Source organism: Selenomonas sp. ND2010, from assembly GCF_000702005.1.
Lineage (GTDB): Bacteria > Bacillota > Negativicutes > Selenomonadales > Selenomonadaceae > Selenomonas_A.
The window spans coordinates 1-57671 of sequence record NZ_JNKI01000017.1 but is presented as its reverse complement, the minus strand read 5'-3'; the positions used below and the strand labels follow the sequence as shown (position 1 = coordinate 57671).

Below are 57671 nucleotides of genomic sequence, written 5' to 3'. Positions count from 1 at the left end.
ATAATCCGCAGGAACCGCCAAGGGCGTATGCGTTATTGATGCCACCTGAGGCACGGCGGTTCAATAAGCCGGACTATACCGATGAAACCTGGCACATGACTTCTGCGGATGGCCTTAGACAGACCGCTACGCATTTTATGCCGGACACGGATAGCGACCGTTGGGTTATCGTTGTCCATGGTTATGGCTGTACGCAGCAGAATTCCTGGTATATCGCGGAGAATTATCTCATGATGGGGTATCATGTGTTGACGCCGGATCTTAGAGCATCGGGAGATAGTGAAGGTAGGTTCTTGACGATGGGCTGCAGAGAAAGCGAAGATATTGCCGCTTGGGCAAGGCTCGTAGCGCAGCGTCATCCGCAGGCAAAGATTGTGCTGCATGGAGTATCGATGGGGGCAGCTTCGGTTATGATGGCCGCCGCTCGAGAGGATTTGCCCACGCAGGCAGTTGCCTGTGTCGAAGACTGCGGATATACCAGTGCGTTTGATTTGCTAGTGCATCAGATAACAGAGTCTTTTGGGCTGCCAGCTTTTCCGGCTATGCAGCTTTTGGATTGGCGCTGTCAAAAGGTGGCTGGTTTCAGCCTGCGGGAGGCAGAACCAGTCGCGGCAGTTAAAAAATCCAAGCTGCCGATTCTCTTTATCCATGGCTCGAAAGACCCATTGGTGCCAGTGTCTATGGCAGAGGAGCTATACGAGCAGGCGGAGACGCCGAAAAAGCTTTTGATTATCGATGGAGCTGTTCACGCTATCGCATCCCAGAAAGAGCAGGAAAAGTATTTCAAGACGGTTAATGATTTTGTGAAACCCTATATGGAAACAAAGGAGTAAAGTATGAAGGCTGTGGTCACGCGAGTAAAATCGGCGTCGGTGAGGATTGAGGGAAAAGTAAATGGTGCGATCGAGCAGGGCTTTTTGGTCTTGTTGGGAGTCGGTCCCGAGGATACGCCAGAGATCTGTGCCCGGCTGGCGGAGAAAATCGCCAATGTAAGGGTGTTTTCCGATGAGGCTGGCAAGATGAATTTGAGCATTCAGCAGGTTGGGGGGGCGTTTTTAATAGTTTCCCAATTTACCTTGTATGCGGATTTGAAAAAACGCCGCCCAGGTTTTAGTCACGCGGCGAAACCAGAACTAGCCCAGGTGCTTTATGAACAGTTTATGCAGGAATTACGGGATAGGGGATTTGCTGTCGAACAGGGAGAATTTGGGGCAGATATGCAGGTGGAATCGGTTAATGATGGTCCTGTAACCCTGCTTTTTGATACGGAGGACATGTAATGGAAAACGTTTTGTTGAAAAAATATGCAAAGTTAGTTGTAAAGGTTGGCGTGAATCTGCAAAAGGACCAGCTCCTCGTCATCAATTCTCCGATTGAATGTGCCGAATTTGCCCGCAGCATTGCCGAGGAGGCTTTCCTGGCCGGTGCTCATGATGTCGTAGTAAGCTGGGGCGATGAGTTGTTGGCGCATATTCGTTATCAGCATGGTCAAAAGGAACTATTTACGGAGTTTCCCGAATGGCGTCAAAAGTTTTACATGGATTATGCGGAGCAGGGCGCGGCCTTCGTTTCGATTGCGGCACGAGATCCGGAGATATTTAACGACATTGAGCCAGAAAAACTGAAACTTTCTCAGCAGGCTGCCGGAGCTGCGCTGCTCGAATATCGTTCCCGGTTGATGAATAACCGCAATACCTGGTGTGTGGTTTCCGTACCGACGGAAAGCTGGGCGACGAAAGTATTTCCAGATTGTCCGAAAGAAGAGGCGGTGGCAAAACTCTGGAAGGCCATCTTCCAGACTGTTCGTATCGACGCAGATAAAGACCCGGTGGCAGCTTGGCAGGAGCATATCGCTTTTCTGCAGAAGGCAGCAAAATTCCTAAATGACCATGATTTTGTTTCGCTTCACTATACCAACAGCCTGGGCACAGATCTTACCATTGAGCTGCCGGAAGGCCATATTTGGGCGGGCGGTGCAGAGCTTTCCGAATTGGGCGTTGCGTTCGCTGCCAATATGCCGACCGAGGAGGTCTATACCTTGCCGAAGCGGGATGGTGTCAACGGCACGGTCGTGGCGGCAAAACCACTCAATTTCAATGGCAATTTGATTGAGGGATTCAAACTGACTTTCCAGGATGGCAAGGTCGTGGCTTATTCGGCGGAAAAGGGCGAAAAAATTCTAAAGGGCTTGCTCGAAACGGATGAGGGCGCACGTTATTTGGGAGAAGTGGCCCTGGTACCGTATGATTCGCCAATTTCCAAGAGCGGTATCCTGTTTTACAATACCCTCTTTGATGAAAATGCTTCCTGCCATTTGGCATTGGGCAAGGCTTATCCGACCTGCATCAAGGGAGGAGAGGCGATGGACAGTGTGACGCTTTTGCAGCATGGTGTCAACGATTCGCTATTGCATGAAGATTTTATGATTGGCACGCGTGACTTGGAAATCGTCGGGACAACGAAAGCCGGGGAAAAGATTCCGGTATTCCAGAACGGCAATTTTGCGTTTTGAAGAGATGTAGCGATTTTCCCATGAATACGGTATAATAGTGGCCGAACTTATCACGAAAAACTGTGCTATGGCGCAGGGAAAGAGGCTGTTATGAAACAAAAATGGTTTTCAGCTGGCGTTTTTGGGGCGCTGGTGTTTACTTTACTGCTGGCATGGACCGGGGCAGCAGGGGCTCAGGCAAAATTGCTGGAAGAAGATTTTGTCTGCAATACGGTCACCTTGGGGGATGAGGATGACAAAGTAATCGCAGCGTTTGGCACCCCCATCTATGACCGCACGGTTCGCATTTCGGGGATTTTGGTGAAGGAATGTGACTTTAACGGGGAGTTTACCGTTGGCTTTGCCGTAAGTACCGGTAAGGTGGTGGATATTACTATCAAGAACAAGAAGTATGAGGCGCGCAATGGCGTTCGTTATGGGGCCACGTCAGCCTGGATTCAGCAGACCTACGGCGTAAAGAAACCACGGCGGATTGATGGGAATAAATTCTATGTTTATGATAATCCCAAAGATCGATTCCAGCACTTGATGCTGCAGATGAATACGGAGGACAACTCGCTGATGGTCATGCGTATTACGGCACTTCCCCTCGATGATGTTGAGCGGCAGGAACTCATGATACGCAAACCGGAACTCTTCCGCGAGAAGGAGCAGAAGAGCGTTTGGTTTATTCCTAGTGAGAAGGAAATTGATATGTCGGCAATGCCGGAAGATAAGCCAATCAGACTGGGAGGTTTGACCGAATGATTCAGCTGCGGATGCTGGAACATCGCCTGCTTCGTTATGCAGGCATTACGCTGGGGTGCTTGATTGCCAGCTGCTCCATCAATCTGTTCCTGGTTCCCTCGCATTTGCTGACCGGCGGTGCGACGGGCATTGCAATTATTGTTTACTATTTGGCGCATCTCCCCATCGGCTTGCAGACGTTTGCCTATAATCTGCCACTTTTGGCGGCGGCCTGGAAGACCTTGGGACGTGGCTATACCTTTGATGTTATCATTGGCACGGCGATATTTTCGTTTTGCCTGGACTTCACGCGATGTTTAAACGCCTATGCACCAGTCAATGACATCATGCTGGCGGCGATTTTTGGCGGCGTGTTTAACGGCATTGGCTATGGTATCGTATTTCGCATGAACGGTAGTACGGGCGGTTTTGATATCATCGGTGCTATCGTGAAAAAGTATTATTCCCTCAACATGGGCGGCGTAATCTTTGGGTTCAACTGTCTGATTATGTTGGTGGCTGGTTTTCTCTTTGGCGTTGCTCCCGCGATGTTTACGCTTATCTGCATGTACATGAATGCGATGGTTACCGATAAGGTTATCGCCGGTTTCAACAGCCGCAAGGCGGTATTGATCGTTTCGAATCAGTCCGAGCATATCGCTGAGGCCATCATGGAGGTCGGCCGTGGGGTTACGTTCCTACACGGACAGGGCGCTTTTACGCGGCGGGAACGCAATGTGGTCTTTGTGGTCGTGACGCTTACGCAGGTGGCGAAAATCAAGATGATTGCTAATGCCATCGACAGCGATGCGTTTATGATTATCATGTCGGCGAATGAAGTCATGGGACGAGGGTTCAGTTCTCCAGGTATACGCGTGGGCAATGTCATCAAGCGTTATGAAGGGAAGGATACTTAGTGGAGATTGCGGTTACGTATCTTTTAAATAGCGGGTTTTTGGTGGACATGGGCAACTTGCTTTTGGTGTTTGACGATTTTGAGGATTCCCAGGATATCGTTGGACAGACCCTGGCGAAAAACGACTATGAGGCCGTTTACTTCTTTGCTTCGCATGCGCATTTCGACCATTTCGATGAACATATCCTAAATTATCAGCAGGCGGCTTGCCGTTATATATTCGGCTATGATATAAGGCGGACAAAACGCGGCCGGAGGTTTCCGCAGGAAAAGGTCACCTATATGCGGCCTTATGAGCAGTGGGAAGACGAATGCTTAAAGGTCGAATCGTATGATTCAACGGATGTTGGGGTGGCGTTCCGGGTCACAGACAAAAAGACCGGCAAGAGTATTTTCCATGCCGGTGACTTCAACTGGTGGGATTGGACTGGCGAGACGGCAGAGAATCGCAAGCTGGCGGAGAATGCTTTTCGCAAGCAGTTAAAGCAGCTGGTGGGGATGAAGGCTGATTTGGCGTTTTTCCCCGTAGATGGCCGCCTGGGCTCCATGCAAGATAAAGGGGTGCGCGAGTTTATCCGGGTGACGGATATTGGTGCACTGATTACCATGCATGATCTGGAAAAGTCTGGTTGGAAGCCGGGGGCAGAATTTTTCCCAGCGGGAAAGCGGTTTCCTGTGTGGTCGCCGGTTACGCCCGGAGAGAAAAAACTGGTTGAAATGACTGGAGGTATTACGGTAAAATGAAGAAGATAATGATTTTGCTGCTCGCAGTGACGATGGTACTCACGGGTGGGTGCCTGGCTGCGGATGGCTCAGATAATGGAGGAACGAAAAAAGTGGCTAATCGCATTGCAGTAATCCAGACGAATAAAGGAACGATTGAAATCGAGCTCTTTGAGGATAAGACGCCGATTACGACGAAAAACTTCATCGATCTTGCGCAGAAGGGCTTCTATGATGGCGTTATTTTCCATCGCGTTATCGATGGCTTTATGATTCAGGGGGGCGACCCGGATGGCCTTGGTACGGGTGGCCCAGGATATACGATTGAAGATGAGTTCCGTGATGACTTGAAGTTCGATAGCGAGGGCATCCTGGCTATGGCTAATACGGGCATGCCGCACACGGGCGGCAGCCAGTTCTTCATCACGCTTGATAAGACGCCGTGGCTCAACAACCATCATACGATTTTCGGCAAAGTCGTAAAGGGCATGGATGTCGTTCGTGATATCGGACACACGCAGACTGGTTTCCAGGATCGTCCGATTCATGACGTAGTGATGGAAAAGGTTACCATCAAAGAAGCAGAATAATGGCTGAGGCCTACACCTATATCCTTGAGTGTGGGGACGGCAGCCTCTATACCGGCTGGACCAATGATCTCGGGAAACGGGTGAAGACGCACAATGCTGGGCAGGGCGCGAAGTATACGCGCTCGCGCCTGCCTGTGCGTCTTGTCTATTTCGAGACCTTTGCGGACAAGCAGGCGGCACAGAGCCGTGAGTGGCAGATTAAACAGCTCACGCGAGCGCAGAAGCTGGCTCTCATTGACAAGGATTCAAAAAAAAATTATAATAAATAAGTTACTATGGAATATTAATCTGATTTTGCAAAGGGGCGTTTCTACATGGCAGATAAAAAGGTCATGCTGACCGAAGACGGCTATAATAAACTGGTGGAAAAAGTTAACTATCTCAAGAGCGTACGCCGTATTGAGATTGCTGAGCGCCTGAAGGCAGCAATTGCCCTCGGTGACCTTTCGGAGAACTCCGAGTATGATGATGCGAAAAACGAGCAGGCATTCCTCGAAGGTGAGATTCAGGAACTCGAGGCTAAGATTCGTAATTCTGATATCATCAAAGCTGGTAGCAGTGATACGGTGCAGATGGGTTCGAAGGTCGTTGTTCTCGATGTAGAGTTCGCAGAAGATGGCCCGCAAACGTTTATGCTGGTTGGTTCGACTGAGGCAGACCCGGATGAGGGGAAAATCTCCAACGAGAGTCCGTTGGGTCAGGCACTTTTGGGCCAGAAGGTAGGCGCTACGGTCGATGTACACGCTCCGGCTGGCATCATTCAGTACAAGATTGAAGAAATCAAAGGCTAAGAATTGCCGTATAGATAGGAGTAATTGCTTTTATGGCAGAAAACAAAGAAAACGCGCAGCAGAGCCAGGAGCAGGATCTCAATGAGATGCTTAAGGTTCGCCGCGAGAAAATGGAAGCGTTCAAGGAAATTGGCGTTGCACCGTTTGGCCATCGCTATGAGGTGACGGACTATGCAGCGGACATCAAGAAGAATAACGATGGCCTCGAAGGGGACGAAGAAGGGCCAGAGGTAAATATTGCCGGTCGTCTTATGGCTATCCGCGGCCACGGCAAGGCTTCTTTCTGCACGCTCAATGACCGCACGGGCAACATTCAGGTCTATTTCAAGATCGATGTTCTTGGTGAGGAGAAATACAAGCAGCAGTTCCGCAAACTTGATATCGGTGATATCGTCGGCATTCGCGGCGTCGTCTTCAAGACGCATCGCGGTGAAGTAACGGTCCGTGTTGAGGATTTCGAACTGCTTAGCAAATCGCTGCGTCCGCTGCCGGAGAAATTCCACGGCTTGCAGGATGTCGACATCCGCTACCGTCAGCGTTATCTTGATCTCATCATGAATCAGGATGTCCGCGAGACGTTCCGTCGTCGCACGAAGACCATTAACTCGATTCGCGAATATCTGGATGAGCGCGGCTATCTCGAAGTAGAAACGCCGGTGCTTTCGACGATTGCTGGTGGTGCGGCAGCTCGTCCGTTCATCACGCATCACAATACGCTGGATATCGATCTGTATTTGCGCATTGCAACGGAGCTGAACCTCAAACGCCTCATCGTTGGCGGTTTGGATCGTGTTTATGAAATCGGCCGTATCTTCCGCAATGAAGGGATGGACGTTCGTCATAATCCGGAATTCACGTCTATCGAGTTCTATCAGGCCTTTGCGGATTACACGGATATGATGGACCTCACCGAGGGCATCGTCGTCAATGCGGCCATGAAAGTCCTTGGCACGCCGGTCATCAATTACCAGGGCGTTGAAATCGACCTTTCCAAAGTTAAACGCATCAGCATGAACGATGCCGTCAAAGAAGCTACGGGCAAAGACTTCATGTCCTGCGAGACGGTCGAAGAGGCCCGTAAGATGGCCGATGAAATCGGGGTACCTTACGAAGAGCGTCATGGCATTGGTGGTATTCTCAACGCTGCATTCGAGGAAAAAGTGGAAGAGACGCTCATGCAGCCGACCTTTATCACGGGACATCCGACGGAAATCTCGCCACTGGCGAAACGCAATGCGGATGATCCGCGCATCACGGACCGCTTTGAGTTCTTCATCTATGGCCGTGAGCTCGCGAACGGCTTCACGGAGCTCAACGACCCGATCGACCAGAAAGGCCGTTTCGAGGATCAGCTCAAACAGCGTGAGGCTGGTGACGATGAAGCACATGGTATGGATGAAGACTTCGTCATGGCACTGGAATATGGCCTGCCGCCAACGGGTGGTGTCGGTATCGGCATCGACCGTCTCGTCATGTTCCTGACGGATGCCGCTTCGATTCGCGATGTCCTGCTGTTCCCGACGATGAAACCGCTTAATGCACCGGCACATATTGACCGTCCGGAGAATCCGGCTGCCGCTGCTCCGGAGAAGATTGACTTCTCGAAGGTTGAAGTGGAGCCGCTCTATGAAGATATGGTTGATTTTGATACCTTCTGCAAATGTGATTTCCGTGCGGTTAAGGTAAAGGCTTGTGAAGCTGTCAAGAAGAGCAAGAAGCTCCTGCAGTTCACGCTGGATGATGGTACGGGCACGGATCGCACGATCCTTTCGGGAATTCATGCGTTCTATGAGCCGGAAGAGCTCATTGGTAAGACGCTCGTGGCAATCGTCAACCTGCCGCCGCGTGCTATGATGGGCATTGAATCCTGTGGTATGCTGATTTCGGCTGTTCACACGGAGGAAGGCGAGGAAAAACTGCATCTGTTGCAGCTTGATCCGCATATCCCGGCTGGCGCTAAAATGTGCTAAAGGATATCGTTGGTGATTGACATTTGACATTTGACATTTGACTGTTGACAATTGACTGTTGACCGGTCAAATCTGACTTTTGTTGGATTTGACCGGTCATTTTTTTGACTTGTCAAATGGTATGATATAATAAAAACAAATATAGGGCATAACAGCGTGAGAAAGGATAGGATGAAATGACAACAGCGGCAGGACGGCAGGGAATGTTAGCGGGTAAACCAATAATCGATGAAGCCTTTCATCTTCGGTTGGAAACGGGAGAAAAACGCTGGGTTCCCTGGGATGGAACGGAACGCGCTAAAGTATATCAAGCCATGCGGCAAATCCGAAATCACGAGGGGATGGAGGATGAACTGGAAATCGAGTTGATATCCTCCTGCTTGCGTGGTTATGCGGAAAAAAGAGGCTTTACGGTCGATGCGAGCTATCGTGGCTTGACGGCCGTGCGCCAGCATATTGCGATGATGCAAAAACCGCAAGCTGCAGCTTATCGCACGCCGATTTTTGTCGATGCAGTACGTTGGGCGAGCAATTATACGGAGGCGTACGAAAGCATGGCGGCAGCGGAGGTGGAACTCGATGAAACAGCCAAGACGGAGTATTTGCCACAAGAAGGTGTTATCTTAACGGAAACGGAGGGAATGGATTCTGTCAAATGGGATTGCCGGATCATGACAGTGGTGAAACTTTTGACGCTTCAGGAACGCTTGGGAGCAGAGCCGTTATCCGAAGAAGAGCATGCGGTTTATTTCGAACAGCTGGCAGCTGTCGTGCAAAAATTCCTGTATCAGCATGTTACCGATGCGTATCGGTTGGAGGATTTTTCGCCACAGGCTTTGGAAGGCCAATATCGTGTGCTGGCTTCGTTTCAGTCAGAAGATGAGGGGGCAGACGGTGAACTTGCTTACGAAATCTATGGGATTAAGCAGGAACAACCAGAGTTGTTTGAACGGCTTCGGCGGGAGACGGAACTATTGCTGCCGAGGCTTACGGCGGATGAATACGCCGATGACATACGGGAAAATATTGAGCGCCAGGGACTAGCGGTGGAATTTATCGCATCAAAGGAAATGGCAAGACAGCATGAGCGGGAGGCACGCTCGTGGCTCCATCGTCAGCGCCGGCTTCGGGAAAGTGGAGCGGAAGAAGAAACTATGCCCGAAGAGAACCTGTCAGAAGAAACTATGCCGGAAGAAAAGTTGGCAGAAGAAGTAGAGCCTTTGGCGTTTGACGAGCTTTCCAGGCCGGAAGCAGAGACAATATCGCTGAAAGAATGGGTGCCTGAGCCAGTGTCAGAGGCAGAATTTGCTTCCCTTACGGATGAAGCGCCGGATTTTGTTCCGATGGAATACAATACGAGAGAGCAAATGGCGGATGAGGAAGAAGTGCCGCATCGGAACCGGGCCGTCATCCCTTGGACGACTTGTGAGTATGTTTACCTTGTCGATTGGTTCCTGCATCGGGATAAAGAGGGGGATATTGCCGTTGAAATCCAAGGGCTTTCGGAGCGGCTTATCCGTTATCAGCAGCAAAAGGCAGGCTTTGATGAAGCGGTACAGGAAAATCGTTCTCCCGCTCAAATAGGAGAACGCGTCTTTACCATGACGCTTTTGCAGCATGGGGAGTCCTGGCAGCAGAGTGGTGCCACGCGCAGGGAAGCCGAACTTTTTTCGCAAGGGGCAGGCGATGAGCCGATATTTCGCAAACTGGCAGTACTGGCTAGAAATATCATCGGATAACGATGCGGAAGAACGGGATATATGTTTCTTGTGATATAATAAACATATACAGAATCGCAAGAATGGCGGCATTAATTTAGCAAGCATAGGTTACAGTACCCCGGAAAACTATTACGATGCAAGGTGGGGGCAATTAAGTTTAATATCTAGATAGATTGCAATGCTATGAGTGCGAGTGTTATACTATATCGTGAGATTATGATTTTGGGCACAGAAGCTGACTGGGGAAGTTTGGTGGTGTCTTTCTGAAGGGGAGGAAATTTTGATGATGAAAAAATTGTTGTTGTTGGTAATGACTGTATTGTGCCTGTCGGGAATGGCTGTGGCCAGCGCAGCGGAAGGTCATAAGATTGCGGTGGTTCCATATCTTAATACATCGGAGGAAACAAAGGGGTATGTGGCGGACACAGTAAAGGAAGGCTATACGGATTATTTTGCCAAAGAGGGCATGACGGTTTTATCGAAGGAGCAGACAGAAGCTGCACTGACAAAAGCTGGATATGTGGTGGCAGATCAGATGCTTCCGGATAAAGATATGATGGAGAACGTAGCAAAGTCTACCGGTGCTGATTATGTGGTGGCGTTGGAAGTCGCAGATTTGAAAAGCACGCGTCATATGGCGTATTTCTCCAACAAGGTAAGCACGACGGCTAAACTGAAATATCATTTTTATAATGCCGCTACGGGGAAAATGGTAGCTTTCCAGACAACGGCAGCCAATAATAATAAGGCTGTCATGGTGGGAATGAGAAGTTACAAGGGCAGCATTACGGCAGCTTTGCAGGAAACTCTCGAAAAGGGAAATGAACGCATAAAAGGGCTGCTCTAATCGATATATAGTAGGAAAAGACGCATTCGTTGGGAGTGCGTCTTTTTTGCTTGGATGACATTTCAAGGGGAGAATGTTATAATATAAGGATGTATGAATAGAAAATAACAATCGAGGTGTTTATCCATGGAATTAGATATGGATGTAATGGTAAAACGTTTTAAGGACTACATCAGCTTTGACACGCAGTCTGATGAGGAAAATGACAAAGCTTGCCCCAGTACGCCGGGACAGATGGTTTTGTCTAAACATCTCGCTGAAGAATTGAAAGCTATTGGCCTTACGGAAGTGGATCTGGACAATCATGGCTATGTTATGGCGACGCTGCCGGCAAACGGAGCGGCGGATGCCCCGGTAGTTGGCTTTATCGCTCACGTGGATACGAGCCCGGATGCTGCCGGCGGCCCGATTAAGCCACAGATTGTCAAGAATTACGATGGCAAGGATATCGTTCTTAATGAAAATGGCCCCATTGTGTTCTCCACGAAGGATTTCCCCGAGGTCCTCAAGTATAAAGGTCAGGACATCATGTTTACTGATGGCACTACCCTTTTGGGGGCTGATGACAAAGCTGGGGTAACGGCTATCGTCAGTGCGATGGAGTATTTGGTAAATCATCCGGAAATCAAGCATGGCAAGATTCGCGTGGGCTTCACGCCGGATGAGGAGACGGGGCGCAGTGCGGACCGCTTTGATGTGGAGAAATTCGGGGCAGACTTTGCCTACACGATTGATGGTGGGGAAATTGGCGGCCTTGAGTACGAGAACTTCAATGCCGCCAATCCGGTCATCACCTTCCATGGGCGCAGTGTTCATACGGGAGATGCCAAGGGCAAGATGATTAATGCCATTACGCTGGCTGCGGAGTGGCAGCAGCAGCTTCCAGCTGGGGAAAAACCAGAGTATACGGAAGGTTACGAGGGCTTCTTCCATGTCTATAAGATAACCGGTGGCGTGGAGAAATGCACCATGAACATGCTGGTTCGCGATCATAGCCGTCAGAAGTTTGAGCAGCGCAAGGCCTACTTGGAAGACATGGCGGATTTCTTCAATAAGAAATATGGCGAAGGCACCGTGGAAGTGACGCCTCATGACGTATATTTCAATATGTTAGAGAAAATCGAAGATGGTAATATGTATGTAGTGGAACTGGCTAAGCAGGCAATGGAAGCTGCAGGCGTTACGCCGGATGTACAGCCAATTCGCGGCGGTACGGATGGCGCCCGCCTGTCCTTCATGGGGCTTCCCTGCCCGAATATCTTCACGGGTGGTGCCAACTTCCACGGCCGCTTTGAGTATTTGCCGCTGAATTCCCTCAAAAAAGCTGGGGAGACGGTTCTGGGCATTGCAGTTGGAGCGGCAGCGTTAAAGAAATAAGGAATCGTTATGAAGATTATCGATGCGCATTTTCATTTTTGCGATGATGCTTATTTTGATGTTATCGCCAGGGCCGCAGGCCATGAAAATAATGGCGGACACTTAGTAGAACAGTATCGGTTGCATGGTATGGTTCATGGCATTGTCATGGGGAATCAGCCCCTTAGGGATTTATCTTCAGATTATCCATCCTTTGTGAGTTATTGTGTTGGCATCGACAGCCGCGAAGGTTTTGATCGGGTGTCGATACGCCAGCAGGCCGCTTTGCTGGAACAGCATTTCCAGAATCCCCGATGTGTGGGATTAAAACTCTATCCAGGCTACAATTACTTCTATATCTATGAGGATTGTTTGAAACCCTTCTATGAATTGGCGGAGAAATATGACAAGCCGGTAGCAGTTCATATGGGGCTGACGGCCACCGATAATGCCCTGCTGAAATACAGCCACCCGATGGTTATGGATGAGGCAGCGGTGAAGTTCCGCAAGGTGAATTTTGTCATGTGCCATTTCGGCGAGCCTTGGTTTGAAGATGCGGCAGCGGTAATCGAGAAAAATCCCAATGTCACGGCAGACCTGTCGGGGATTCTCACAGGGAAAATTCCCGATTTTGCCGCGTTCTGCCAGAAAAAGCATTTTTATATGGAACGGATGAAGGGCTGGCTGGAGTATTTGGAGTGCTACGACCGCTTCATGTTTGGCACCGATTGGCCACTGGCAAATCTCGGCGATTATATCGAATTTACCAAGGCGATTATTCCCCAGCAATATTGGGACGCGGTGTTCTATGAGAATGCCCTGCGCATCTATCGATTGAAATTGACGGAGAAGAATACCGTTAGTTCATAAAGAGAAAGGAAAAAGGAGTAACTATATGGCTTTATTGGATATCAAAAAGGCAGGCGATCCGGTATTGAAAGAGGTCTGCGCGCCGGTTGAGAAAATCGACAAGCAGCTGAAAAAACTCATGGATGATATGGCGGAAACCATGTATGAGAGCAATGGCGTTGGTATTGCTGCTCCGCAGGTAGGAAAGGCTATCCGCTTGGTGGTTATCGACTGCCAGGATGAACATGGTTTGCTGGAGCTCATCAATCCGGTCATTACCTTTCGCGAGGGGACGGAGACCGATACGGAGGGGTGCCTGTCGGTTCCGGATATTTATGGCGAAGTAGAACGGGCTGCGAAGGTCAAGGTGGAGTTCACGAACCGTCGTGGTAAGAAACAGCGGGTGACGGCAACGGGGCTTTTGGCGCGTTGCATTCAGCATGAGCTGGATCATCTGGAGGGACAGCTCTTTATCGATATTGCCCAGAGTATTCATAGGGGGAATCAGGCTTGAAGAAGTTTCGTGTAATATTCATGGGCACGCCAGAGTTTGCTGTTCCGTGCCTGGAAGCGCTGCATAGGGAATGCGAAGTCATTGGTGTCATCACCCAGCCGGATAAACCGCGGGGGCGTGGGCAGAAACTCATGCCGTCACCGGTAAAGGCTTGGGCGGTAGAACATGGATTAGACGTGTATCAGCCGGAGAAAATCAAGACGGAGGAATTCACGGCAAAGCTGGAAGACTTAAAGCCTGATTTAATGGTAGTCGTTGCGTTTGGACAGATTTTGTCGCAACGCATTTTGGATATTCCTGCGTATGGCTGCATCAATGTTCATGCATCGCTTTTGCCGCGGTATCGCGGTGCGGCACCGATGCAGTGGTGCGTCATCAATGGCGAAGAAAAAACTGGCGTAACGACTATGTTTATGGATGCTGGTCTGGACACCGGGGATATGCTGCTGAAAAAAGAGCTCCCGATTGGACCAGATATGACGCTGGAGGAAGTTCACGACAGTCTCATGGCTATGGGCGCTGGCGTTCTTATGGATACGATCGAAGAGCTGTCGAATGGCACGCTGGTACGGACGCCGCAGACTGGGGAGTCAAACTATGCGCCAATGCTGACCAAGGAAACTGGTCATATTGACTGGTCAAAATCGGCGCAGGAAATTCACAATCTCGTCCGTGGATTGAATTCCTGGCCGGGGGCTTTTACCGAAATGAATGCAAAGAAATATAAAATCTGGATGACGAAGCGGACGGGACAGAAGACCTCGGCTGCTCCGGGAACCATCGTCAAGGCCGATAAGAAGGAAGGCCTTTGGGTGGCTGCTGGCGATGAGCTTCTGCAGATTACGGAGCTTCAGGCACCGGGCAAGAAAAAGATGCGGGCAGCCGATTACCTGAATGGTCATGGCATCGATCTGCCAGCTGCGTTTGTCTGATGGGATTTTGGGAAAAGGGAAGCAGAATTATTTTCGGGTGAGATTTGTTGGAGGTAGACAATGACAGATCAATCCAAACAGAAAAAGAAAATCGTGATTCCGGGGCGGCCGAAGAAACGGTTGTTTCTCGGCATGCTGTCGTTAGCAACGGTGCTGGCGGCGGCATTGCTCTACGGTATTTGGTATATTGCCAGTCCGGGGCTTGCCAACATCGCTGAGGTGCTGCCGACTATTGTCGGTGGCATCTTTGCCGTCAGTGTGGTAGTCGCATGGCTGGGCATAGTGAATATGGGCCTAGCAGTGATGGATTGGCCGTATCTGCCGCTCTTGCAGCGGCGGACCTATGAATTGGTCAATTTGCTGTTTCCTATATCGGTACGGCTGGCCAAGTTGTTCGGCATTAGCAAGCGCCGTTTGGAGGGCTCTTTTATCGCCACGAGCAACCGGATGTTCAACCGTATGGGAATCCGCGTGCCGGCAAATCGATTGCTGGTGGTAACCCCGCATTGCCTGCAGCTGGCAACTTGCCCCCATAAGATTACGCGTGATCCGGGGAACTGCAAGCGTTGCGGCGGTTGTGATATCGGAGCACTTGTGACGTTGTCGGAGGAAATGGGCTTTCATTTTTTCGTCGCTACCGGTGGTACGCTGGCCCGGCAAATTATTTATAAGATGCGGCCGAAGGCAGTGTTGGCCATTGCCTGTGAACGGGATCTTATGAGTGGCATTCAGGATGTATATCCATTGCCGGCCGTGGGGGTCTTAAATATCCGCCCGAATGGGCCATGCTATAACACGCATGTGGATATCGAGGAAGTGAAAGCTCAGCTGGAAAAGATTATACTTCCTGAGAAAAACGATTAAGAGCTGAATCCGCAGAGGAGGATTTTATGGATAAAGCGCGTAATACCGCGGTCAGAATTTTACATGAGGTACACGAGAAGGGGGCTTATGCCAACGTGGCATTGGCACGGGAACTTCGTCGGGCAGATCTTTCGGATATGGACCGCCGTTTCGTGACGGAATTGGTTTATGGTGCTGTAAAAGCCGGCGATACGCTCGATTGGATTTTGCGTCGTTATGTGACCCGTCCCTTAAAGAAAATTGAGCCTATGGTCCGTGATATTTTGCGTCTTGGCATCTATCAGCTTTTTTATCTCGACAAAGTTCCTCCTTCGGCAGCTTGTAATACAGCGGTAGAGCTGGCAAAAAAATACAGCAATATCGGTACGGCGAAGTTTGTCAATGCCGTGCTCCGCACAGCGGTGCGTGAACCGGAAAAGGCAAAGTTTCCCAGCGGCAAGGGGCATGGCGTAGAGGAATTGGCCCTGCAAAGCATGCATCCGTATTGGTTGGTAAAACGCTGGGTTAAGGAGTTTGGCTTTCACGGGGCCAGAGATCTTTGCTTCTTCAACAACAGTGAGGCACCACTGTCGGTGCGCACCAATACGCGCAAAGGGAGCCGAAAGGATTTGCTGAATGCACTGGCAAAGGCTGGGGCTGAGGCACGGGAATCCGTTTGGACGCCGGAGGGAGTCATTATTACGAAGCATGGCTCGTTGGATGAATTGCTGCCTTTAAAGCAGGGGCTTTGTCAGGTTCAGGACGAAAGCTCGATGCTGGTAGCGCATGTCGTGGATCCGCAGCCCGGTGAATTCGTCATCGATTGCTGCAGTGCACCGGGCGGTAAGACGACACATTTGGCGGCGTTGATGCAGGACAAAGGTCGTATTGTCGCAGGCGATATCTATGAACACAAGTTGGCGCGCATTGAAGAAAATGCCCAGCGACTTGGACTTTCGATTATCGAGACCGATTTGCTCGATGCCCGCGAGGTGGGAGAAGAGTACCGGGCGATGGCCGATCGCGTTTTAGTGGATGCGCCCTGTTCGGGGCTGGGGGTGCTGCGGCGGAAACCCGATGCTCGTTGGAATAAGACGGCGGCGGAAATCGACGCGCTGCCAGCGCTGCAGTTGGAAATCCTTGCCAGTGCGGCCAAGGCCGTTAAGGCCGGTGGCGTGCTGGTATACAGCACCTGTACGATTGAACCGCAGGAAAATCAAGAAGTTGTAAAGGCGTTTTTAGCAGAGAATCCGGAATTTTGCTTGGAAAAAACCGGCTCGTTCCTGCCAGGCGAAAAGCGTGATGAGTCAATGATTCAGCTTTACCCCCAGGTGGATGGAACCGATGGATTCTTCATTGCCAGAATGCGGAGGAAATAAATGATTGATATATTTGGGATGACTCTTGAAGAGCTGCAGGCGGTACTAGAGCCTTATAAGGTACAGAAGTTCCGGGCCAAACAGATTGCCCAGTGGATGTACCAACGCGGAGCCAGGGATTTCCATGCGATGACGAATTTATCGCAAAAGCTTCGGGAGGAGTTGGCCAAAGACCTTATCATCGGCCGGCCGGCCATTAAAGACCGGTTGGATTCGCAGGATGGTCATACCACCAAATTCCTGCTGGAGTTTACTGATGGCACTGCGGTGGAAACGGTGCTCATGCGCCAGCCCTATGGAAATAGTATCTGTGTTTCGACGCAGGCTGGCTGCAATATGGGCTGTGCCTTTTGTGCATCGACGCTTCACGGCATGGCCCGGGACCTCTCGAAGGGAGAAATCCTTGCACAGGCCATTACCATCGAGGATATGCTTCGCGACGAGGAAAACGGGGCGAAGGTAGATACGATGGTCATCATGGGCTCTGGTGAACCGCTGATGAATTATGACAACGTAATCGGCTTTTTGCGGCTTATCCATGAAGATTATACGCTGGGAATGGGCTATCGCAACATCACGCTGTCCACTTCGGGAATTGTTCCGAATATGCTGCGACTAGCAGAAGAGGGAATGCCCATCTCCCTTTCGGTGTCGCTTCATGCCCCCAATCAAGAGCTGCGGTCAGAGATTATGCCGATTAACCGCAAGTATCCATTAGTGGATGTTATAGCTGCGGCAAAGAATTATGCAGATAAGACGAAGCGTCGGGTGACCTATGAGTACATTTTGATCGACCAGTTGAATGATGGGGAAGCGCAGGCAAGAGAACTCACGGCGTTGATGAAGGGACAGTTGGCGAGTGTCAACCTCATTCCCATCAATCCAGTGGTGGAGCGCAATCTCATGCGTCCTTCGAAGGCACGCATTGACTGGTTTGAGAAGTACCTTCGCGACCATCATGTAAGTGTTACGGTCCGTCGGGAGATGGGCGTGGATATTCAAGCTGCCTGTGGCCAGCTGCGCAACAAGCATCTCAAGGACTGAAGGCTGGAAAATGAAACCTAGGCATTATAGTTGCTTTCTGCTATAATGGACAGAAGGAAAAAGGCGAGAATAAAGGAGTCTTATTTCATGGGAATTGGTAAGCTGGAATCTTTCCTCGAGGGACATATCGAGGGATTTTTCAATAAACGCTTCAGCAGTGATTTGGAGCTGGCAGAGCTTATGAAGGGCCTGGAAAAAGAGATTGGGCGCCAGGGGCGGGGCAAAGCGATGCATCTGGTGCCAAACCGGTATGTCTTTACGCTGGCGGAAGATGATTATCAGCGCTTCTGTGCGCAGCGGGTTATCGATGAACTCTATGTGGCGGTCGAAAAGCAGGTCATTTTGCAAAATTACCGCATGGAAGGAAAGCTGCAGGTCCAGTGTCAAAAGGAAGCGGATCGAATCAAGGGAACTTATGCCTTGACTTCCCGTTATGAGGACGATGGGCCAAGCGGGAATAACGAAGTTTCCTCTCAAACGATCGTGCTTAGGCGGCCGGGGCTTTCGGCGTCCACGCCGCTGAATCTGCCCCAAGAGCATAAAGTGGTTTCCCTCACGGTAATCGAGGGGGCGGATCTTGATGCGTATTTGGAATTTGGGGAAAAGCAAATCTACATCGGGCGGCGGGATAAGAATGAATTTATCCTGACAGATGTCAATGCCTCGCGTCTCCATGCATGGATTACGTATGAGGATCATCGGCACATCCTGCACGATGCCCAAAGTACGAATGGTACCTATGTTAATGGCAGGCGGATTGATGCGCATTGCTTGGTGCCAGGGGATGAGATTCAGATTGGCGCAACGGTTTTAGTTTACGAGGTGATATGATTTGCCAACTATGGCGGTTATTTTAAAGGGTGTCCGGGTGGTGCTGGAGTATGGTATGCTGCTCTGGCTGTTGTGGTTTGCCCTTAAGCTTTCGAAAAGAATGTTTCGCGAGGTACGCAGGGAATCCATTCGGCAGCGCCGGCCGGAGACCAGCCAGAATGAGGCGGTTATTTCGGTAGTGGATGCGAATGAGGAGAATCTTGCCGGACGCCGGTTTGCGTTCAGTGAGCAGATTTCAATCGGCCGTGGCGAAGATAATGATATTATGATTCCGGAGGGATTTGTATCCCACCATCACGCCGTTATCTATCAGCATGGCAGCCAGTATGTCATCGAGGATCTTGGCAGCGTGAACCATACATATGTGAATGATCAGGTGCTTCAAGGCAGAGCCTATATTAAGTCGGGGGATATTGTCCGCATCGGCATGGTCGCACTGAGATTCGAGAGGTGAGCAGATGATTCAGGTATATGAGGCTACCGACGTTGGACTGGTGAGAAAGGGCAACGAGGATAGTGCGGATGTATTTGAACCGGCAACCTATGTAGTTGCCGATGGCATGGGCGGTCATGTAGCAGGCGAGGTAGCTAGTCGTATGCTGGTCGATAGTGTACGGCGGAAACTGACCGGTACAGCAGCAATCGGGGAGGATGCGTTGTGCGAGGCGATTCTGGCCGGCAATCAGGCAATCCTGGAAAGTGAGAAAGACCATCCCGATTACAAGGGAATGGGGACGACCGCTACGGTCATGCATATTGAAGGAAACGAAGCTTGTTGGGCTCATGTCGGCGATAGCCGCCTTTATTTGCTGCGAGGCGGCGAGATGAAACGGGTGACTAGAGATCACTCGTATGTCGAGGAATTGGTAGCGGAAGGGACGATCACAGAGGCTGAAGCCAAGGTTCATCCCAAGCGCAACTACCTGACCCGGGCCGTTGGGGTGCAGCCAAATCTTACGGTGGATTCGGGGCACTTCTCGCTGGAACCGCAGGACATCCTGATACTGGCAACCGATGGGCTCATGAAACTCGTCGAAGATGAGGAGATTCGTCAGGTGATTGAATCTGCCCCAGGCGACCCCGCTAAGGAATTGGTGACGCGGGCACTTAACGCTGGTGGCAATGATAATGTAACGGTAATTGTGGTGGTGTACGATTCATGAAAAATTGGGGATTAATGGCAGCTCCGCTGGGCATCGTCCTCTTTGGCATGAGTGTGCTTTATTTGAAAATGAATCCGGGTGGTTCAAAACTGACGGCAGAAGTTTTGCAGGGACCGCTCAATTATGTGCCTTGGCTGGCAGCGGTGATTATTCTGGCCTTGTTCATACAGGCAGTCATCATCAAACGGCGGGAGGACACATTCCTGTTTCCTATCGTGCTGACGCTTTGCAGTGTCGGCATTGTGGAAATCGCCCGTTTAAAGCCGGCACTTTTAGTTCGTCAACTTCAATGGCTATGTGTGGCCATGGTGGTGATGATTCTGGTGCTACGGTTTTGGGGGCGTATCCGGCGAATGCTGGGGTATCCGTATTTGCTGGGGTTAGCTTGCATTTTCCTGTTAGGACTGCCTTTGCTGTTTGGCACGGAAATCGGTGGCAGTAAGAACTGGCTCGTTTTGGGGCCAATATCGATTCAGCCGTCAGAGTTTGGCAAGATATTGATTGTTTTCTTCCTGGCAGCTTATCTGTCGGATCATCGACGCGTATTGACGCTTCCCGCGCATCGCATCTTTTGGCTGCAACTGCCGCCACTGCGCTTTATTGCTCCGCTGATTTGTATTTGGGGCATGGCGGTCTTGATGTTTGTCGTTGAAAAAGACCTAGGGTCGGCCTTGCTGTTTTTCGGCATGGCAGTGCTCATGACGTATATGGCGACGGGCAGTAAATCCTATGTGTTTTTAGCAATGGCGTTTATCGGGGTTGCCGCTGCTGCCAGTTATGCTGCTTTTGGCCATGTGCGGGTGCGTTTTGACATCTGGCTGAATCCTTGGCAGGACCCCAATGGTATGGCCTATCAGGTTGTGCAGTCGCTGTTTGCGTTTGGCACTGGTGGTATTTGGGGAACAGGGTTTGGCTATGGTCATCCCGGCTTTATTCCCGAGGTTCATACCGATTTCATCTTTGCGGCAATTGCTGAAGAGATGGGACTTATTGCGACTATGATGCTGATGTCCTGCTATGTGTTTTTTTTCTGGCGCGGGATAAAGACAGCGCTTTCCTGCCGCAAGGAAAAGGAAGTGCTGCTGGCGGCAGGCTGTTGTTCGCTGATGCTTTTGCAGGCCTTTATCATCGTCGCCGGTGTCACGAAGTTTTTGCCACTGACTGGCATCACGCTGCCGTTTATCAGTTATGGCGGCAGCTCGATGGTTTCCAGTTTTGTGCTGCTGGGACTTCTAATTTCGTTATCGAAGGAGCAGGAACATGGCTGATTGGAAAATCAAGCGGCAAATCCTGCAGGCGGCATCGTTTTTGTTGGTGCTGACAGGTCTTTTGACCGCATATATTATCTATTTGTCGACCTGGGAGGCCGACAGTTTGGCCAATAATCCTTTGAATATGCGTGGAGCGGCAGCTCGGGCGGACATACGCCGCGGTGCTATCCTCGACGCCAAGGGAAGGGTGTTGGCCCAGAACCGTGCCGATGGAAGCCGCAGTTATCCTATGGGGGAATCCATGGCGGCGGTTACCGGCTATAATGGCGAAAAAATTGGCAGCGCTGGGGTAGAAGGTCATGCCAATCGTGAGTTGTTAGGGCTTTCCGATGATTTGAGTCATCTAGGGCCGGCCTCGCAGCTGTTTCAATCAGAGCAGGGCAATGATGTCAAGCTGACTATTGAATCCGATGCCCAGCAGGCAGCTTTTGATGGCCTTGATGGCCGCAAGGGGGCCGTAGTGGTACTCGATGCAGAGACTGGTGCGGTACTGGCCATGGTAAGTTCGCCTTCTTATGATCCCAATGATATCGAGGCCAATTGGCAGGCGCTTTCCAAGCAGGCTGACGGCGCGCTTTTGAATCGTGCCGTTCAAGGCATGTATCCACCGGGGTCGACCATTAAGCCGATGATCGCGGATGCAGCTTTGACGGAAGGTGTGACCAATGAGCAGGAAATCTTCGATTGCTCGGGCTCCTTGGACCTTGGCGCTGGTGAGACGATTCGGGAAAGCCATGGCGAGATTCATGGTAAAGTGGATTTGCGCAAGGCCCTTACCGAGTCCTGTAACGTCACTTTCGGTACTTTGGGAATGCGCTTGGGGGATGAGAAACTAAAGAAATCCTTTGAGCGTTTTGGTTTTGACAAAGGACTGGGGGGAGAAATCCTCATGGAAGGGGCACATCTGCCGGCCTTTGGGAAATTAGGCAATGGTGATTTGGCGCAAACCGGTATTGGTCAGAGTACGCTGCTGGTTACCCCCATGCATATGGCTTTGATGGCAGCAGCCTTTGCCAATGGTGGCGTTGTCATGAAACCGTATTTGGTGCAGCAGGTCATTACGCCAGGGGGAACCGTGATTCAAGATACACGTCCTACCAAATGGCTGACGGCGACAACAGGAACGATGGCTGCCAAGATTGACAGTTTCATGGAGGATGTTGTCACCAAGGGAACTGGCCGGGCGGCTCAGGTAAGCGGCGTGCGGGTAACCGGCAAGACGGGAACCGCTGAGAATGCCGCTGGGCAAGACCATGCCTGGTTTATCGGCTCAGCAGAGCTTCGCAATCGCCGGATTGTATTTGCCATCATCGTAGAAAATGGCGGCAGCGGCGGAACCCAGGCGGCACCGATTGCCCGCAAGGTAATCCTGTCCCTGCAGAATTAATGGCAGGGATTTCCGATAGACTATATCTTTACCTAGGAGGAACATGAATGATACAGCGTGTCTTAGATCAGCGCTACGAGCTGCAGGAGCAGATTGGCGGCGGCGGTATGGCCGACGTCTACAAGGCAAAAGATTTGCTCCTTAACCGGCCGGTAGCCGTTAAAATCCTGCATGATCAATTCAAGAGCGATACGGAATTTATCGATAAATTTAATCGCGAGGCGCAGGCTGCTGCCCGTCTTTCTCACCCGAATATTGTCAATATTTACGATGTTGGGGTGATGGATGGTGCGCACTACATTGTCATGGAATATGTTCCGGGACGGACGTTAAAAGATAAAATCAAGCAGGAAGGTCATTTATCCGTGACCGAGGCGTTGACTGTCGCCAAGGGGATTGCCAGCGCACTGTCCCATGCGCATGCCAACAATCTCGTCCACTGTGACATCAAACCGCACAACATTTTGATGATGCCGGATGGTAGTGCGAAGGTAGCGGATTTTGGGATTGCTCGTGCCGTTACGGAATCTACCATGACCTATACGGGCAATGTGGTCGGTTCCGTCCATTATTTCTCCCCGGAGCAGGCTAAGGGCACGATGATTACGCCCAAATCCGATGTTTATGCGCTGGGCGTTGTCCTTTATGAAATGCTCACGGGAACGCTTCCCTTTACCGGTGAAACCCCGGTAAGCGTTGCGATGAAACATCTGCAGGAAGAACCCGTGCCCGTTCGTCAGCTTGATCCGTCAATTCCTCCGGTGGTCGAGGCGATTGTTGCCCGCGCTATGAGCAAGGACCCGGCAATGCGTCCGGAGGCTTCGGAAATCGTGAAGGATATTCAGCAGGCAGAGCAGATGGTGGGAAGTGGCATGGGATATGCCGCCACGCAGCCAGATCCCTTTGCCACGCAGGTATTGCCACGCATGGATGAACCGATGCCATCGCGTCGCGATATGCGCAGCATGCCGTCGGGATATGATTACGACGAGCCCGAACCGGAAAGTTCGGTGTTCAAATCGAAAAAATTCATTGCGGGACTTATCCTGGTCTTGTTTATGGGCTTCTTTGTCGGTGCGTTCCTGAGTTATGGTAAGTTCTGGAGCACGGAAGAGGTCATTGTACCGGATGTCACGGGCAAACAGATGACCTTGGCACGTCAGATTCTCGAGGACAAGAAACTGCGGGTCAATGTGGTGGAGACCTTTGATGCCAGCGTTCCAGCGGGAACCGTTGTTTCGCAGGATCCAGAGGGAGGCGCCAAGGTAAAAGAGGAACGCCTCATTACCATTCACGTCAGCAAAGGCGGGGAAAGTTTGGAGATGCCGGACCTCAAGGGACTCAATAAATCCGATGCGGAGGCCAAACTCAAGAAGATGGGCCTCAAAGTTGGCTCGGTCTATGAGCGAAACTCCGACGAAGAGGCAGGAACGGTAATCGCTACGGATCCGAAGGCTGGCAGCAAGATTACCAAGGGCCAGAGTGTCGATATCACAGTCAGCAAGGGCAAGAAAGAAACCAAGAACACCGTGCCGGATGTGACGAATCTGCAGGTCGATGGAGCGAAATCCGCTCTGATCAGCGCAGGGTTCAAGGTCAGTGTGACGAAGGAAGAGAGCACAAAAGCAGCCGGAACGGTTATTAGTCAGACGCCGGCAGGCGGCAGCTCAGTGACTGCTGGTTCTACCATCACACTGGTGGTAGCGGAACCTAAGAAATCGAATAGCAAGGATTCTGGAAAGGACAATGGAAAACAGGAGCAAGACAACCCGTCGATATCTCGTAATAGCGAGGGGTCCAAGAGCCGCTGATTCTTTGTAATGGTTTAGAAAAAAGGAGCGTTCATGCAAGAAGGTCGAGTCATAAAGGCATATAATAGTTTTTTCTATGTGCTTGCAGAAGGACAGGATGGACCGGAAATGGTCACCTGCAAATTGCGCGGAAAATTTAAAAAGACCCGGCGGAGTGCTGGCGTAGTGCCTGGGGATTTGGTTCGCATCAACCGCTTGTCTGATGGGAGCGGGGTGGTGGAAGAACAGCTTCCCCGTCAGAGCCTTTTGAAACGCCCGGCAGTTGCCAATATAACGCAGGTTGTGCTGACCTTTGCCGCAGCGCAGCCGGACCTTCATCCCCTGCTTTTGAATCGTTTTTTGGTTCTGGCGGAGTGGTCTGGGATTCCGAAGATTGTTATCTGCGTGAATAAAAAGGATCTCTACGAAGGGGATATTGCGGCATTCCTTAAAGACTATGAAGCGATCGGTTATCCGGTACTGCGGGTTTCGGCGGAAGAAAATGAGGGGATTGATGCGCTGCGTCAGTGTCTTTTGGGAGAGGTAACGGTGTTTGCCGGTCCCTCTGGCGTGGGCAAGTCGTCGCTCCTCAATCGCATTGACGCTGGGCTGGCTTTGCAGACGGGCCAAGTCAGTGCAAAGATAAAGCGCGGCCGTCATACCACCCGCGTAGCAGAATTGCTTTCCTATGGGGATGGCTTTATCGTGGATACACCGGGGTTTAGTGCCATGGAACTTACGGAGCTTGAAATCCAGGAATTGCCTGGTTATTTCCCGGAGTTCCGTCCGTATCTTTCGGCTTGCCGCTTTGCGCCCTGCAGTCATACCCATGAGCCGGACTGTGCGATAAAGCAGGCCGTAGAAGCTGGCTGCATCACAAAAGAACGCTATGACGCATATGTCAATATTTATGAAGAAATCAAAGAAAATCAAAAGATTGCGCGAAAGAAGGAATATAAATGATTAAGATAGCACCCTCCATCCTGTCGGCTGATTTTGCCCATTTGGCGGATGAAGTAAAGAAAGTCACCGATGCTGGGGCGGAATACATTCATATCGATGTAATGGATGGTACCTTTGTGCCGAATATCACGCTGGGGTCACCGGTGGTCAAGAGCCTTCGCCAAACTTCAAAAGCCGTGTTTGATGTTCATCTGATGACAGAGCATCCGGAAACGCAAATCGAGGCATTTGCTGAAGCTGGGGCTGACATTATCACGTTTCATGTCGAGGCCGCAAAACATCCTCATCGCATCATCCAGCAGATTAAAGCAGCTGGCTGTAAAGCAGGTATTGCGCTGAATCCGGGAACATCGCTGGCGATGATTGAAGAACTCATTGCCGATGTGGATATGGTCCTTATCATGACCGTTAATCCGGGCTTTGGTGGCCAGAAATTCATCGAGTCTCAGCTTGACAAGATTCATATGCTCTATCATACGATTCAGGATATGGGCTTTACCTGTGATATTGAGGTAGATGGTGGAATCAATCCGGAGACCAGTAAGCGGGTTCGTGAGGCAGGTGCCAATGTGTTGGTAGCTGGTTCGGCGGTCTATGGTGCGGATGATGTCAGCGAGGCTATCAAGGCAATTCGCGGTTGATGCGTTCAGTGAGGAAAGCGGATATGCAAGATGTACAAAATCGGGAAGATGCCCGTGGAATTGCGATACAGCGTGTCGGAATCAAAGATGCGCATTTGCCATTCCTGATAAAAACAAAAGAAGGCGGGTTTCAGCAGGTGCTGGCCCGCATACGCTTCACGGTAGCTTTGCCCAGTGAGTACAAGGGAACGCATATGAGTCGTTTCCTGGAAATCCTTATGCCATGGAGTCAGAAACCATTAGCTGAGCCGGAGATGGATAAGATGCTGATGGAGGCACTAGAGCGGCTGGATGCACAGTCGGCAGAAGTGGAACTAAGCTTTAAGTATTTCGTGGAGAAAACAGCTCCGGTAAGTGGTCGGAAATCGGTGCTTGATTTGGACTGTTGTTTTCTGGGCCGGAAAGAGCGAGGCGGTGAGCTGGAGTTTCAGCTCGGGGTTGATGTCCCGTTTACCTCGCTTTGTCCTTGCAGTAAGGAAATTTCTCAGTATGGAGCCCATAATCAGCGTTCGGTAGCTCGCGTTCAGCTTCGTTTCCAAAAAGGTGTGGAGTGTATCTATATTGAAGATTTGGCCGACCTGGTGGAAAAGCAGGGATCGTCGCCAATCTATCCACTGCTGAAACGTGAAGATGAAAAATTTGTCACAGAAGCAGCCTACGAAAATCCGAAATTTGTGGAAGATATTCTTCGCGATACCGTGCTGGCTATGCGCGGGCTGGAAGGACTGGCGTGGTTTTCCATTGAATGTGAGAACTATGAATCCATCCACAATCACAGTGCTTATGCTTCGCATGAGGAAACGTTGGCTTGATAGAAAGCTATCCTAAGGGACGGTTTGCATGAATAAATTTTATAAGCGGTTTGTGTTTCTGATTTTGTTGGTGTTGGTTATTTCTGGTATCGTCATCTATTCGACGGTGGATATCAATACACTGCAAAATCTGGACAAGTTTCAGCCGTGGTCGATTGTATTAGCGGTGCTGGCAGTCAGTCTTGGCATGTTTTTTGATGGCAGCCGCTTGATGCATATGGTGAAAATTTCAAATGAGAAAATAACCTTGTACCAGGCGGTGCAGGTGGTATTTGGCAATTACTTTTTGGCACTGTTGACGCCGGGAGCAACCGGTGGTGCTGTGGCCCAGCTGATGTTCCTGCGCCATGCCGGCGTACCAACGGGAAAAGCGACGGTACTCGTTATTGTGCGTACCCTGTTGTCGATTTTTTTCCTGGTACTTTGTATGCCCTTTATCTTTTTGCATGATGAGGGGATTTTGCCCGGTGTGTCGAATACGACGCTGATGGGGATTACGCTTACGGCCTTTGTGGTTATTCTGGCCATTGTTATCGGGGCGCGCCGTGGGTATCTCGATTATGTGGTGGTGAAGGCCACCAAGAACATGAAAAATCAGCGCCGTCGTAAGGTGTTTGCCTTCTACCGCGATACCAAGTGCGCAATCAGCCTGTTATCGAGGGCGCCTAAGTGCATGCTGCTGGTATTTGCCGAATCGGGGTTGAATCTTTTGTGCATTTATGCCATTGTGCCGTGCCTGCTCTTAGGACTGGGTGTGACTGATGCCGACTGGTATACGGTAATGGGGCGCATGATCTTTTTGAACATGCTGCTTTATTTTACGCCGACGCCTGGAGGTTCCGGTGTGGCCGAAGGTGGTTTTGTCTACCTGTTCAGCGAAACGGTCCCAGCAGGTACTGTCGGGATAATTGCCGTATGCTGGCGGCTTATTGCCGAATACATTCCCTTCCTGATTGGACTTTATTACACATTGACCGTATTTGGCCGCGATTTCTTGAATCGGCAGCTGAATAAATGAAAAATGCCTTCTTCCTGAGAAGAAGGCATTCTGTTTATCGTAAAGAAGAGAAGGTGAGCGCATGGGAAAAGAACTGCGCAGTGGTTATACGACTGGCGCTTGTGCCGCGGCTGGCGTGAAAGCCGCATTGCTCTACGAGGCCGGAGAAAGCTGGCAGGTAGTTGAGCTTACTGCGTTAGACGGTACGAAGCTTACAATTCCCATCAAAGACGTGCAGGAAAAAGACGGGGGGTTGCTGACTGAGGTGGTGAAATTTTCTGGCGATGATCCGGACATCACCAATGGCGTTTCCGTCTTTACTTTGACGCGTCATTTGACGGGGCAAAAGCCGAACGTAGTTTTTAAGGCTGGGGTGGGCATCGGAACGGTGACAAAGCCGGGGTTGTCTGTGCCAGTGGGAGAACCATCCATCAATCCTGGCCCACGTCAGTTAATTCGCAATGTGGTAGCAGAGGTGCTGGGGACGGACGCGATGCCGTTAGAAGTAACCATTTCTATTCCTGCAGGGGTAGAACTAGCCAAGCAGACGCTGAATCCGATTCTAGGCGTTGAAGGGGGCATTTCGGTTATCGGCACTACGGGGGTGCTTCGGCCGATGTCGGAAGAAGGGTTTAAAAATTCTCTGGTGCCACAGATTGATGTGGCAAAAGCTGCCGGCTTTCATGAGCTGATATTTGTTCCTGGCAAGATTGGCGAACGCATTGCAACGGCATGGGAGCTGCCCCCGGAATCTATGGTACAGACCAGCAACTTCATCGGTTTTATGCTCGAGGCGGCGGCAGAGCGCAAGGTGGAGCGGGTATTGCTTTTTGGACATATTGGAAAACTCAGCAAAGTGGCAGCTGGGGTCTTTTATACCCACAACCGCATCGCCGATGGACGGCTTGAGACGATGGCTGCCTATGCAGCAGCTGCCGGTTTAAGTCAGGAAAAGGTGCAGAAATTGCTGGCCGCTAACACAACTGAGGATGCACTGGTGATTTTGGAACAGGCAGGGCTAAAGGAAACGGTTTGCCGGACGTTGGCCATGCGCGCCAGCGCCCGGGCAGAGCGCTATCTGTTTGGAAAAATGAAAGTCGGAACGGTTATGGTGACTTTGCAGGGTGAGTTATTGGGAATGGATGATACCGCCAGTGAAATCGGGGAGGCATTGGGATGGAAAATACCAGAGTAACTTATAAGATTATCATTGCTGGAATTGGCCCCGGCAATCCGGATTATATGGTACCGTTAGCCCGCAAGGCGATTGAGGGGGCAAAAGCTCTGGTGGGAGGCCGGCGGGCACTGGCACAGTATGCTGCCGGCGGTGCTGCGGCTGGGCAGCATACCATGGCGGTGACTCGAGATATTGAGGCCGTAATGGCCTTTATCCATGAGGAAATCCGTGAACATGATGTGGTGGTCATGGTATCTGGAGATCCCGGTTATTATTCGTTGCTAGATGCAGTCAAACGGGAATTCCCTCCGGAATACCTCGATGTTATTCCGGGAATCAGCGCCATGCAGCTGGCCTTTGCCCGTCTGGCTATTCCTTGGCATGATGCCCGTTTGGTGAGTTTTCATGGGCGTCAGCCGGAACGGGAGAAAATTTTGTATCAGGCGGGGGCCATCATCGGCATGCTGACGGATGCAAAATTCACTTCGCGGACGATACCGCCAATCTTGATGGAGTGCGGTTGGTCGGGGGAGGCCAGGCTCCATATTTGCACGCGCCTGTCCTATGACGATGAAAACATAGTGACGATACAGCTCAGGGAGGCAGAAAATTATCCTGAGGCGAAAAATGGCATTTTGATCGTAGAAGAATAATCGCCTGCAATTAGCACGAAAGGTCCATTGACTCTTAGTTAAGAGTCAATGGACCTTTCGTCTTTGAGGAGATGGAAAGAAAGTATTTAGCGAAGAAAATCAATATTTGTGGAACATTTCCTGGATAGCTTTGCGGTCGTTGGTCTTGGTCAAAGCCAGCTGCAGCAGGATACGGCATTTCTGCGGGTTAAGGGAATCTCCGTCGATGAAGTGCTCGTCGATATAGGACTGCTCGGCAGGAATGACAGAGCCAGAGACAAGACGCGTGCTGCGGACGACTATGATGCCCGCTTCACTGGCTTTGGCCAGTGCTTTTTCGGCATCTTTGTGGACAGAGCCGTTGCCCGTACCAGCATAGACGATGCCTTTTACGCCAGCTTTGATGGCGGCGTCGACAAACAGCGCATCATCGTTGGCTGTACCGTAAATGACTTTGACATAGGGGAGCTTGTCGAGTTTTGATACATCAAATTCGGATTTGACCGTATTGAGTCTGGTGGTTTGGCCGTAGAACTCGGGCACGCCGTCGTTGACTACGCCAAGGGCACCAAACAGCGGGGACTGGAAGGTGTTGACGGAAGTGGTATTGGTCTTGGTGACATTACGGGCGGCATCAATCTGGTCATTGAGTGCAACCAGAACCCCGCGGCCGGCAGATTTTTTGTCGGCTGCGATGCGAACGGCATTCAGGAGATTCATTGGTCCATCGGCGCTTATGGCGGTAGCTGGACGCATGGCACCGGTGATAACCACGGGTTTAGTGCTCTTAACCGTAAGGTTCAGGAAGTAGGCAGTTTCTTCCAGTGTATCGGTGCCATGGGTGATGACGATGCCGTCAACTTTTTTATCACTGAGCAGTGCATTGCAGCGTTTGGCAAGTTTGAGCCAGATATCATCGGTCATGTCCTTGCTGTCGATGCTGCAAATCTGTTCTCCAGACAGGTCTGCGTAATTCTTTGCTTCGGGCACGGCATTTAATAATGTGTCGATGCCGAGGGCACCGGCTTTGTAACCGGTGGTCTTAGTGTCAGAGGCAGCGCTTCCGGCAATCGTTCCCCCGGTTGCCAGAACTTTGACATCGGGCTTGTCAGCAGCCCCCGCATAGCCGTGGCCGCTGACCATCATGGCAGCCAGCATCATGGCAGCCAATGGACGTTTCATTTTCATACATACAACACCCTTTCTGATAATAAGTTTTTGTTATGAACTCATAAATAATTTTAGTTATTGACTACAAAAAACTATAAAATGTTACAAAATTACTACAAAATATCTTTGGAAAGGGCTAAATGCCAGATAAAATGTCACTATCACTATATGCTTGGTTAACTAAAAATAACATAAAAGTTGACAATTAATAAAGAGAGTCGTATGCTAATGCCTGTAGGTTTATTACGAGTAGGAGATGTTGTATATGAAAAAACTAAAACTTCGGGAAATGATAAGCTGTGCCCTTTTCATTGCCTTGATTACTATCGGCACTTTTGTGTGGATTCCTGTGGGAACGGATGTCTACACGCTGCAGTTTCTGTTTACACTGTTGGCCGGACTTATCTTGGGGGCCCGTTTAGGCGCTGTGGCTGTGACCGCTTATATCGTACTGGGGCTCATGGGAGTTCCGGTATTCGCTTCTGGGGGAGGCCCGGCCTATGTGCTGCAGCCGACGTTTGGGTATTTGCTGGGCTTTGCTTTGCAGGCTTGGTTTTGCGGGAAAGTTTCGCGGAAAATCAGCAGGATCTCTTTTCGCGCACTGCTGGCCGTGAACTTTGGCGGAATGGTCATTGTCTATTTGCTGGGAATCAGCTGGTTTTATTTGTTTTCCAATTACGTTATCGATGCTCCCATTGCCTTGTGGGCCGCAATTTTTTACTGCGGGATACTGCAGGCCGGACCAGACTTTCTCCTCTGTATGGCTTCGGCTGGTCTGGCCCTCCGCTGCTATCGTGCTGGTCTTTGGCTGATGGATGGGCAGGATGATCGCGATTCCAGAGCAGCTGTAAGGGAGGTTTGAGCATGGGAAAGGCATTATTTATTACGGGGACAGGAACGGATATCGGCAAGACCTATGTAACAGGACTGATTGTCAAGAAACTTCGGGATGCAGGGCTAAATGGCGGTTATTACAAGGCGGCGTTGTCGGGGGCGGTTTTGGATGAAAAGGGAGTGCTCCAGCCAGGGGATGCGCTTCATGTCAATGCGGTGGCTGGTATTGGGGAATCCATCCCCCAGCTTGTTTCGTATATTTATCAAGAGGCTGTTTCTCCGCATTTAGCTGCTAAGCTCAATGACGAACCCATTGACTTTGGGCGTGTGGAAAGGGATTATCACCGCGCAAAGGATAAATACGAATATTTGACAATGGAAGGGAGCGGCGGGATTATCTGTCCTCTTCGATGGGATGAGAAGCAACATGTGATTCTGGACGATTTAGTAAAGCATTTGAACCTTGGCGTGTTGATTGTAGCCGATGCAGGACTAGGAACCATCAACAGTGCGGTGCTCACGATTGAACACCTGCGGGCAAGGGAGATTCCGGTGCGGGGAATCATCTTCAACAACTATATTCCCCATGACATCATGCAGGATGACAATGCCAAGATGATTGAAGCAATGACGGGGGTCAAGGTGTTGGCCTATGTGAAAAAAGGCGATAAAGAACTCGACATGAAGGTCGAAGTGCTGAAAGGACTTTACGAATAAGAGGGATAATATGCAGAAGACTTTGGAGAAACGAGATTTGGATTTGATTTGGCATCCCTGTTCGCAGATGAAAGATTATGAGACTTTGCCCCCGATGATTATCGATCATGGGGAAGGCGTCTGGCTGTATGATATTTACGGCAAGAAATATCTGGATATTGTCAGTTCCTGGTGGGCAAATCTTTTGGGCCATTGCAACAAAACAATCAATGCGGGGATAAAAGAACAGCTCGATAAGCTGGAACACGTTATCTTTGCCAATTTCAGCCATAGACCTGCCATTGAACTTGCCGAGCAGTTAAAGGAAATAACACCGCCCAAAATCAAAAAATTCCATTTCAATGACAATGGTTCGGCGGCGGTGGAATGTGCGCTGAAAATGGCTTTTCAATTCTATCAGCAGGGAGGTAAGCCCGAAAAAAAACGCTTCATGTGCCTGACCGAAGGCTATCATGGCGAAACCATCGGGGCGCTTTCCGTAGGGAGCCTGGACCTCTATGCAAAGCTTTACCAGCCGATGATGATGGATAACATCCATATTGAAGCCCCGGACTGCTATCGGTGCCCTTATGGAAAACAGCGGGATTGTTGCCAGTGTGAGTGCTTCGAAAAGGCGGAAAAGGCCTTCGCAAAGCATGGACATGAGACGGCGGCCATGATCGCGGAACCATTGCTGCAAGGAAGTGCTGGCATGCGGATTTATCCGCCCCTTTACTTGAAAAAACTGCGTGGGCTTTGCGATAAATACGATGTGAAGCTGATTCTTGACGAGATTGCAACAGGTTTTGGCCGTACGGGGACAATGTTTGCCTGTGAACAGGCTGGCATCAGTCCGGATATCCTGTGTATTTCCAAGGGGCTGACGGGCGGGTATTTGCCCATGTCGGTGACTTGTGTCAGCGAAGAGATCTATGATGCATTTTATGCGGATTACAGCGAAGGGCGGGCGTTTATGCATAGCCATACCTATGCGGGCAATCCCCTGGGGTGTGCGGCAGCATTAGCGGTTCAGAAGATATTCCGGGAGCAGCCTATCCTGAAGACCGCAGGGGAAAATGCGAAGTGGCTCACGGCAGAAATGGAAAATGCCTTTGGCCGGCATAAAAATGTTGGGGAGATTCGCCATATCGGCTTGATTCATGCCCTTGAACTAGTCAAGAATCCGGAAACAAAAGAACCGTTTGCGGAAGCAAAACGTACGGGCTATGCCATTTACAAACGGGCGTTGCAGTATGGACTGATTCTTCGTCCGTTAGGTGATGTGCTTTATTTCAATCCACCGCTTACCATAACGCGTGCGGAACTTACACTGGCAATTGAAATGGCACAGCAGGCAATCACCGACGTATTGGGAGAATGAAAGCAAACGGGGAATCGTAAGTGCAAGCATTGAGGTTTGATGGGGAATCTGCTAAGATTAGTTCAGAATGTTTTGTTTGGGAAGCGAGGGAGGTCTTCGGATGAATTATTTGGGAATTGATGATGATGCTTTTATCCGCAATAATGTACCGATGACAAAACAGGAAATCCGCATTTTGAGCTTGGTCAAGGCACGGATCAAGCCGGATGCAGTTATCTATGATATTGGTGCAGGTACCGGCTCCCTTTCGGTAGAGGCTGCGCGCCTGGCACCACAGGGGACTGTTTATGCGTTGGAACGCAATGCCGAGGGGGTAGGACTTATTCGTGCCAATGCGGCAAATTTTGCTGTTCCGAATGTGAAGGTTATCGAAACGGAGGCGCCGGCTGGTATCGAGCGGCTTCCCGATGTGGATACCGTCCTGATCGGCGGCAGCGGCAGCAAGCTGGAGGGGATTCTGGACGCGGTTACGCCCAAACTCAAGCCGGATGGACGTATTGTGCTTAACTGTATTACGGTACAGACGCTTATGCAATGCATTGACTATATGCGCAGCCATTCGGACAGCTATGTTTATGAGGCAATCCAGGTACAGGTCACGCGCCTGCAGCAGCTGGGGCCTTATGATATGGCGAAAGCTGCTAATCCCATTTATATCGTTACCTGCTGGAAAAAGTAATCGGAAAGCATTTGACAATAAACATTGTCAATGCTACGATAAGAGATGTGAGTTTTATCAGGAAATAGAATAGGATGAATCAGGTGTCGAGAGACTTAATAGGGAAGCCGGAGAGCAAGATGCCGGCGCGGTCCCGCCACTGTAACAGCGAGTGAATCTGCATAAGTTATGTCACTGGGAGATGGGTACATCTTTTGGGAAGGCGCAGAGAAACGATGACCTGGAGCCAGGAGAACTGCCTGATTCCAATCACCGTAGATCTACGAAGGATGGGGAGGGGATTGATGTCTGTCAACTGTTAGCAGGGGACGGGCTGTTTTTGTGCGGAGTAAAAGACCCTTTCAGTATTACGAGAGGGTCTTTTTGTGTGCGTGAAAAAAGGAGGAATGAGTTTGTCCGGGCTGATGATTAGGAAAATATGGAAAGCTGCCGCTTTATGCATTCTGGTGGTGGCAATCTGCACGGGCTGCAAGGGGATGGAATTGGGAGCAAGTGCCGGGGGACCTGCGTATACGGTTACCGATAAACAGGGAACGGTGGTGGAAATGCCAGCTAAACCTCATCGCATTTTGACCCTTTCGATGAGCACGGATGAAATCGTGTTGGGCTTGGTGAAACCTGACCATATGGTGGCGGTAAACCAGATGCTGGATGACCCGATTAGTTCCAATGTCGTGAGCCTGGCTCAGCAGGTGGAGACGAAAGTTAAAAATCCTTCCGTGGAAGAAATCGCGGCTTTGCAGCCGGATCTGGTCATCGTGCCGGATTGGGGAGATGTGACCAGGGTACAGTCCCTGCGCGATTTAGGGCTTAAAGTGGTGGTATGCAAAGGGGCTAAAAATCTTGCAGAAGTCCAGGAAACAGTACGGCTGATTGCCCAGGCGGTCGGGGAGCCGGACCGCGGAGAAACGCTTATCGGTAAGATGGATAGCAAGTTGGCTGAGATAAAGGCGAAGGTCGATAAGATACCGGAAGCAGAACGAAAATCCGTGGTCTTGATATCGCTGATGAAATCCTATGGCGGGATTGGCTGTTCCTTTGACGATGCCTGTCAATACGCTGGGGTAAAAAATGGCATGGCCAAACTGGACATCCATAACGGACAGGCGATGACCAAGGAACAGTTGGTGGCCATCAATCCGGATTATCTGTTTTTGCCAACCTATACGAATCATGGCAAATACGACATCGATAAATTCCGGGCGGAGTATTTGGAAGACCCTGCGCTGAAATCGTTAAAGGCGATACGCAACAATGGACTGCGTGACCCCTATGAGGGTTATATATATAATTGTTCCCAGGATTTTGTCTTTGGGGTTCAGGAAATTGCCTATCAGGTATATGGCGATGCCTTCAAACAGGACAAAACGGAGCATTTGACAGCAGTAGCTGAGTAATAGAGAGAAACAGGGAGGATACTATTATGACGACGAAAAAATTACAAGAATCCATCGCATTGACCTTGGCGCTTAGTACGTTATGCTTCGGTACCGCTTTGGCGGCTGAGCAGGATAAATACACGGAAGATTTGGGTGAGGTCGTAGTTACAGCGGAGCGGATTCCGGCTGCGGCCAAGAATGTTCCGGCTGATGTAACCGTTATAACGGCGGAAGATATCAAGGACAACCATTATCGCTCGACTGCCGAAGCGCTGAGCCATATCAATGGAGTCGTTATGACGAATGGCGGTGATGGCTATGATGAAACCGTCCGCATTCAGGGCGAGGAGCGAGTAGTCGTTCTAGTAGATGGCGAGCGCATAAACGATGACCAGGGCTCCACGAGCCGGGCCAGTGCAACCCTTTCCCGTGTGCCGCAGATTGACAATGTGGAACGCATTGAAATCGTAAAGGGCGGCAGTTCGGCTCTTTATGGCAGCGATGCTATCGGCGGTGTGGTAAATATCATCACCAAGACACCGACGAAAAATAAAACAACTCTCGATATGAACACGGGTTCTTGGCATACCCATAACTATGTCTTGTCAAATGAAGGCCGCGAGGGGAAAACCAGCTGGCAGCTGGTAGGCGGTCTTAACAAGCGCAGTTATTTCTCGTACAAGGGAACGGATGGGGATAGTCATCGTATGCCAAGCAGTGATTACAGCAACAATAACCTGTCGGTGAAAGTAAAACAGGAACTGACGCCGGCCCAGTCCTTGACGCTGCGCTTCAATCATCAGTTGATTAACGGAAATCAGTATTATTATCAAGATTATCCAGTTCCTACTGGTTTTGTGGCATCGGGCAAGCAGCAGAATAATTTCAACGATGGCTCACTGACGTGGAAGTTCAAGGAAGATACGAAATTGCCAGGATTCCTGCGCTATTTCGACCACAATAAATCCGCTTACTTTAGAGGCAAATTCAATACCCGTCTGCAGGGAATCGACTATCAGAATGGCTGGAAGCTCGATGCAAATAACAAGCTGGTGGCTGGTCTTGAATATCATCACAGCAACTCGTTGAATAAGGAAGGTGGCTATGAAGACAAAAAAATCATCAACAAGGCCGCTTATGTGCAGGATACGATGCGCTTGAATCCCAAATGGTTCTTCGTCCCAGGCGTGCGGGTAGATAATCATACGAGCTTTGGCACCCATTGGACACCGAAGGCCGGCCTTACCTATCGGGCGGATAAAGCCACCAAGATGTTTGCTTCCTGGGGACGTGTTTATAAGGCCCCAACTGCGGAGGATATGTTCTATGTCCAATACGGTGACGGGTGGTCTTATAAGGGGAATCCGAACCTCAAGGCCGAGACGGGGCATACGGAGAGCTTGGGAATTTCCCATGACTTCGATGCCAAGTCGACGCTGTCGGCCAGCTATTTCCACAGTGTCTTAAACGATGCGATTGCTTGGCCTGGTATGGATGGGAACTATACGGCGACGAATGTTGATCACGAAAAACGCCAGGGAATTGAACTTTCGTGGCAGCAGAAACTGACGCCGGCCTGGAGCTATGACATCGGTTATACATATACCGATACGAATACGTCGGCAAAAGGGAAATATTTGTATTTGCGTCATAACAGCATGCCAAACGCTTACCGTCTCGGCCTTCACTATCAGCAGGGGGCTTGGAAGGCAAATCTCATGAGCCGCGTGGGAACGGGGCTTGATAAGGCAAGTTACGGCAATCGCCACTTTGCCGTATGGGATTTCAATACGAGCTATGAAGCCAGCAAACAGCTGACGGTTTACTTGAAAGCACTGAATTTCACCAATCAGGCTTATTCGGTTTACAGCAGTTACGGCTATCCGGCCGCAGGTCGCTTCTTCCAGCTGGGCATGACCTATCAGTTCTAAGGAAGGGCTTTATGGTTTTATCAATCCGCGATTTGTGTGCGGGCTATTCGGGAAAGACGATTTTGCAGAATGTTTCCTTTTCGGTAGGAAAGGGAGAATTGGTGAGCCTGGTCGGGCCTAATGGGGCCGGCAAGAGCACCTTGTTGAAGACAATCCGCGGCTTGCTGCCAGCACTTCAGGGAAAAATTTTCCTTCAGGGAACGGATATCACCAAGTTATCCGAGCGGGAATTTGCGCGGCGGGCTGGCTATTTGCAGCAGCAAATGCAGGTGCCCTTTGCGTATACCGTGCGGCAAATTGTGCAGACGGGACGGTATCCCTATCTTCACTGGTGGCAGCAAGCCGGAAAGCAGGATGAAGAAATCGTTCGGGCGTGCCTTTCTTATACAGGGGCTTTGGATTTTTTGGACTGCCCCGTACAGGAGTTGTCCGGTGGCCAGCAGCAGCGGGTCTATTTGGCGAAGATATTGGCCCAGCAGACTCCAATCTTGTTGTTGGATGAACCGGCAACAGGCCTCGATCTCATCTATCAGGAGGAGATATTTCGTTTTTGCCGGGAGCTCTGTGCTGCTGGCAGGACGATTGTGATGGTTGTTCACGAACTGTCACTGGCTGCGCGCTTTAGCTCTAGGCTTTTACTGCTTTCGCAAGGGAAAGTCCTCGCCGATGGGAAGCCGGAGCAGGTACTTACGCCGGAACTTTTGACCAAAGCCTATGGAGCTCCGATTGCGGTGAAGGAAAATCCGCTTACCGGTCACATGGATATCTATACGACGGGGAGCAGGCGGCAGGACGAGCGTCAGGCAAGACTTTTGCAAGCGGTGCTCGGCAGGGAGGTGACAGAGTGAGACGGTATGGCATTATCGTGTTAGTTCTGGGAGTCTGCCTAGCTGTGGCAGGTATCCTTTCGCTTAGTTGGGGGCAGATGAAGATTCCCTTCCTTCATGTGGTGGCAGGACTCGCACAGGGAATGGAGCTTCCGTTTTTGACGCAGGTACCTGTGCCGGCGGATGAGATGGCAGTAATCTGGCATATCCGGTTGCCGCGAACTATCGTTGGTCTCTTGACGGGAGCGGGGCTAGGGATTTCTGGTGCAGTGCTTCAGGGGATTTTTGCCAATCAGTTGGCAGATCCTGGAATCATTGGCGTGTCAAGCGGTGCCTCGGTGGGTGCTGTGCTGGCAATTGCCACAGGAGCGGCTGGAGTTACGATGTTTGCCCTGCCAGTGGGAGCACTCGTCGGCGCGCTGGCAGCGGTTGGCCTTACGGTGGCGATGGCCTGGCGGCATGGGAGGATTCCTGTGATGACATTGCTCTTGTCTGGTGTAGTGGTTGGGATGTTTTTGGCGGCTTTTTCGGCAGCGGTGTTAACGCTTCTTGACGTGAACAAGCTGCAGGAATACCTCTTCTGGACTATCGGTGGACTGGATTACCGGCGTTGGGAACATGTGCTGTTGGGACTGGGCCCGATACTTGTTAGTTCGACGGTTCTGCTGATCTTGGCACGGCAGCTCAACGTACTGGTGCTGGGGGACAATGAAGCAAAAGCTGTGGGGATGGCGGTGAAACGCTATCGGCTGCTGCTGCTGGTGCTGGCCTCCATGGCTACGGCGACAAGTGTCTGCATAAGTGGCAATATCGGTTTTGTCGGCTTGGTGGTGCCGCATATGATGCGGCTCATCGTCGGCCCGGACCATCGGCAGCTTTTGCCAGCCAGCCTGCTCGCAGGCGCTGCTTTCCTCGTCCTTTGCGATGCAGTAGGGCGCGTTATATTGCCTGGCTATGAGATTCGTGTCGGAATTATGACCGCGTTTATCGGAACCCCGTATTTTTTATATTTGTTGCGAAAATATCAGCAGAAATTGGATTAGGAGGAGTTTATGGAAAGTATTATGGCTGGCGTGGCGTTATTTCAAAAGGGCGGCTTCATTATGTATGTGCTGCTTCTTTGCTCGCTTTTTGTGGTGGCTGTCGGCATCGAACGCTGGCAGTATTTTCATCGTGAGGATTCGGGACGGCAGTTTGCCAGCCGGTTTATGGACCTGGCTGGCAAGGCGGATTACGCCGGGGCCTTGGCGTTGGCTGCCAGCCATTCTGGTGCATTGAGCCGGCTGCTTCACGAAGCGGCTGCCCGTTATGCCAATGGGCATGACGATGTTGCCGCTTATCTGGAAATTCAATCCGGAGCGGCATTGGCGCGGTTTCGCCAGCGTCTCTATTATCTGAGCGTGGTGGTTACGATGGCACCTCTTTTGGGGCTGCTGGGAACCATCAGCGGCATGATTTCGGCCTTTAGCGTGTTCAACGGGGATTCGTCCCAAGCTGCCGCGATTACGGGCGGTGTGGGCGAAGCATTGATTGCAACGGCCTTTGGGCTTTGTGTGGCGATTCTTGCCCTTATGATCCATGCGTATTTTTCCCAGCGGCTGGAAAATATCGTAACGGATATGGAGTCCTGCTTCTCACTCTTAGAGACAAAGCCTGCGGCGTTTGCCCCAAAAGTCCGCAAAGAAGAGGAAGGTGCTCAGCATGCGCTTGCGTGAACGTCATCAGATCAAGCAGCCTTCTCTTATCATCATCCCGATGATCGATATCATGTTTTTCCTGTTGGTGTTTTTCATGATGAGCACCCTGTATATGGTCAATATGAAAACCGTGGATGTGGATATGCCGGCGGCACAGCATGCGGAAAAAAAACTGCATGTGACTTATGTGGTGACGATTCGCAAAGATGGTTCCCTCTGGTTGGAAGACCAGCCCATCGGTGAAGCAGAGCTTTTGACGAAGGCACAGCAGTCCTACCAGAATGATCCGCAGTTCGCGGTCGTCGTTCGAGCAGATCAAGGTCTTGATTATGGAATGGTGATTGGTTTGCTCGATGAATTTAAGGCGCTGGGGATTACGCATATTGGACTCGCTGCTGATGGGGGAAAATAATATGAGTGAGGAGAATCAGCAAGCAAAATGGCGGGCCTGGGCAATCTCGCTCCTGCTTCATGGTATCGTTTTCCTGTTGGTAGCGGCTACAGGGTTCTTTTTGGCGGTAAGACCTGCGGAGAAAACGGTGCCGGAAAATACGGTTTGGCTGGATTCGCCCGCTGGGGCTGCGGGAGGTGGCGGAAAGGCTCCCGCTGCTTCTGCCCCAGCGGCGATGGAAGTCGCGATGCCACCAGCGGCTGATTTGCCGGCAATTACGGAAGATTACACGCGTCATCCAGAGAAAAAGAAAGATTATCGCAAACAGCATCAGGTAACCAAAGCGGGAACAAAACGTGAATCATCAGATTCAGGAAGTGCAGCAGGGGAAAATTCTGGGTCAGCAGGTACTGGCGGTGGCAATTCGTCTGGTGCTGGCACGGGAAATGGCAATGGTGCTGGCAATGGTGCCGATGGCAACGGTGCGGGAAGCGGTACGGGGAAAAGCCAAGAGGAAAGGGAACCAGCTAGGTGTATAGCCAAAGCTTCGCCGGAGTATCCTTCCAGCCTGCGGTCGCAAAATGCCGAAGGTGTGGTGGCTTTGCTTATCTATGTACAGGATGGTTCTGTCACCAATGTGGCGGTGACGAGTTCTTCGGGATATGGGGCAATGGATCAGGCCGCTATTGCTGCTGGCTATCGCTGCCAGTTCCGCGGCAGCGGGGTCTATCCCATCCGCTATCGATTCCAAATGATCGATGGAGATGACTGGTAAAGAGAAGTTACTCGTTGTCTTTTCGAATAAATTTAAATGGGAATGCAAGTTTAGGAGGATTATATGAACAAGAAGATGAGGCAGAAGTTGCTGGCAAGTGTCGCAACCGGGGTAACATTCGCGATGTATTGGTCGGTACCGGCTGATGTATTCGCTGCTGAGCAAGAGGTGACCGAGGATCTTGGTGAAGTAGTCGTAACGGCTACCCGCTCCCAGAAAAAAGATGTGGATGTTCCAGCGGCAACGGAAATCATCACCGCCGAAGAAATTAAAGACAGCGGCGCGCAGACGGCCGGGGAGGCGCTGTCGAAAGTCGATGGCATCGCCTATGGCGCTTTCGGCCCTAATGGTGCCGCCATGGGCACGATGGATAACTCCGTCAATATCCGTGGCATCGATAACGGCACGCTGGTTCTGGTTAATGGCAATCCGATTTCCTGGCGCGGCAAATATGACTTGTCGGCAATCCCTGCTGACAGTATTGAGCGCATCGAGGTTGTAAAAGGCTCTGGGTCAGTGTTGTACGGCAGTGAAGCCATGGCTGGTGTGGTAAACATCATCACGAAGAAGGGGGCTGCCAATACGGTTACGGCTGGCATCGGCAGCTCGGGCCAGCATCATTATGCGGCAAATGTAGGCGATGACCGTTTGGCAGTCAGCTACAATTTCAATGAGTGGCGCCATGGCGTGGATGTTTCTAAGAGCGCGACGAAATTCGGCAGTACGCGTACGACCCTTACCGATGTGCAAAAACAGAGTGCCGGGATTAGCTATCAGCTTGATGACCATCTGTCGCTCCTCTATAATTATCTGGAGACGGAGAGCAAATTCAGCCGTTACGCTGATGCTGTCAAGGCAGGTTCTACGATTGCCCAGGGGGATCTCTTCAACAACCGTAAGTATACGACCCAGCGTCATATCACTCAGCTCAACTACAAAGACAAAAAGGTTAAGGCTGGCGTGTATTTCAATACGGGTACGGTGGAGTCAAAAGGTGTGACGAACTTCCAAAATACTGCGAAAGGCGATAAGGAAACCGAGGCACCTCGCTATAATACCCGCGAGAAAAATATAACCTATGGTGCCGATGTGCAGCGCCGCTGGATTTTATCGCCGAAAACCAAATGGATTCTCGGCAGTTCGGTTCAGCGTGAGCAGTACGATAAGCTGCTCACGTATACGACTAAGCCAGCGGCTCAGTATGCCCGCAACAATTTTGGCGTGTTCTCACAGCTTGAACAGGCTTTTGATGCCAGAAACACGGGGATTTTTGGCGTGCGGGAGACTTGGACCAACGGTGCCTGGATGGACAAGAATTATCATAACTTCAGTGCCTCGGGCCAGTGGCTCCACAAGATGGATAAAGCCAATAATCTGTATGTGAATGTTTCTCAGTCCTTTATCATGCCGACGTTTGCGCAGATGTATGGCTCATCCGAAAAGGCCATTCCTAACTATAATTTGAAGCCGCAGAAGGGAATCAATTATGAGCTCGGCTGGAAGCAGAACCACGGCGCCCATAAATGGAAGGCGGCCTTGTTCCACATGGACATCAAGGACAATATCAGCGCTTCTTGGAAGGATAAAAAGAATGAGTATGAATATACCAATGAGGATTTCCGGAATACTGGTGTCGAACTCAGCTGGGATATCAAGGACGCAAAGCCTCTTTCCTATCATTGGGGTGTGACGGTTCAGAATCCGGAAAGCAAGAGCAGCCCAAAAGGCTATTGGGACCGCAAATACGGGCGTGTGCAGCTGACGACTGGAATTACCTACAAAAAAGATAAATGGGCATCGAACCTCAAGGCTTCTTATCTGTGCAAACGCGTACAGACTCCGTCGTCTGAGCATTCGTTCGATGCAAAACCGTATCTGCTCACCACTTGGAATACGACTTATGAGCCGGATAAGGCAAATGAACTCAGTCTGATGATCCGCAATGTCCTGGACCGTCATGATGTCATTTCCCATTCGTCTTCGACTTATTATGGTGCGCCAATCAGTTATATGTTCCATTATACGTATAAATTCTAATTCAGATTTTGGAAAGCCCGGCAGGAAGATTTTCTGCTGGGCTTTCGTGCTTGTGCTATGGACTTATTGGACGGTCATTTGTATAATATATAGATGCGATGTATGGAAGAATAAAAACATTTGCAAAATAGATGGGAGGAACATCTCATGGTACATATAGTTGGTGCAGGACCTGGTGATCCTGAGCTCATTACCGTTAAAGGACAGCGGTATCTTTCTGAGGCCGATGTGGTCATTTATGCCGGTTCGCTGGTTAATCCAGCGCTGCTGGATTTCTGCCAAGAAGGAGCAGAAATTCATAACTCGGCGTCGATGACGCTGGATGAGGTCGTCTGTGTGATTGAAAAAGCTGAGCGGGAAGGTAAGACGACGGTTCGCCTGCATACTGGCGATCCATCCGTCTATGGAGCAATCCAGGAACAGATGGATGCCTTTGACAAGAAAAAAATCGCTTACGATATCGTTCCAGGCGTGAGCAGTTGTTTTGCGGCGGCAGCGGCACTCAAGCAGGAATATACTTTGCCGGGGATTTCCCAGACCGTCATCATCACGCGCAACGAGGGACGCACCCCGGTGCCGGAGGCAGAAAAACTTCGGAGTTTGGCGGCACATCAGTCGACAATGTGCATATACCTTTCGATTACAATGCTCGATAAGGTGGTAACGGAGTTATTGGCGGGCGGCTATACGCCGGATACGCCTATCGCCATCGTGCAACGGGCGTCGTGGCCGGAGCAGAAAATTGTCCGGGGAACTTTAGCAACTATTGTGGAGGAAATAAAAGACAAAAATATTGATCGTACCGCTATGATTGTAGTCAGCCGCTGCCTCGGTGCCGATTATGAGCTTTCGCGGCTCTATGCGCCGGAGTTTTCCCATATGTTCCGAGAGGCCAGCAAATGAGAACAGCTTGTTTTGCCTTAACGAAAAAGGCCTACGAATTAGCCAAAACGTTTCAGTTAAGTCTCGACAGCACGATGACCATTTATGTGTCGGAGAAGGTCCTGACGAAGGAACAGGAATCACTGGAGGGGACGCGCAGCTTTGTGAAACTCTCGCAGGTGGTGGCCGAAGCCTTCCCCATTTATGATGGTCTGGTGTTCATTATGGCTACGGGAATCGTCGTGCGGACTATTGCTCCCTTGCTGGAAAGTAAGTTGAAGGACCCAGCGGTGGTGGTGTTTGATGAGCGCGGGCAGCATGGTATCAGCTTGTTGTCGGGGCATATTGGCGGCGCCAATGTGTTGACGCAGCTGCTCTGCCAGGCCGTGGGAGCGGCGCCGGTCATCACTACGGCAACGGATGTCAATAAGTGTCTGGCTCCGGATGCGTTGGCAGCGCGGCTGAGCTTGCGCCCATGGCCCAAGGTACGAATCGGAACGCTCAATTCGGCGGTGTTGGAGGGCCAAAAAGTTATTTGGCGTATTGATAAAACGCTGCCTCATAGCGTGTTCTACAAACGAATGCTGGAACAGTCCGGGCAGCCCGCTGAACTTTGCATTACCAGTCAGTTGATGAATATTCAGCCCGAAGATCAGCAGCTATATGCGGTTATTGTTTCGGAAGCCAATCTTCCGGAGCTTTCGGAGTTGCCAGCTAATGTACTTTGTTTGTCGCCGCGCCGCTTGATTGCTGGCGTGGGCTGCCGCCGGGGAACACCGGCAGCAGTGGTCATGTCGGCGATTGACACGGCCTGCCGCATGATTGGTCGGGATCGGTCCTTTGTGGATGTCATTGCCAGTACGGCGGTAAAACGCCATGAGGCGGGAATCCTTTTTACCGCGGACAGCTTGGCGCGGCCCGTAAGATTTTATGAAAATGCGGAAATGGAACAGAACATTGCGAAATATCAGCTGGAGGAGTCGTCCTTTGTCAAAGAGACCATTGGTATTGGGAATGTCTGCGAGGCAGCAGCTTATTGCTGTGTGGGGGAACGTGGCGGACGGATGGCTCTTCGCAAAACCAAATTTGAGAAAGTGACGGTAGCTTTATTATGGGAAAAATAACAGTAATCGGTATCGGTCCGGGAAGTCTTGAGGATATGACCCCGCGGGCTAGAAAAGCGATTGAAGCGGCGGAAGTAGTCGCAGGCTATAATACCTATATTAATCTGGTGGAATCGCTGCTGGCGGGCAAGAAGGTTATCGGCACGGCGATGATGCAGGAAATTGACCGCTGCCGCATGGCTGTGGAGGAAGCCGTGGCAGGCCGGGATACCGTGGTAGTATCCAGTGGCGATGCCGGTGTCTATGGAATGGCCGGCCTCGTGTTGGAATTGATCCTTCAGCGTGAGGAAGCGCAGCGCCCAGAGTTCGGTGGCGTCATTGCCGGCGTTTCGGCGGTCAATGCGGCAGCTTCGGTTCTTGGCGCACCGTTGATGCATGATTTTGCGGTTATCAGTCTATCCAATCTGCTTACCCCTTGGGAGCTCATCCGTAAGCGTGTCGAGATGGCGGCTCAGGGCGATTTTGTTACCGCACTATACAATCCCAAGAGCAAGAAACGCGTGAAAAATATTGAAGAGGTCCGGGAAATCATGCTGAAGGTCCGTGACCCCAAAACGCCAGTGGGGATTGTTACGGCTGCCAGCCGCGATAAGGAGACAAAGGTAATATCGACGCTCGAAGACTTTACCCAAGAGGACATCAATATGTTTTCGCTGGTGGTCATCGGTAATAGCCAGACCTATGTCAAAGATGGCTGGATGATTACCCCGCGCGGTTATCAGAATAAGGAGAACGGTTTATGATTTTTGTCGCTGCCGGTACGCAGGATGGCCGCGAATTGGCAAAATATCTGTTGGATAACGGTTATGATGTGGCGGCGTCGGTGGTGAGCCACTATGGAGAGCAGCTGCTGGCCGACTGTCGTGGCCGCAACTTCATCATTAACGATAAGCCGCTGGATCAGCAGCAATTGGAGGAATATCTGCGGGTTCATGACATCCGTCTGTTTGTGGATGCGAGCCATCCCTATGCGGTGAATATGTCCCAAAATGGCTTGACGGCCTGCAAGAATTTGCAGCTTCCTTATATCCGTTATGAGAGGGATTTAACTTCAAGCAACTATGATCGATTATCCATTGTGCATGACTATGAATCGGCGGCAAAATTAGCTGCCAAGTTGGGGAAAAATATTTTTCTGACTACAGGCAGCCGCAATTTGGAAAAATTTACGACGTCGGAGTATCTGCGTGACTGTCATATAATTGCCAGGGTGCTGCCTACCGCGGAAGTCATGTGTTTGTGCGAAGGGCTGGGACTTACGCCGGGGCAGATTATTGGCATGCAGGGACCGTTTTCCAAAGAGCTCAATAAGGAATTATATCGGCGGTATAACGCCGATGTCGTCGTCACCAAAAACAGCGGTACGATTGGTGGTACCGATACGAAGTTTGCGGCGGCGGCCGAGCTGGATTTGCCAGTTATTGTCATCGATCGGCCGGTGATGAATTATGGAAATGTTGGCAGGACTTATGAGGAAATCCTGAAGTTTGTAGAGGAGCGATACGGACATGGAGTTTATCAAACAACCGATGGAAATTGAAACGCGCAGTATGGAAATCATCGCCCCTTATCTTTCCCAGTTGAAGCTTGATGAGAAGGCCGTGAAAGTCTACAGCCGTATCATTCATGCCGCTGGGGATGTGGAATACGCACCGATTATTCGCATTGGTGAGGGCGCTATCGAGAAAGCGATTGAGGCACTTCGAGGCGGTTCGGATATCTACACCGATGTCGAGATGGTTCGCACGGGGATCAACAAGCGCAAACTGGCTTCCTTTGGCGGCGAGGTGCATTGCTTGATTGCAGATGCTGAAGTGGCAAAGCAAGCCAAAGCTGAGGGAATAACGCGTTCGATGGCTGCGATGCGTCGATTCGGCAAAAAACTCGACGGCAGCATAGTAGCCATTGGCAATGCTCCTACGGCCCTGTTTGAAGTGCTTCGTCTCGTTCGTGAAGAGGGGGTCCGTCCTGCCTGCATCGTCGGGATTCCCGTAGGCTTTGTTGGTGCTGCCGATTCGAAAAAGGAGTTGGCAGAAAATGGCATCGTGCCCTATATCACTGTGGCGGGGACAAAGGGCGGCAGCCCCATTGCCGCTGCTGCGATCAATGCCATGATGTATTTGATTAACAATGATCGAGGCTGATATGGACGAAGAAAAAAAAGGTAAAATCGTGTTGGTAACGGGCGGCGCTCGCTCGGGGAAATCGACGTTTGCCGAAAATTTGGTTGCCCAAAGCGGCAAAGCAATCGCCTATATTGCGACCTCACAGATTTTTGATGAAGAAATGCAGTTTCGGGTGGAACTACACCGCAAGCGTCGGCCGGCGGATTGGCAAACTTATGAGGCACCCTTTGATGCGCAGCGGGCAATCGAGGCGGCAGCGCAGCAGCATGATGCCATTTTGTTTGACTGCATTACGATTTACCTCAGCAATATCCTTTGCCAGCTCGGAGAACAAGAGCTGGCAAAGCCAGCGCAAATCTATGCGCTGACTCGCCAGAAAATCAGCCAGCTCATTGCCGCTGCGCAGGCTGCTGCTGCGCAGGGCGCAGTGGTGGTATTTGTTACGAATGAGGTGGGCGCAGGTATCGTTCCTGAGAACAAACTCAGCCGCATCTACCGGGATATCAGCGGACTGGCCAATCAGCAGCTGGCCAAGGAAGCTGCTGAAGTTTATGCGGTCATTGCAGGAATACCGGTAAATATTAAAGCATTCGCTTAAGGAGGAATCCACATGTCCAACGCTATTATGCTCATGGGGACAAGTTCTCATGTGGGCAAAAGCATTATTACTACGGCCCTCTGCCGCATCTTCCATCAACAGGGGCGCAAAGTCGTTCCGTTTAAGGCGCAGAATATGGCGCTTAACTCCTATGTCACGCGGGATGGCAAGGAGATGGGACGGGCGCAGGTGGCTCAGGCGGAAGCGGCGGGGTTAGAGCCGATGGTGGACATGAATCCGGTTTTGCTCAAACCTACTGGCAACAGCTGCTCGCAGGTGGTTTTAATGGGAAAACCAATCGGCAACATGAGTGCCCGGGAATATCATAAGGGGTATAGTCTAAAGGCCTTTGATGCGGTGAAGGAATCGCTAGGGCGGCTGCAGGCAGAATACGATACGGTGGTTATCGAGGGAGCTGGCAGTCCCGCAGAAGTCAATCTCAAGGCCAATGACATCGTAAATATGCGCGTGGCCAAATATTTACAGGCTCCGGTCCTTTTGATTGCGGACATCGATCGTGGCGGTGCATTGGCGGCGTTGGTAGGAACTCTGGAACTCTTAGACGAAGAGGAACGCAATTTGGTCAAGGGGCTTATTATCAATAAGTTCCGTGGCGATGTGAGCCTTTTGACTCCAGCTATCGAGTTTTTGGAACAGAAGACGGGCAAGCCTGTCTTGGGGGTGGTTCCTCATGTTGAAGCACTGGGGATTGATGATGAGGATTCGGTTTCCCTGGAGGAAAAGCACCCTGTTTCCTTGGATGCACCAATAAAGATTGCCGTAATTCAGACGCCGAAATTATCGAATTTTACCGATTTTGACAGTCTGGCAGCGGAGCCGGATGTATCTCTTTATTATGTTTCCAACAAGGAAGAACTTGGCGAGCCTGATATGATTATTTTGCCGGGGTCGAAAAATACGACCGAGGACCTCATTCATTTGCGGGAAACGGGAATCGCAACAGCAATAGCCGATAAGGTAGCGGCTGGTACGCCGCTTTGGGGGATTTGTGGCGGTTATCAGATGCTCGGAACGGCAGTTCATGACCCGGAACATACGGAGTCGGAGCATGAGGATATTGAAGGTCTTGGCTACTTGGATATGGAGACAACGTTTGCCGCACAGAAGCGTACGACTCAGGTGACAGCGGACTGCATTCAGCTGCCCTTCCTCGGGCAGGTTCTGACGGCTCAAGATATGCCAGGCTATGAAATTCACATGGGAAAGACGAAGTTTGGGCCAGCGGTTCCTCATCCTTTTCATATCCGCGCCAAGGCTGCGCAGGAAGTGGACAATTGGGATGGCGCAGTGGCGCAAGGAACCGAGGGACACAAGGGAGACGTGGTGGGAACCTATATTCATGGCATCTTTGATCACGACGATTTCCGCCGCCAGGTGATTAATGCCTTGCGCGGCCGCAAGGGGCTCGCGCCACTTGCCGTTCAGCGCAATGTAAGAGCAGAGAAAGAAAAGGCCTATAATCACTTGGCCGCTGTGGTTCGCGAGAGCCTGGACATGGAAAAGCTTTCGGAAATCATGGGGGAAAAATTATGCTGACGGCAATTATCGCTTTTTTGGTGGATACTGTTATCGGTGATCCCAACAGCCGCTGGCATCCTGTGGTATTGATGGGAAAACTCATCAGTGCTTTGGAAACGTGGTTTTATCAACAAGAAGACAGCGATGGCAAAAAATTTGCAATGGGGGCTATGCTCGTACTGATTACGCTGTTGGTTTCCTATGAAGCGGCTGCGGCGATCATGATGCTTTCCTATCGAATTCCGTGGTCTTTTGGTTCCGCGGTAGTCGGCGGTATTTTGTTGTCGTTTACTATTTCCCCTAAGAGTCTTGCCAAGGCGGGGAAGGGCATCTACACGCTGCTTATTCTCGGCGAATTGGAAGAGGCACGCCAAAAAGTAGGCTGGATTGTTGGCCGTGATACGGAAAATCTTGACGATTCGGAAATTGCCCGTGCTGCTGTTGAAACAATTGCCGAAAATACCGTCGATGGTATTATCGCGCCACTCTTTTTTTTCGTCATTGGCGGAGTTCCACTAGCAGTGCTCTATCGGGCCGCGAATACCATGGATTCGATGATTGGTTACAAGAACGATAAATACCTGTATTTTGGCCGGGCAGCAGCCAAGCTTGATGATGTCTTGAACTACATTCCAGCGCGTATCACAGGGGTCTTGTTTATCTTTGCGGCCTGGGTGTTGGGCTTTGATTATAAGAATGCTTATCGGGTAATGCTTCGAGATGCGGAAAAGCATCCAAGCCCTAATGGCGGTTATGCGGAAGCTACGGTTGCAGGGGCTTTGCATGTCCGATTGGGCGGTGTTAATTCTTACTTTGGCAAGAAGCATTTTCGGGCATATATGGGAGATGTCATCGAGATGATAGCACCCAAGCATATTATGGAGTCGATTCGCATGATGTACACCGTGACGGTGATGTTTATCCTCATTGCGTATGCCATGTTTGGGTTATGAAGCGAAATAACCATCAGAAACAGCCAGGAGGATAGTAGCGATGAATTCATTTATTACTGCATTGCAATTTCTAACGCGCATTCATGTGAAGAATCAGCCGGATCTGACGATGGAGGATTTTGGCCGCAGTACGAAATTTTTTCCGTTGGTGGGGGTCGTGTTAGGTTTGATTTACATGCTGGTGACCTGGTGTTTGGTGGCGGTTTTTGGCTGGGCGAATTTTGTCACGACGGTTTTAGTTTTGCTGCCGGTGCTGGTGACGGGCGGCCTGCTGCTTGACGGCTATATGGATACGGCCGATGGCGTTTTTTCAGCTCGCAGTCGGGAGCGAAAACTAGAAATCATGAAGGACAGCCGCGTGGGGGCGTTCGGGGTCATAGCCTTGGTCTCCTTGATGATGATAAATTGGACGGTGCTTCGTGATATCAAATTGGTACTGCTTATGACGGCACTCTTTGTCATGCCGGTTATTGGCCGCATGGCGATGGTTATGGTTATCGCTTTTTTTCCGTATGCGCGCCCGGAGGGCATGGGAAAAGCGTTTTCGGATATGGCCGATAAAAAGACTTTGGCAGTTGCTGGCATCACGACGCTGCTGTTTGTAGTTCCCTGGGGGCAGGCAGCCATTGCGGCGCTGGCCGTTGGCTTGGGCTTTGCCTGGCTGCTTGGAGCCTGGCTGACCAGTAAGCTTGGCGGACTGACCGGAGATACGTATGGAGCAGTGGAAACTCTCACAGAGACGATGGTATTGGTGGTATTTCTGGTGACTTCTTGGATTCCAGGCGGTTTGCACATTTTGTGGCGCTGAAAAATAGTTATTTAGGAGCGTAAGGTATGGAATTGATGGTTCGCGTTCCCGGTTCTTGTGGGGAACTCCTGCAGGGGATGAAAGCAGGGAACCCGTTTCTTGTCACCTGCCCGGTGGGAAGTTATACAACGGTTCGAATTTCCGATGCGTTGTCGGGTATTCATGGCTTGGGACGAAAGTCGCTGATGGCGTTGGAAAAAACACTGACTAGTCTGGGGAAGGAGGAGCTTCCCTGGGGACTTTGTCTGGAATCGAGTTTGCCGAGAGGAAAGGGGATGGCTTCTTCTAGTGCGGATATTGCCGCAACGGTAGTGGCTGTGGCATTGGCTTTTGATTATCGCACGTATCCGGAAGAAATCATGCGTATGGCAGCCAGTATCGAACCGACAGATGGAGTTTTTTATCCGCAAGTGGTCTGCATCAACCATATGAATGGCGATTGGCTGGCAAGCTATCACGGCTTGCCGGCTTTTCGCATTTCGATTTTCGATACCGGCGGTGCGGTCGATACCCTTCGTTATCACGAGCAGGTTAAAGAGGATGGGGAAAATCGTTCGGCAGAGGCGCTGGCTTTATTTGAAGAGGGCTGGCAGGCGCAGGATGAGGCGCTCATTGCTGAGGCAGCAGTTATGAGTGCCTTGAATAATCAATCGCTTTTGTATAAGGAAGGATTGGAGGAGCTGTTGGCTTTTGTAAGGCAGCACGGTGCTTTGGGAATCAACGTTGCCCATAGCGGTACGGTGATTGGCGTGCTTTGGCCGGAGAAGTTTTCGGATGCGTCGCTGCAACTGGGCACGCAAATGATTCGCCAGCGCTTTCCCCACTTAGTGCTGCTCATGCAGACACGCCTGCAGGGCGGGGGCGTTCAGGTGGCAGAAGGAAAATGTGAAGAGTTTGTAGAACTTTTTAGATAATCAAGGTGAAATCGTAGCAGAAGAGGTGTTTCGTTGCAGTACGCAAATCAGTATGCAATCCCGCGGATTGTCATTGGAGCAACCCAGTCAGGATCGGGAAAGACGACAATTGTTACCGGGTTATTGGCGGCACTTAGGGAACGTGGCCTTAAGGTGCAGTCCTTTAAAGTTGGTCCCGATTACATCGATCCAGGATATCATAAATTAGCCAGTGGCCGGCCGGCGCATAATCTTGACACTTGGCTGACGCCCGAGAATGCTGTGCCGGCGATTTTTGCTGCAGCCTGTGAAGGGGCCGATATCGCGGTAGTTGAAGGCGTTATGGGGTTATACGATGGAGGAAGACGGGGCGTAAGTTCCACCGCGTCTGTGGCAAAACTTCTCGATGCACCGGTGCTTTTAGTCATTGATGCCAAATCTATGGGCGCATCGGCCGCTGCCATCGCACAGGGATTTCGAGATTATGACCCAACGGTGCAGTTGGCAGGCGTCATCTTAAACCGTTTGGGGTCGGATACTCATGAAGCCATGATTCGTGAAGCGATGAAGGCAATCGGCATTGAGGTTTATGGAGCGTTGCGGCGCAATGAGGAACTGAAGCTGCCGGAGCGTCATTTGGGGCTTTTGCCCGTCGAGGAAAACGACGAGCAGGAGGTAATCGGCAAGATGGGACGCGCAGCAGCGCGTCAGCTGGATTTAGAGGCGCTGCTGCGGTTGGCTCAAACAGCAAAACCATTGAAGGTCCGAACGCTTTATCGGAAGGATGGGCAGAAACTGAAGCTATGCCGCATTGGGGTAGCACTGGATGAAGCCTTTTCGTTTTACTATCCTACGAGTTTGGATGTTTTAAAGCACTTTGGGGCAGAACTTGTTCCTTTCAGTCCGCTTCGGGACAAAGGGATTCCTGATGTGGATGGCTTATTGATTGGCGGTGGTTTTCCCGAGATGTTCGCCGCGCAGCTCGCGGCCAACCGATCCATGCGGCAGGAAATTCAGGAAAAAGCTGCGGCGGGCATGCCAATCTATGCGGAATGTGGTGGCTATATGTATCTGATGGACAGCCTGCAGGATTTTGCTGGCGAGGTTTATGCGATGACTGGCGTGTTTTCGGGACAGGCGGTCATGACCCCAAAACTGCAGATGGTTGGTTATGTGGAAGCTGTCCTCAGGCAAGATTCGTTTTTGGGACCCAAGGGGACAAAGCTTCGTGGCCATGAATTTCATTTTTCGCGAGAACAGGAGAGGGAGGACGCGGAAAGACCCTTTTGCTTTACTAAGCTTCGTAACAATTTGACTTATGGCGCGGGGCGGCAGGTTAACAATGTTCTTGGCAGTTATTTGCATCTTCATTTTGCTGGCTGCCCGGAGGCAGCAAAATCATTCGTGGAGTATTGCCTTGCATGGAAGCTGGAAAAAAAGGAAAGAGAGTGATTATGATGGAAAAGTTTGAGCATGGTGGCAACGTTTATACTGCGCGAAAAAATGGCGAAGCTTGGCTGGATTTTTCAGCGAATGTGAATCCGCAGGGATTGTCCCCGGCCGTTTATCAGGCCATTTCCTTAGCTGTCCATGAAGTCATTCATTATCCAGATCCGGATGCCGCCGAATTGAAAAAAGCTATTTCGGAATCGTATAATGTTTCGGAAAAAGAGATTGTACTGGGCAATGGTGCCGCAGAGCTTTTCTATCTTTTTTTGCAGACGGTGCGTCCGCGCAATGTTTTGCTGCCGGTTCCGTCGTTCAGTGAGTACGAACGGGCGGCGTTGGCGGCGCGTGCTAAGGTGAATTTATTCCACCTTGACCCGGAGGATGATTTCCGTATCGATTGGGATTCCTTTATGGGAGCGCTGGCGGTAACCGATTGTATTATTTTGGGAAATCCGAACAATCCTACCGGATCGCTTATCACACGCAATGAGTTGGTTCATCTGCTCGAAGAAATGCGGGGCGGTCATCAGTGGCTGGTAGTCGATGAATCTTTCCTGGATTTTTTGCCGTATGACAGTCGTTATACGGTTCGCGATCTGGTAACGGAATATCCGAATCTCTTCGTAATTCAGTCAATGACAAAATTTTATGCGCTGCCTGGCCTGCGGCTGGGCTTTGGCACGGCCTGCCCAAAACTTGCGCAACGGCTTAATGCGGGCAAAGATGTCTGGAATGTTAATCTGCTGGCACAAAAAGCTGGTGTGGCAGCATTGAACGATAAGGACTACCAGCAACAGAGCAAGAAGTTTATCGCGGAAGAAATGCAGCGCTTCTACGAACGCATTGATGGCTGCCGAGGAATTCGTGCCTATCGGCCCAGTGTCAATTTTATGTTATTGGACATTCGTGGTACGGGACTCACCAGCCGCGAATTTACGCAAAAGCTTCGGGATAAGGGCATTTTAGTGAGAGATTGTGCGAATTATTTGGGATTAGATGGCGAAAGCTATGTGCGCATCGCCGTTCGCCAGCCGGCGGAAAACGAACAGCTGCTGGCAGCATTGGAGGAATTGTAATTCATGGTAAAAGTGGTTTTTGTCCGTCATGGACAGACGGAGTGGAATGTTAGTGGCCGATATCAGGGGCAGTCGGATGTGGCCTTATCGGCGGCAGGAGTTGATCAGGCGGAAAAATTAGCGGCGAATTTCCCGGTAGCGCATATCGATGCAATCTATTCCAGTGATCTCATTCGCGCACGAGTTACTGCTGAGACAGTGGCAAAGCGATTCGCGCTAGAGGTGAACTTGGAGCCTGCTTTTCGCGAGCTAAGTTTTGGCGATTGGGAGGGGCTTACCTATGAGCAGATTGTTGCTTCCTGGCCGGATGCCATGAAGAATTTCCTGGCGCATCCCGATATTCTTAATATCCCGCATGGGGAATCCTTCCCCGAAGTTCAGCAGCGGGCAATGTCGCGTTTGCAGGAATTGATACAGAAACATGAGGGGCAGACCATCATGATTGCGGCGCATGGAGCAGTTCTGCGCACGATGCTGACAGCAGCCCTGCACATGCCGCTTCAGTATCTTTGGAGTATCCGTCAGTTCAATACAGCGGTAAATATCGTGCGATATGATGCCGAGGGCAATCCTACCGTTGAACTGTTGAATAGTACCGCTCATTTGGGAGAATTGCGCTGAGAATTCAGGGAATAAAGAGGGGAATCTGTTATGAAGGTTTTGGTAACAGGTGGAGCTGGATTTATTGGCTCGCATGTTGTGCGCCGGCTTCTGGCGGAAGGACATGCGGTAACGGTGCTCGATAATGGAAGTACCGGCGATTGGGATAATGTACCGGCTGATTGCGAATCGTGGGAAATGGATGTGAGGTCCGCTGCAGTAATTCCGCGCATTATGAAGGCACGTTTTGATTGGATGGTGCATTTGGCGGCTCAGACTACCGTCAAGGATTCCTTGGCTGATCCTGCGTTTGATGCGATGGAGAATATAATCGGAACCGTTAATATCTTAGAGGCAGCCCGTAAAAGCGATGTGCAGCGGGTTGTCTTTTCGTCTGCATCGGCAGTATATGGGAATGTGCCGGAGAATCGGCAGCCTGTTAGCGAAATACAGGAATTGGCTCCTTGCTCGTTTTATGGACTTAGCAAAAAGACAGTAGAAGAGTATCTGGTGATGTATCAGCGTCTCTATGGACTCAATTATATTATCTTGCGCTTGGCGGATGTGTATGGAGAACGACAACGCGAAAGCGGTGAGGGCGGCATCATCGGGTCCTTTGTCAAAAAAATCATAGCGGGTAATGCGATAACGATTTATGGTGATGGGAAATCCCATGATTTCCTTTATGCTGGCGACGTAGCCGCTGGCGTAAATGCAGCACTCTTAACGGATGAAGTTAATGCAGTCTATAATTTGAGCTCTGGTATGGCGACGAATACCAGGGAATTGATACATTTGCTGGAAGATGTAACGTGGAAAAAACTGGAGGTTTCCGTTGGTTCGGCTGGCAGCCAATTGCAGGGGAATTTGGTGTTAGACTGTGCGAGGGCAAGAGAGAAACTCAACTGGAATCCGCATACGAGTCTGAAAAAGGGACTGAAAAAAACCATCAAAGGCTTTAGCGGCGAAGGCTAAGTTATCCACAAAAAACTCGTGGATAACTTAGAGAAAATTTCTAGGGAAATACAAAAAAGCCCTTGACTTGTTGCACTTTTATGAGTAGAATATTTCTATGTGATGTTACGGAATCAGGCATCCATTAGCCCCGGAAGCCGAATACAAGAGCATCATATACCGATAAAATTAGAAATGAAATTATTAGGGGGGAAATCGCATGAAGACAACGTTTATGGCAAATGCATCCAATATCGAGCGCAAATGGTATGTTGTAGACGCTGAAGGCCAGACTGTCGGCCGCCTCGCAGCTGAAGTCGCAAAAGTTCTTCGCGGTAAAAATAAACCGACCTTTACTCCGCACGTTGATACGGGTGATTACGTCATCGTCATCAATGCAGAGAAAGTAAAATTCACGGGTAAGAAACTGACGGACAAAACTTATTTCCGTCATTCCGGTTACCAGGGTGGCACGACGTTCACGTCGGCTGGCCTGATGCTCGAGAAGTTCCCGGAGCGCGTTCTGGAGCACGCTATCAAAGGCATGCTGCCGCATAACCGCCTCGGTGCTCAGATGTATCGCAAACTCAGCGTTTATGCTGGCAGCGAGCATCCGCATGCAGCTCAGAAGCCGGAAAAGCTCGAGCTGAACATTCGCTAATCTGGAAAGGGAGGAACTTCTAAATGGCACAAGTAAGCTACTACGGCACTGGCCGCAGAAAATCTTCCGTTGCCCGTGTTCGTCTGGTTCCAGGCGAAGGCAAAGTTACGATCAACGGTCGTAGCATGGAAGAGTATTTTGGTCTGGGCACGCTGGAACTGATTGTTCGTCAGCCGCTCAACCTTACGGAGACTAACGACAAGTATGACGTCATCGCTAACGTTGCAGGTGGCGGTGTAACTGGTCAGGCTGGTGCTATTCGTCATGGCATCACCCGTGCACTCATGGAAATGGATGCTGAGCTTCGCCCGGCTCTGAAGAAAGCTGGTTTCGTAACGCGTGATCCGCGTGAGAAAGAGCGCCGTAAATACGGTCTCAAGAAAGCTCGTAAAGCTTCGCAGTTCTCGAAACGTTAATTCTTGCGTTTTTATACGGAATTGGAAAAAACCATCAGTCATTTGGCTGATGGTTTTTTTGTTAGCAGCTGTAGTTAATAGATGGATAGATAATAGAAAAGAAAGGGGCTGTTGCATGAGTGAGAAATTACTTATGCACAGCCCCATTAGCTTTTCAACTTGACGATATCTTAAAAGTAAGAGCAAAATACAGGAATTTTGAGCGCAAGACACCAGACGGTCTGAAAATCGTCTTTGTTTCTTGCGCTCTTTGATTTTTTAAGCAGCGTTATCCACAGGGATTAAGTGCCGGTTAAGCTTTTCTGCCTGTATTTTGCAATGCAGCTTTTGAATGTTATAAGCCATTGCAAGCAGCATCGTTTCCACAAGGACATTTTTATTGCCACGGGTTAAAAATCGGCGGAAGCTCATATCCGCT

General features: G+C 50.6%; 60 protein-coding genes and 1 riboswitch (1 of these 61 running past the window's edge). Of the genes, 59 read left to right on the top strand and 1 reads right to left on the bottom strand.

What is annotated here, in order from left to right; all coding sequences use genetic code 11:
- The 31 genes from T504_RS0107935 to cbiE all read left to right on the top strand — a co-directional run.
- Positions 1-833: the 3' portion of an alpha/beta hydrolase gene (locus tag T504_RS0107935; RefSeq protein WP_033170534.1), read on the top strand. The gene continues 136 nt to the left of window position 1, outside the view; 833 of the gene's 969 nt are visible here — the last part of the coding sequence; its start codon lies off the left edge, out of view; the stop codon is at positions 831-833.
- Positions 834-836: 3 nt separating this feature from the next.
- Positions 837-1280 (top strand): D-aminoacyl-tRNA deacylase, encoded by a 444-nt coding sequence (dtd, locus tag T504_RS0107930; protein ID WP_033170533.1) that lies wholly within the window; start codon positions 837-839, stop codon positions 1278-1280.
- Positions 1280-2512 (top strand): aminopeptidase, encoded by a 1233-nt coding sequence (locus T504_RS0107925; protein WP_033170532.1) that lies wholly within the window; start codon positions 1280-1282, stop codon positions 2510-2512. The genes dtd and T504_RS0107925 overlap by 1 nt, the downstream gene beginning before the upstream one ends.
- Positions 2513-2602: 90 nt before the next feature.
- Positions 2603-3259: a hypothetical protein gene (locus T504_RS0107920; RefSeq protein WP_051635266.1), complete on the top strand. Its 657-nt coding sequence runs from the start codon at positions 2603-2605 to the stop codon at positions 3257-3259.
- Positions 3256-4155 (top strand): YitT family protein, encoded by a 900-nt coding sequence (locus tag T504_RS0107915; RefSeq protein WP_033170531.1) that lies wholly within the window; start codon positions 3256-3258, stop codon positions 4153-4155. The genes T504_RS0107920 and T504_RS0107915 overlap by 4 nt, the downstream gene beginning before the upstream one ends.
- The gene (locus T504_RS0107910; RefSeq protein ID WP_369793627.1) at positions 4155-4898 is read left to right on the top strand and encodes an MBL fold metallo-hydrolase; all 744 of its coding nucleotides are present in this window, start codon (positions 4155-4157) and stop codon (positions 4896-4898) included. Before T504_RS0107915 ends, T504_RS0107910 begins: the two co-directional genes overlap by 1 nt.
- A complete protein-coding gene (locus T504_RS0107905) occupies positions 4895-5467 on the top strand; it encodes a peptidylprolyl isomerase (protein WP_033170530.1) in 573 nt (190 codons plus the stop codon). The genes T504_RS0107910 and T504_RS0107905 overlap by 4 nt, the downstream gene beginning before the upstream one ends.
- Positions 5467-5736, top strand: coding sequence for a GIY-YIG nuclease family protein (locus T504_RS0107900; RefSeq protein ID WP_033170529.1), 270 nt, complete (start codon positions 5467-5469; stop codon positions 5734-5736). Before T504_RS0107905 ends, T504_RS0107900 begins: the two co-directional genes overlap by 1 nt.
- A 45-nt stretch (positions 5737-5781) precedes the next feature.
- Positions 5782-6258 (top strand): transcription elongation factor GreA, encoded by a 477-nt coding sequence (gene greA, locus T504_RS0107895; protein WP_033170528.1) that lies wholly within the window; start codon positions 5782-5784, stop codon positions 6256-6258.
- Between the two features lie 32 nt (positions 6259-6290).
- Positions 6291-8228 carry a lysine--tRNA ligase gene (gene lysS / locus T504_RS0107890; protein ID WP_033170527.1) on the top strand — a complete coding sequence of 646 codons (1938 nt, stop codon included), beginning with the start codon at positions 6291-6293 and terminating at the stop codon, positions 8226-8228.
- A gap of 176 nt (positions 8229-8404) precedes the next feature.
- Positions 8405-9967: a hypothetical protein gene (locus T504_RS0107885; protein WP_033170526.1), complete on the top strand. Its 1563-nt coding sequence runs from the start codon at positions 8405-8407 to the stop codon at positions 9965-9967.
- A gap of 265 nt (positions 9968-10232) precedes the next feature.
- Complete coding sequence (locus tag T504_RS0107880) at positions 10233-10796, top strand: hypothetical protein (protein WP_051635265.1); 564 nt, start codon at positions 10233-10235, stop codon at positions 10794-10796.
- Positions 10797-10922: 126 nt separating this feature from the next.
- Positions 10923-12173, top strand: coding sequence for a peptidase T (gene pepT, locus T504_RS0107875; RefSeq protein ID WP_033170525.1), 1251 nt, complete (start codon positions 10923-10925; stop codon positions 12171-12173).
- 9 nt (positions 12174-12182) lie between these two features.
- Complete coding sequence (locus T504_RS0107870) at positions 12183-13022, top strand: amidohydrolase family protein (protein ID WP_033170524.1); 840 nt, start codon at positions 12183-12185, stop codon at positions 13020-13022.
- A 25-nt stretch (positions 13023-13047) separates the two neighbouring features.
- The gene (gene def / locus T504_RS0107865; RefSeq protein WP_033170523.1) at positions 13048-13515 is read left to right on the top strand and encodes a peptide deformylase; all 468 of its coding nucleotides are present in this window, start codon (positions 13048-13050) and stop codon (positions 13513-13515) included.
- Positions 13512-14447 carry a methionyl-tRNA formyltransferase gene (fmt, locus tag T504_RS0107860; protein ID WP_072022717.1) on the top strand — a complete coding sequence of 312 codons (936 nt, stop codon included), beginning with the start codon at positions 13512-13514 and terminating at the stop codon, positions 14445-14447. The genes def and fmt overlap by 4 nt, the downstream gene beginning before the upstream one ends.
- A 60-nt stretch (positions 14448-14507) precedes the next feature.
- Entirely contained in the window at positions 14508-15311 is an 804-nt protein-coding gene (locus T504_RS0107855; protein WP_033170522.1) for a DUF116 domain-containing protein, read from the top strand.
- A 26-nt stretch (positions 15312-15337) separates the two neighbouring features.
- Positions 15338-16669 carry a 16S rRNA (cytosine(967)-C(5))-methyltransferase RsmB gene (gene rsmB, locus T504_RS0107850; protein ID WP_033170521.1) on the top strand — a complete coding sequence of 444 codons (1332 nt, stop codon included), beginning with the start codon at positions 15338-15340 and terminating at the stop codon, positions 16667-16669.
- Positions 16670-17713, top strand: coding sequence for a dual-specificity RNA methyltransferase RlmN (gene rlmN / locus T504_RS0107845; RefSeq protein ID WP_081823405.1), 1044 nt, complete (start codon positions 16670-16672; stop codon positions 17711-17713). It abuts the gene before it with no gap.
- A gap of 87 nt (positions 17714-17800) precedes the next feature.
- Positions 17801-18544 carry an FhaA domain-containing protein gene (locus tag T504_RS0107840; protein WP_033170520.1) on the top strand — a complete coding sequence of 248 codons (744 nt, stop codon included), beginning with the start codon at positions 17801-17803 and terminating at the stop codon, positions 18542-18544.
- Between the two features lie 10 nt (positions 18545-18554).
- On the top strand, positions 18555-18998 hold the full coding sequence (locus T504_RS0107835; protein WP_051635271.1) for an FHA domain-containing protein: 444 nt from the start codon (positions 18555-18557) through the stop codon (positions 18996-18998).
- 4 nt (positions 18999-19002) lie between these two features.
- Positions 19003-19707: a Stp1/IreP family PP2C-type Ser/Thr phosphatase gene (locus T504_RS0107830; protein ID WP_033170518.1), complete on the top strand. Its 705-nt coding sequence runs from the start codon at positions 19003-19005 to the stop codon at positions 19705-19707.
- The gene (locus tag T504_RS0107825) at positions 19704-20975 is read left to right on the top strand and encodes an FtsW/RodA/SpoVE family cell cycle protein (RefSeq protein ID WP_033170517.1); all 1272 of its coding nucleotides are present in this window, start codon (positions 19704-19706) and stop codon (positions 20973-20975) included. The genes T504_RS0107830 and T504_RS0107825 overlap by 4 nt, the downstream gene beginning before the upstream one ends.
- Positions 20968-22365, top strand: coding sequence for a peptidoglycan D,D-transpeptidase FtsI family protein (locus T504_RS0107820; protein WP_033170516.1), 1398 nt, complete (start codon positions 20968-20970; stop codon positions 22363-22365). Before T504_RS0107825 ends, T504_RS0107820 begins: the two co-directional genes overlap by 8 nt.
- A gap of 47 nt (positions 22366-22412) precedes the next feature.
- On the top strand, positions 22413-24176 hold the full coding sequence (pknB, locus tag T504_RS0107815; RefSeq protein WP_033170515.1) for a Stk1 family PASTA domain-containing Ser/Thr kinase: 1764 nt from the start codon (positions 22413-22415) through the stop codon (positions 24174-24176).
- 33 nt (positions 24177-24209) lie between these two features.
- Positions 24210-25118: a ribosome small subunit-dependent GTPase A gene (gene rsgA / locus T504_RS0107810; RefSeq protein ID WP_033170514.1), complete on the top strand. Its 909-nt coding sequence runs from the start codon at positions 24210-24212 to the stop codon at positions 25116-25118.
- Positions 25115-25759, top strand: a complete 645-nt coding sequence (gene rpe, locus T504_RS0107805) for a ribulose-phosphate 3-epimerase (protein WP_033170513.1) — start codon at positions 25115-25117, stop codon at positions 25757-25759. Before rsgA ends, rpe begins: the two co-directional genes overlap by 4 nt.
- Before the next feature lie 23 nt (positions 25760-25782).
- Entirely contained in the window at positions 25783-26571 is a 789-nt protein-coding gene (folE2, locus tag T504_RS0107800) for a GTP cyclohydrolase FolE2 (RefSeq protein ID WP_033170512.1), read from the top strand.
- Between the two features lie 28 nt (positions 26572-26599).
- Positions 26600-27589: a lysylphosphatidylglycerol synthase transmembrane domain-containing protein gene (locus T504_RS0107795; protein ID WP_033170511.1), complete on the top strand. Its 990-nt coding sequence runs from the start codon at positions 26600-26602 to the stop codon at positions 27587-27589.
- A 61-nt stretch (positions 27590-27650) separates the two neighbouring features.
- Positions 27651-28763 carry a cobalt-precorrin-5B (C(1))-methyltransferase CbiD gene (cbiD, locus tag T504_RS0107790; protein ID WP_033170510.1) on the top strand — a complete coding sequence of 371 codons (1113 nt, stop codon included), beginning with the start codon at positions 27651-27653 and terminating at the stop codon, positions 28761-28763.
- Entirely contained in the window at positions 28745-29398 is a 654-nt protein-coding gene (gene cbiE, locus T504_RS0107785; protein WP_033170509.1) for a precorrin-6y C5,15-methyltransferase (decarboxylating) subunit CbiE, read from the top strand. The genes cbiD and cbiE overlap by 19 nt, the downstream gene beginning before the upstream one ends.
- A gap of 99 nt (positions 29399-29497) precedes the next feature.
- Here cbiE and T504_RS0107780 read toward each other — a convergent pair whose 3' ends face one another.
- Positions 29498-30565 (bottom strand): type II asparaginase, encoded by a 1068-nt coding sequence (locus T504_RS0107780; protein WP_033170508.1) that lies wholly within the window; start codon positions 30563-30565, stop codon positions 29498-29500.
- Positions 30566-30812: 247 nt separating this feature from the next.
- Between T504_RS0107780 and T504_RS0107775 the strand changes: the two genes are divergently transcribed.
- The 28 genes from T504_RS0107775 to rpsI all read left to right on the top strand — a co-directional run bounded on the left by T504_RS0107775 (position 30813) and on the right by rpsI (position 57253).
- The gene (locus tag T504_RS0107775; RefSeq protein WP_033170507.1) at positions 30813-31409 is read left to right on the top strand and encodes a biotin transporter BioY; all 597 of its coding nucleotides are present in this window, start codon (positions 30813-30815) and stop codon (positions 31407-31409) included.
- Positions 31410-31411: 2 nt separating this feature from the next.
- Entirely contained in the window at positions 31412-32098 is a 687-nt protein-coding gene (bioD, locus tag T504_RS0107770) for a dethiobiotin synthase (RefSeq protein ID WP_033170506.1), read from the top strand.
- Between the two features lie 10 nt (positions 32099-32108).
- On the top strand, positions 32109-33458 hold the full coding sequence (bioA, locus tag T504_RS0107765) for an adenosylmethionine--8-amino-7-oxononanoate transaminase (protein WP_033170505.1): 1350 nt from the start codon (positions 32109-32111) through the stop codon (positions 33456-33458).
- A gap of 100 nt (positions 33459-33558) precedes the next feature.
- On the top strand, positions 33559-34137 hold the full coding sequence (gene cbiT / locus T504_RS0107760) for a precorrin-6Y C5,15-methyltransferase (decarboxylating) subunit CbiT (RefSeq protein ID WP_033170504.1): 579 nt from the start codon (positions 33559-33561) through the stop codon (positions 34135-34137).
- A gap of 64 nt (positions 34138-34201) precedes the next feature.
- Positions 34202-34395, top strand: a riboswitch (cobalamin riboswitch).
- A 146-nt stretch (positions 34396-34541) separates the two neighbouring features.
- Positions 34542-35534 (top strand): ABC transporter substrate-binding protein, encoded by a 993-nt coding sequence (locus T504_RS0107755; RefSeq protein WP_051635270.1) that lies wholly within the window; start codon positions 34542-34544, stop codon positions 35532-35534.
- Between the two features lie 26 nt (positions 35535-35560).
- Positions 35561-37447 (top strand): TonB-dependent receptor plug domain-containing protein, encoded by a 1887-nt coding sequence (locus T504_RS0107750; protein WP_033170503.1) that lies wholly within the window; start codon positions 35561-35563, stop codon positions 37445-37447.
- A gap of 11 nt (positions 37448-37458) precedes the next feature.
- Entirely contained in the window at positions 37459-38295 is an 837-nt protein-coding gene (locus T504_RS0107745) for an ABC transporter ATP-binding protein (RefSeq protein WP_033170502.1), read from the top strand.
- Entirely contained in the window at positions 38292-39317 is a 1026-nt protein-coding gene (locus tag T504_RS0107740; protein WP_033170501.1) for a FecCD family ABC transporter permease, read from the top strand. Before T504_RS0107745 ends, T504_RS0107740 begins: the two co-directional genes overlap by 4 nt.
- Positions 39318-39326: 9 nt before the next feature.
- Positions 39327-39989: a MotA/TolQ/ExbB proton channel family protein gene (locus T504_RS0107735; protein WP_033170500.1), complete on the top strand. Its 663-nt coding sequence runs from the start codon at positions 39327-39329 to the stop codon at positions 39987-39989.
- Positions 39976-40383 (top strand): ExbD/TolR family protein, encoded by a 408-nt coding sequence (locus tag T504_RS0107730; RefSeq protein ID WP_033170499.1) that lies wholly within the window; start codon positions 39976-39978, stop codon positions 40381-40383. Before T504_RS0107735 ends, T504_RS0107730 begins: the two co-directional genes overlap by 14 nt.
- Position 40384: 1 nt before the next feature.
- Positions 40385-41137 (top strand): TonB family protein, encoded by a 753-nt coding sequence (locus tag T504_RS0107725; RefSeq protein WP_051635264.1) that lies wholly within the window; start codon positions 40385-40387, stop codon positions 41135-41137.
- Between the two features lie 63 nt (positions 41138-41200).
- Entirely contained in the window at positions 41201-43174 is a 1974-nt protein-coding gene (locus tag T504_RS0107720) for a TonB-dependent receptor plug domain-containing protein (protein ID WP_033170498.1), read from the top strand.
- Positions 43175-43321: 147 nt separating this feature from the next.
- Positions 43322-44077 (top strand): precorrin-4 C(11)-methyltransferase, encoded by a 756-nt coding sequence (cobM, locus tag T504_RS0107715; protein ID WP_033170497.1) that lies wholly within the window; start codon positions 43322-43324, stop codon positions 44075-44077.
- Positions 44074-45180, top strand: a complete 1107-nt coding sequence (locus T504_RS0107710; protein ID WP_033170496.1) for a cobalt-precorrin 5A hydrolase — start codon at positions 44074-44076, stop codon at positions 45178-45180. The genes cobM and T504_RS0107710 overlap by 4 nt, the downstream gene beginning before the upstream one ends.
- On the top strand, positions 45168-45923 hold the full coding sequence (cobJ, locus tag T504_RS0107705) for a precorrin-3B C(17)-methyltransferase (protein ID WP_033170495.1): 756 nt from the start codon (positions 45168-45170) through the stop codon (positions 45921-45923). Before T504_RS0107710 ends, cobJ begins: the two co-directional genes overlap by 13 nt.
- Positions 45920-46720 carry a precorrin-6A reductase gene (cobK, locus tag T504_RS0107700; RefSeq protein WP_051635263.1) on the top strand — a complete coding sequence of 267 codons (801 nt, stop codon included), beginning with the start codon at positions 45920-45922 and terminating at the stop codon, positions 46718-46720. Before cobJ ends, cobK begins: the two co-directional genes overlap by 4 nt.
- The gene (locus T504_RS0107695) at positions 46689-47324 is read left to right on the top strand and encodes a precorrin-8X methylmutase (RefSeq protein WP_033170494.1); all 636 of its coding nucleotides are present in this window, start codon (positions 46689-46691) and stop codon (positions 47322-47324) included. Before cobK ends, T504_RS0107695 begins: the two co-directional genes overlap by 32 nt.
- A gap of 1 nt (position 47325) precedes the next feature.
- Entirely contained in the window at positions 47326-47904 is a 579-nt protein-coding gene (gene cobU, locus T504_RS0107690; protein ID WP_033170539.1) for a bifunctional adenosylcobinamide kinase/adenosylcobinamide-phosphate guanylyltransferase, read from the top strand.
- Between the two features lie 12 nt (positions 47905-47916).
- Positions 47917-49461, top strand: a complete 1545-nt coding sequence (locus tag T504_RS0107685; protein ID WP_033170493.1) for a cobyric acid synthase — start codon at positions 47917-47919, stop codon at positions 49459-49461.
- Positions 49455-50396 (top strand): adenosylcobinamide-phosphate synthase CbiB, encoded by a 942-nt coding sequence (gene cbiB / locus T504_RS0107680; RefSeq protein ID WP_033170492.1) that lies wholly within the window; start codon positions 49455-49457, stop codon positions 50394-50396. Before T504_RS0107685 ends, cbiB begins: the two co-directional genes overlap by 7 nt.
- 40 nt (positions 50397-50436) lie before the next feature.
- A complete protein-coding gene (gene cobS, locus T504_RS0107675; RefSeq protein WP_033170491.1) occupies positions 50437-51204 on the top strand; it encodes an adenosylcobinamide-GDP ribazoletransferase in 768 nt (255 codons plus the stop codon).
- Between the two features lie 77 nt (positions 51205-51281).
- Positions 51282-52118, top strand: a complete 837-nt coding sequence (locus T504_RS0107670) for a GHMP family kinase ATP-binding protein (RefSeq protein ID WP_369793625.1) — start codon at positions 51282-51284, stop codon at positions 52116-52118.
- A gap of 33 nt (positions 52119-52151) precedes the next feature.
- The gene (locus T504_RS0107665; protein ID WP_033170489.1) at positions 52152-53549 is read left to right on the top strand and encodes a cobyrinate a,c-diamide synthase; all 1398 of its coding nucleotides are present in this window, start codon (positions 52152-52154) and stop codon (positions 53547-53549) included.
- Between the two features lie 2 nt (positions 53550-53551).
- The gene (cobD, locus tag T504_RS0107660) at positions 53552-54622 is read left to right on the top strand and encodes a threonine-phosphate decarboxylase CobD (RefSeq protein ID WP_033170488.1); all 1071 of its coding nucleotides are present in this window, start codon (positions 53552-53554) and stop codon (positions 54620-54622) included.
- A 3-nt stretch (positions 54623-54625) separates the two neighbouring features.
- Complete coding sequence (locus tag T504_RS0107655; protein ID WP_033170487.1) at positions 54626-55243, top strand: histidine phosphatase family protein; 618 nt, start codon at positions 54626-54628, stop codon at positions 55241-55243.
- Between the two features lie 30 nt (positions 55244-55273).
- Positions 55274-56197, top strand: coding sequence for an NAD-dependent epimerase/dehydratase family protein (locus T504_RS0107650; RefSeq protein WP_033170486.1), 924 nt, complete (start codon positions 55274-55276; stop codon positions 56195-56197).
- Between the two features lie 199 nt (positions 56198-56396).
- Entirely contained in the window at positions 56397-56837 is a 441-nt protein-coding gene (rplM, locus tag T504_RS0107645; protein ID WP_033170485.1) for a 50S ribosomal protein L13, read from the top strand.
- A gap of 23 nt (positions 56838-56860) precedes the next feature.
- A complete protein-coding gene (rpsI, locus tag T504_RS0107640; RefSeq protein ID WP_033170484.1) occupies positions 56861-57253 on the top strand; it encodes a 30S ribosomal protein S9 in 393 nt (130 codons plus the stop codon).
- The last annotated feature ends 418 nt before the right edge of the window (positions 57254-57671 follow it).

Coding starts and splice junctions, on each gene's coding strand:
- dtd (WP_033170533.1), top strand. CDS start 837: ATGAAGGCTGTGGTCACGCGAGTAAAATCGGCGTCGGTGAGGATTGAG.
- T504_RS0107925 (WP_033170532.1), top strand. CDS start 1,280: ATGGAAAACGTTTTGTTGAAAAAATATGCAAAGTTAGTTGTAAAGGTT.
- T504_RS0107920 (WP_051635266.1), top strand. CDS start 2,603: ATGAAACAAAAATGGTTTTCAGCTGGCGTTTTTGGGGCGCTGGTGTTT.
- T504_RS0107915 (WP_033170531.1), top strand. CDS start 3,256: ATGATTCAGCTGCGGATGCTGGAACATCGCCTGCTTCGTTATGCAGGC.
- T504_RS0107905 (WP_033170530.1), top strand. CDS start 4,895: ATGAAGAAGATAATGATTTTGCTGCTCGCAGTGACGATGGTACTCACG.
- T504_RS0107900 (WP_033170529.1), top strand. CDS start 5,467: ATGGCTGAGGCCTACACCTATATCCTTGAGTGTGGGGACGGCAGCCTC.
- greA (WP_033170528.1), top strand. CDS start 5,782: ATGGCAGATAAAAAGGTCATGCTGACCGAAGACGGCTATAATAAACTG.
- lysS (WP_033170527.1), top strand. CDS start 6,291: ATGGCAGAAAACAAAGAAAACGCGCAGCAGAGCCAGGAGCAGGATCTC.
- T504_RS0107885 (WP_033170526.1), top strand. CDS start 8,405: ATGACAACAGCGGCAGGACGGCAGGGAATGTTAGCGGGTAAACCAATA.
- T504_RS0107880 (WP_051635265.1), top strand. CDS start 10,233: ATGATGAAAAAATTGTTGTTGTTGGTAATGACTGTATTGTGCCTGTCG.
- pepT (WP_033170525.1), top strand. CDS start 10,923: ATGGAATTAGATATGGATGTAATGGTAAAACGTTTTAAGGACTACATC.
- T504_RS0107870 (WP_033170524.1), top strand. CDS start 12,183: ATGAAGATTATCGATGCGCATTTTCATTTTTGCGATGATGCTTATTTT.
- def (WP_033170523.1), top strand. CDS start 13,048: ATGGCTTTATTGGATATCAAAAAGGCAGGCGATCCGGTATTGAAAGAG.
- T504_RS0107855 (WP_033170522.1), top strand. CDS start 14,508: ATGACAGATCAATCCAAACAGAAAAAGAAAATCGTGATTCCGGGGCGG.
- rsmB (WP_033170521.1), top strand. CDS start 15,338: ATGGATAAAGCGCGTAATACCGCGGTCAGAATTTTACATGAGGTACAC.
- rlmN (WP_081823405.1), top strand. CDS start 16,670: ATGATTGATATATTTGGGATGACTCTTGAAGAGCTGCAGGCGGTACTA.
- T504_RS0107840 (WP_033170520.1), top strand. CDS start 17,801: ATGGGAATTGGTAAGCTGGAATCTTTCCTCGAGGGACATATCGAGGGA.
- T504_RS0107835 (WP_051635271.1), top strand. CDS start 18,555: ATGGCGGTTATTTTAAAGGGTGTCCGGGTGGTGCTGGAGTATGGTATG.
- T504_RS0107830 (WP_033170518.1), top strand. CDS start 19,003: ATGATTCAGGTATATGAGGCTACCGACGTTGGACTGGTGAGAAAGGGC.
- T504_RS0107825 (WP_033170517.1), top strand. CDS start 19,704: ATGAAAAATTGGGGATTAATGGCAGCTCCGCTGGGCATCGTCCTCTTT.
- T504_RS0107820 (WP_033170516.1), top strand. CDS start 20,968: ATGGCTGATTGGAAAATCAAGCGGCAAATCCTGCAGGCGGCATCGTTT.
- pknB (WP_033170515.1), top strand. CDS start 22,413: ATGATACAGCGTGTCTTAGATCAGCGCTACGAGCTGCAGGAGCAGATT.
- rsgA (WP_033170514.1), top strand. CDS start 24,210: ATGCAAGAAGGTCGAGTCATAAAGGCATATAATAGTTTTTTCTATGTG.
- rpe (WP_033170513.1), top strand. CDS start 25,115: ATGATTAAGATAGCACCCTCCATCCTGTCGGCTGATTTTGCCCATTTG.
- folE2 (WP_033170512.1), top strand. CDS start 25,783: ATGCAAGATGTACAAAATCGGGAAGATGCCCGTGGAATTGCGATACAG.
- T504_RS0107795 (WP_033170511.1), top strand. CDS start 26,600: ATGAATAAATTTTATAAGCGGTTTGTGTTTCTGATTTTGTTGGTGTTG.
- cbiD (WP_033170510.1), top strand. CDS start 27,651: ATGGGAAAAGAACTGCGCAGTGGTTATACGACTGGCGCTTGTGCCGCG.
- cbiE (WP_033170509.1), top strand. CDS start 28,745: ATGGAAAATACCAGAGTAACTTATAAGATTATCATTGCTGGAATTGGC.
- T504_RS0107780 (WP_033170508.1), bottom strand. CDS start 30,565: ATGAAAATGAAACGTCCATTGGCTGCCATGATGCTGGCTGCCATGATG.
- T504_RS0107775 (WP_033170507.1), top strand. CDS start 30,813: ATGAAAAAACTAAAACTTCGGGAAATGATAAGCTGTGCCCTTTTCATT.
- bioD (WP_033170506.1), top strand. CDS start 31,412: ATGGGAAAGGCATTATTTATTACGGGGACAGGAACGGATATCGGCAAG.
- bioA (WP_033170505.1), top strand. CDS start 32,109: ATGCAGAAGACTTTGGAGAAACGAGATTTGGATTTGATTTGGCATCCC.
- cbiT (WP_033170504.1), top strand. CDS start 33,559: ATGAATTATTTGGGAATTGATGATGATGCTTTTATCCGCAATAATGTA.
- T504_RS0107755 (WP_051635270.1), top strand. CDS start 34,542: ATGATTAGGAAAATATGGAAAGCTGCCGCTTTATGCATTCTGGTGGTG.
- T504_RS0107750 (WP_033170503.1), top strand. CDS start 35,561: ATGACGACGAAAAAATTACAAGAATCCATCGCATTGACCTTGGCGCTT.
- T504_RS0107745 (WP_033170502.1), top strand. CDS start 37,459: ATGGTTTTATCAATCCGCGATTTGTGTGCGGGCTATTCGGGAAAGACG.
- T504_RS0107735 (WP_033170500.1), top strand. CDS start 39,327: ATGGAAAGTATTATGGCTGGCGTGGCGTTATTTCAAAAGGGCGGCTTC.
- T504_RS0107730 (WP_033170499.1), top strand. CDS start 39,976: ATGCGCTTGCGTGAACGTCATCAGATCAAGCAGCCTTCTCTTATCATC.
- T504_RS0107725 (WP_051635264.1), top strand. CDS start 40,385: ATGAGTGAGGAGAATCAGCAAGCAAAATGGCGGGCCTGGGCAATCTCG.
- T504_RS0107720 (WP_033170498.1), top strand. CDS start 41,201: ATGAACAAGAAGATGAGGCAGAAGTTGCTGGCAAGTGTCGCAACCGGG.
- cobM (WP_033170497.1), top strand. CDS start 43,322: ATGGTACATATAGTTGGTGCAGGACCTGGTGATCCTGAGCTCATTACC.
- T504_RS0107710 (WP_033170496.1), top strand. CDS start 44,074: ATGAGAACAGCTTGTTTTGCCTTAACGAAAAAGGCCTACGAATTAGCC.
- cobJ (WP_033170495.1), top strand. CDS start 45,168: ATGGGAAAAATAACAGTAATCGGTATCGGTCCGGGAAGTCTTGAGGAT.
- cobK (WP_051635263.1), top strand. CDS start 45,920: ATGATTTTTGTCGCTGCCGGTACGCAGGATGGCCGCGAATTGGCAAAA.
- T504_RS0107695 (WP_033170494.1), top strand. CDS start 46,689: ATGGAGTTTATCAAACAACCGATGGAAATTGAAACGCGCAGTATGGAA.
- cobU (WP_033170539.1), top strand. CDS start 47,326: ATGGACGAAGAAAAAAAAGGTAAAATCGTGTTGGTAACGGGCGGCGCT.
- T504_RS0107685 (WP_033170493.1), top strand. CDS start 47,917: ATGTCCAACGCTATTATGCTCATGGGGACAAGTTCTCATGTGGGCAAA.
- cbiB (WP_033170492.1), top strand. CDS start 49,455: ATGCTGACGGCAATTATCGCTTTTTTGGTGGATACTGTTATCGGTGAT.
- cobS (WP_033170491.1), top strand. CDS start 50,437: ATGAATTCATTTATTACTGCATTGCAATTTCTAACGCGCATTCATGTG.
- T504_RS0107670 (WP_369793625.1), top strand. CDS start 51,282: ATGAAAGCAGGGAACCCGTTTCTTGTCACCTGCCCGGTGGGAAGTTAT.
- cobD (WP_033170488.1), top strand. CDS start 53,552: ATGATGGAAAAGTTTGAGCATGGTGGCAACGTTTATACTGCGCGAAAA.
- T504_RS0107655 (WP_033170487.1), top strand. CDS start 54,626: ATGGTAAAAGTGGTTTTTGTCCGTCATGGACAGACGGAGTGGAATGTT.
- T504_RS0107650 (WP_033170486.1), top strand. CDS start 55,274: ATGAAGGTTTTGGTAACAGGTGGAGCTGGATTTATTGGCTCGCATGTT.
- rplM (WP_033170485.1), top strand. CDS start 56,397: ATGAAGACAACGTTTATGGCAAATGCATCCAATATCGAGCGCAAATGG.
- rpsI (WP_033170484.1), top strand. CDS start 56,861: ATGGCACAAGTAAGCTACTACGGCACTGGCCGCAGAAAATCTTCCGTT.